This is a genomic window from Capnocytophaga sp. oral taxon 878 (assembly GCF_002999135.1).
GTDB lineage: Bacteria > Bacteroidota > Bacteroidia > Flavobacteriales > Flavobacteriaceae > Capnocytophaga.
Genome location: NZ_CP027229.1, coordinates 288,358 through 346,028, shown reverse-complemented (window position 1 = coordinate 346,028; position 57,671 = coordinate 288,358). Strand labels below are relative to the sequence as shown.

The 57,671-nt window shown below is 37.5% G+C and carries 43 protein-coding genes (2 of these 43 only partly in view); 22 read left to right on the top strand and 21 right to left on the bottom strand.

All coding sequences use genetic code 11. The annotated features are described in order from the left end of the window. From pepT to C4H12_RS01440, 9 genes are all read right to left on the bottom strand, one after another. On the bottom strand, positions 1 to 221 hold the 5' portion of the coding sequence (pepT, locus tag C4H12_RS01480) for a peptidase T (RefSeq protein ID WP_106099392.1). 1,003 nt of this gene lie to the left of the window's left edge; the window shows 221 of its 1,224 coding nt (coding positions 1-221); the start codon lies at positions 219 to 221; its stop codon lies beyond the left edge, outside the window. 17 nt (positions 222 to 238) lie between these two features. After that, positions 239 to 988: an LPS export ABC transporter ATP-binding protein gene (lptB, locus tag C4H12_RS01475; protein ID WP_106097343.1), complete on the bottom strand. Its 750-nt coding sequence runs from the start codon at positions 986 to 988 to the stop codon at positions 239 to 241. Between the two features lie 9 nt (positions 989 to 997). After that, positions 998 to 1,651, bottom strand: a complete 654-nt coding sequence (locus C4H12_RS01470) for a hypothetical protein (protein ID WP_106097342.1) — start codon at positions 1,649 to 1,651, stop codon at positions 998 to 1,000. 8 nt (positions 1,652 to 1,659) lie between these two features. After that, complete coding sequence (gene tatC, locus C4H12_RS01465) at positions 1,660 to 2,448, bottom strand: twin-arginine translocase subunit TatC (protein ID WP_371514503.1); 789 nt, start codon at positions 2,446 to 2,448, stop codon at positions 1,660 to 1,662. Positions 2,449 to 2,489: 41 nt separating this feature from the next. After that, the gene (locus C4H12_RS01460; RefSeq protein ID WP_106097340.1) at positions 2,490 to 4,442 is read right to left on the bottom strand and encodes an OmpA family protein; all 1,953 of its coding nucleotides are present in this window, start codon (positions 4,440 to 4,442) and stop codon (positions 2,490 to 2,492) included. Positions 4,443 to 4,466: 24 nt separating this feature from the next. Then, positions 4,467 to 5,381, bottom strand: coding sequence for a type IX secretion system membrane protein PorP/SprF (locus C4H12_RS01455; protein ID WP_106097339.1), 915 nt, complete (start codon positions 5,379 to 5,381; stop codon positions 4,467 to 4,469). A 459-nt stretch (positions 5,382 to 5,840) separates the two neighbouring features. Continuing rightward, complete coding sequence (gene serC, locus C4H12_RS01450) at positions 5,841 to 6,902, bottom strand: 3-phosphoserine/phosphohydroxythreonine transaminase (RefSeq protein WP_106099391.1); 1,062 nt, start codon at positions 6,900 to 6,902, stop codon at positions 5,841 to 5,843. Beyond that, positions 6,889 to 7,857 carry a D-2-hydroxyacid dehydrogenase gene (locus C4H12_RS01445; protein ID WP_106097338.1) on the bottom strand — a complete coding sequence of 323 codons (969 nt, stop codon included), beginning with the start codon at positions 7,855 to 7,857 and terminating at the stop codon, positions 6,889 to 6,891. The genes serC and C4H12_RS01445 overlap by 14 nt, the downstream gene beginning before the upstream one ends. 23 nt (positions 7,858 to 7,880) lie before the next feature. Continuing rightward, entirely contained in the window at positions 7,881 to 8,162 is a 282-nt protein-coding gene (locus tag C4H12_RS01440) for a GNAT family N-acetyltransferase (RefSeq protein ID WP_106097337.1), read from the bottom strand. Positions 8,163 to 8,393: 231 nt separating this feature from the next. Between C4H12_RS01440 and C4H12_RS01435 the strand changes: the two genes are divergently transcribed. Next, positions 8,394 to 9,065 (top strand): alpha/beta fold hydrolase, encoded by a 672-nt coding sequence (locus C4H12_RS01435; RefSeq protein WP_106097336.1) that lies wholly within the window; start codon positions 8,394 to 8,396, stop codon positions 9,063 to 9,065. A gap of 13 nt (positions 9,066 to 9,078) precedes the next feature. On the opposite strand, the gene mraY is transcribed toward C4H12_RS01435, so the two are convergent. The 3 genes from mraY to C4H12_RS01420 form a co-directional block, all read right to left on the bottom strand. After that, the gene (mraY, locus tag C4H12_RS01430) at positions 9,079 to 10,314 is read right to left on the bottom strand and encodes a phospho-N-acetylmuramoyl-pentapeptide-transferase (RefSeq protein ID WP_106097335.1); all 1,236 of its coding nucleotides are present in this window, start codon (positions 10,312 to 10,314) and stop codon (positions 9,079 to 9,081) included. A gap of 40 nt (positions 10,315 to 10,354) precedes the next feature. Beyond that, positions 10,355 to 11,482 (bottom strand): Fic family protein, encoded by a 1,128-nt coding sequence (locus tag C4H12_RS01425; RefSeq protein ID WP_106097334.1) that lies wholly within the window; start codon positions 11,480 to 11,482, stop codon positions 10,355 to 10,357. A 361-nt stretch (positions 11,483 to 11,843) separates the two neighbouring features. After that, positions 11,844 to 13,328 carry a leucine-rich repeat domain-containing protein gene (locus C4H12_RS01420; protein WP_164997582.1) on the bottom strand — a complete coding sequence of 495 codons (1,485 nt, stop codon included), beginning with the start codon at positions 13,326 to 13,328 and terminating at the stop codon, positions 11,844 to 11,846. Between the two features lie 615 nt (positions 13,329 to 13,943). Between C4H12_RS01420 and C4H12_RS01410 the strand changes: the two genes are divergently transcribed. Next, complete coding sequence (locus tag C4H12_RS01410) at positions 13,944 to 16,412, top strand: ATP-binding protein (protein ID WP_106097331.1); 2,469 nt, start codon at positions 13,944 to 13,946, stop codon at positions 16,410 to 16,412. 71 nt (positions 16,413 to 16,483) lie between these two features. Beyond that, positions 16,484 to 17,758 carry a serine hydroxymethyltransferase gene (gene glyA, locus C4H12_RS01405; RefSeq protein ID WP_106097330.1) on the top strand — a complete coding sequence of 425 codons (1,275 nt, stop codon included), beginning with the start codon at positions 16,484 to 16,486 and terminating at the stop codon, positions 17,756 to 17,758. A 95-nt stretch (positions 17,759 to 17,853) separates the two neighbouring features. Here glyA and C4H12_RS01400 read toward each other — a convergent pair whose 3' ends face one another. After that, on the bottom strand, positions 17,854 to 19,134 hold the full coding sequence (locus C4H12_RS01400) for a M64 family metallopeptidase (protein WP_106097329.1): 1,281 nt from the start codon (positions 19,132 to 19,134) through the stop codon (positions 17,854 to 17,856). Positions 19,135 to 19,384: 250 nt separating this feature from the next. Between C4H12_RS01400 and C4H12_RS01395 the strand changes: the two genes are divergently transcribed. The 17 genes from C4H12_RS01395 (at position 19,385) to C4H12_RS01315 (ending at position 38,404) form a co-directional block, all read left to right on the top strand. Beyond that, positions 19,385 to 20,431: a glycosyltransferase family 9 protein gene (locus C4H12_RS01395; protein ID WP_106097328.1), complete on the top strand. Its 1,047-nt coding sequence runs from the start codon at positions 19,385 to 19,387 to the stop codon at positions 20,429 to 20,431. Between the two features lie 93 nt (positions 20,432 to 20,524). Next, positions 20,525 to 21,220, top strand: a complete 696-nt coding sequence (locus C4H12_RS01390; protein ID WP_164997581.1) for a head GIN domain-containing protein — start codon at positions 20,525 to 20,527, stop codon at positions 21,218 to 21,220. Between the two features lie 43 nt (positions 21,221 to 21,263). Then, the gene (gene aroQ, locus C4H12_RS01385) at positions 21,264 to 21,683 is read left to right on the top strand and encodes a type II 3-dehydroquinate dehydratase (RefSeq protein WP_106097326.1); all 420 of its coding nucleotides are present in this window, start codon (positions 21,264 to 21,266) and stop codon (positions 21,681 to 21,683) included. A 10-nt stretch (positions 21,684 to 21,693) separates the two neighbouring features. Then, positions 21,694 to 24,528 (top strand): AsmA family protein, encoded by a 2,835-nt coding sequence (locus tag C4H12_RS01380; protein ID WP_106097325.1) that lies wholly within the window; start codon positions 21,694 to 21,696, stop codon positions 24,526 to 24,528. After that, positions 24,506 to 24,970 (top strand): methylated-DNA--[protein]-cysteine S-methyltransferase, encoded by a 465-nt coding sequence (locus tag C4H12_RS01375; protein ID WP_254424789.1) that lies wholly within the window; start codon positions 24,506 to 24,508, stop codon positions 24,968 to 24,970. Before C4H12_RS01380 ends, C4H12_RS01375 begins: the two co-directional genes overlap by 23 nt. Then, the gene (locus C4H12_RS01370; RefSeq protein WP_106097323.1) at positions 24,960 to 25,904 is read left to right on the top strand and encodes a GSCFA domain-containing protein; all 945 of its coding nucleotides are present in this window, start codon (positions 24,960 to 24,962) and stop codon (positions 25,902 to 25,904) included. The genes C4H12_RS01375 and C4H12_RS01370 overlap by 11 nt, the downstream gene beginning before the upstream one ends. Positions 25,905 to 25,944: 40 nt before the next feature. Beyond that, the gene (locus C4H12_RS01365) at positions 25,945 to 26,874 is read left to right on the top strand and encodes a leucine-rich repeat domain-containing protein (protein ID WP_106097322.1); all 930 of its coding nucleotides are present in this window, start codon (positions 25,945 to 25,947) and stop codon (positions 26,872 to 26,874) included. Between the two features lie 412 nt (positions 26,875 to 27,286). After that, entirely contained in the window at positions 27,287 to 28,408 is a 1,122-nt protein-coding gene (gene dnaN, locus C4H12_RS01360) for a DNA polymerase III subunit beta (RefSeq protein ID WP_106097321.1), read from the top strand. A 75-nt stretch (positions 28,409 to 28,483) separates the two neighbouring features. Beyond that, a complete protein-coding gene (locus C4H12_RS01355) occupies positions 28,484 to 30,574 on the top strand; it encodes an LTA synthase family protein (RefSeq protein WP_106097320.1) in 2,091 nt (696 codons plus the stop codon). Further along, positions 30,558 to 31,775 carry an HD domain-containing protein gene (locus C4H12_RS01350; protein ID WP_106097319.1) on the top strand — a complete coding sequence of 406 codons (1,218 nt, stop codon included), beginning with the start codon at positions 30,558 to 30,560 and terminating at the stop codon, positions 31,773 to 31,775. Before C4H12_RS01355 ends, C4H12_RS01350 begins: the two co-directional genes overlap by 17 nt. Positions 31,776 to 31,897: 122 nt before the next feature. Further along, on the top strand, positions 31,898 to 32,917 hold the full coding sequence (gene lpxD / locus C4H12_RS01345; RefSeq protein WP_106097318.1) for a UDP-3-O-(3-hydroxymyristoyl)glucosamine N-acyltransferase: 1,020 nt from the start codon (positions 31,898 to 31,900) through the stop codon (positions 32,915 to 32,917). Between the two features lie 9 nt (positions 32,918 to 32,926). After that, the gene (locus C4H12_RS01340) at positions 32,927 to 34,315 is read left to right on the top strand and encodes a bifunctional UDP-3-O-[3-hydroxymyristoyl] N-acetylglucosamine deacetylase/3-hydroxyacyl-ACP dehydratase (protein ID WP_106097317.1); all 1,389 of its coding nucleotides are present in this window, start codon (positions 32,927 to 32,929) and stop codon (positions 34,313 to 34,315) included. A gap of 7 nt (positions 34,316 to 34,322) precedes the next feature. Then, entirely contained in the window at positions 34,323 to 35,117 is a 795-nt protein-coding gene (gene lpxA / locus C4H12_RS01335; RefSeq protein ID WP_106097316.1) for an acyl-ACP--UDP-N-acetylglucosamine O-acyltransferase, read from the top strand. Between the two features lie 38 nt (positions 35,118 to 35,155). Next, complete coding sequence (gene efp, locus C4H12_RS01330) at positions 35,156 to 35,722, top strand: elongation factor P (protein WP_106097315.1); 567 nt, start codon at positions 35,156 to 35,158, stop codon at positions 35,720 to 35,722. A gap of 3 nt (positions 35,723 to 35,725) precedes the next feature. Continuing rightward, on the top strand, positions 35,726 to 36,640 hold the full coding sequence (locus C4H12_RS01325) for a UDP-3-O-(3-hydroxymyristoyl)glucosamine N-acyltransferase (protein WP_106097314.1): 915 nt from the start codon (positions 35,726 to 35,728) through the stop codon (positions 36,638 to 36,640). A gap of 86 nt (positions 36,641 to 36,726) precedes the next feature. Further along, positions 36,727 to 37,983 carry an ABC transporter permease gene (locus C4H12_RS01320; RefSeq protein ID WP_106097313.1) on the top strand — a complete coding sequence of 419 codons (1,257 nt, stop codon included), beginning with the start codon at positions 36,727 to 36,729 and terminating at the stop codon, positions 37,981 to 37,983. Then, a complete protein-coding gene (locus tag C4H12_RS01315) occupies positions 37,958 to 38,404 on the top strand; it encodes a thioesterase family protein (protein WP_106097312.1) in 447 nt (148 codons plus the stop codon). Before C4H12_RS01320 ends, C4H12_RS01315 begins: the two co-directional genes overlap by 26 nt. On the opposite strand, the gene C4H12_RS01310 is transcribed toward C4H12_RS01315, so the two are convergent. From C4H12_RS01310 to C4H12_RS01295, 4 genes are all read right to left on the bottom strand, one after another. Next, entirely contained in the window at positions 38,397 to 39,707 is a 1,311-nt protein-coding gene (locus tag C4H12_RS01310) for a phenylacetate--CoA ligase family protein (RefSeq protein WP_106097311.1), read from the bottom strand. The genes C4H12_RS01315 and C4H12_RS01310 overlap by 8 nt on opposite strands. Positions 39,708 to 39,812: 105 nt before the next feature. Next, the gene (locus tag C4H12_RS01305; RefSeq protein WP_106097310.1) at positions 39,813 to 41,816 is read right to left on the bottom strand and encodes a DUF3857 domain-containing protein; all 2,004 of its coding nucleotides are present in this window, start codon (positions 41,814 to 41,816) and stop codon (positions 39,813 to 39,815) included. Positions 41,817 to 41,863: 47 nt separating this feature from the next. Beyond that, positions 41,864 to 43,315 (bottom strand): VWA domain-containing protein, encoded by a 1,452-nt coding sequence (locus C4H12_RS01300; RefSeq protein ID WP_106099390.1) that lies wholly within the window; start codon positions 43,313 to 43,315, stop codon positions 41,864 to 41,866. 237 nt (positions 43,316 to 43,552) lie between these two features. Then, on the bottom strand, positions 43,553 to 43,903 hold the full coding sequence (locus C4H12_RS01295) for a 4Fe-4S binding protein (protein WP_106097309.1): 351 nt from the start codon (positions 43,901 to 43,903) through the stop codon (positions 43,553 to 43,555). 329 nt (positions 43,904 to 44,232) lie between these two features. Here C4H12_RS01295 and C4H12_RS01290 point away from each other — a divergent pair, with 329 nt between their 5' ends. Continuing rightward, positions 44,233 to 44,994 (top strand): Rossmann-like and DUF2520 domain-containing protein, encoded by a 762-nt coding sequence (locus C4H12_RS01290; protein ID WP_371514473.1) that lies wholly within the window; start codon positions 44,233 to 44,235, stop codon positions 44,992 to 44,994. Continuing rightward, positions 44,975 to 45,487 (top strand): HAD family hydrolase, encoded by a 513-nt coding sequence (locus C4H12_RS01285; RefSeq protein WP_106097308.1) that lies wholly within the window; start codon positions 44,975 to 44,977, stop codon positions 45,485 to 45,487. Before C4H12_RS01290 ends, C4H12_RS01285 begins: the two co-directional genes overlap by 20 nt. Before the next feature lie 69 nt (positions 45,488 to 45,556). On the opposite strand, the gene C4H12_RS01280 is transcribed toward C4H12_RS01285, so the two are convergent. The 4 genes from C4H12_RS01280 to C4H12_RS01265 form a co-directional block, all read right to left on the bottom strand. Continuing rightward, positions 45,557 to 46,732: a porin gene (locus C4H12_RS01280; protein WP_106097307.1), complete on the bottom strand. Its 1,176-nt coding sequence runs from the start codon at positions 46,730 to 46,732 to the stop codon at positions 45,557 to 45,559. Between the two features lie 80 nt (positions 46,733 to 46,812). Then, positions 46,813 to 47,871, bottom strand: coding sequence for an L-asparaginase 2 (gene ansB / locus C4H12_RS01275; protein WP_106097306.1), 1,059 nt, complete (start codon positions 47,869 to 47,871; stop codon positions 46,813 to 46,815). A 28-nt stretch (positions 47,872 to 47,899) separates the two neighbouring features. Continuing rightward, positions 47,900 to 49,228, bottom strand: coding sequence for an anaerobic C4-dicarboxylate transporter family protein (locus C4H12_RS01270; RefSeq protein ID WP_106097305.1), 1,329 nt, complete (start codon positions 49,226 to 49,228; stop codon positions 47,900 to 47,902). Positions 49,229 to 49,810: 582 nt separating this feature from the next. Continuing rightward, positions 49,811 to 57,671: the 3' portion of a T9SS type B sorting domain-containing protein gene (locus C4H12_RS01265; protein WP_254424788.1), read on the bottom strand. It continues 4,061 nt past the right edge of the window; only the last 7,861 of its 11,922 coding nucleotides appear in the window; its start codon lies beyond the right edge, outside the window; the stop codon is at positions 49,811 to 49,813.

The window sequence follows — 57,671 nt, the reverse complement described above, 5'->3', positions numbered from 1 at the left end:
CCAATAGTAGGCACTGGGTAATCTACATTTGATGGCAACGTGGCCATTACATAGGCATTCTCATCTATAGTTACTTCTTGCAAACCAATAGCTTTCAATTCTTCTACCAACAGGTTTGCCATATTCCATTGTTTTTTTGTGCTGGGTGTTGTTTCGCTCTCAGGATTAGATTGAGAGTCTATTTTTATGTACTTAATAAAACGGTCTACTAAATTTTTCATTATATTATAGTTTTTAGTCATTCTTTATCGGTTAATATTTTCTTACGTCTCAACTCGAAGTTTCTTCCAAGGTATACTTTTCTTACCATCTCATCGGCAGCCAAATCTTCAGGTACTCCTGATTTAAGGATGCCTCCTTCAAACATCAAGTAAGTGCGATCGGTAATCGCAAGAGTTTCCTGCACATTATGGTCGGTGATAAGGATACCTATATTTTTATTTTTGAGCTGTGCTACAATGCGTTGGATATCTTCCACCGCAATAGGGTCTACTCCAGCAAAAGGTTCGTCGAGCAATATGAAATTTGGACTAGTAGCCAAAGCACGGGCAATTTCGGTACGGCGACGTTCTCCCCCTGAGAGTAGGTCGCCACGATTTTTACGGATATGTCCCAAGCTAAACTCATCTATTAGTTCATCAGTTTTTCGTTGTTGTTCTGCTTTAGAAAGTTTTGTAAGTTGTAATACACTCTTGATATTATCTTCAATACTTAATTTCCTAAATACAGATGCTTCTTGGGCTAAATAACCTATACCACTTTGAGCACGTTTATACATAGGATATTGGGTGATATTAGTATTATCTAAAAATATAGTACCACCATTGGGTTTAATCAACCCAACAATCATATAAAAGGAAGTAGTTTTGCCAGCCCCATTAGGCCCTAATAAACCTACTATTTCACCTTGATTTACTTCAAGAGAAACTCCTTTTACTACTTTTCTTCCTTTGTATATTTTAATAATATCGTTTACTACTAACTTCATATATTGCTGTTAAAACGAAAAACGGTAAGGCATTTCGTTAAGTTCTGTTTCCAAATCTACCCAATCATGCACTTCTGTTACAATACTATATACCATAGCTTCAGTAAGCATTTTACCTTCATAAAGGTCAGAAATAGTTTGTTCATTCACAACTTCCTGTAGGAATCCTTCCTCTCCCAAATAATCTATTGCCCATTCTTTATACTTGATAGGATCAAGACTAATAAAATCAAACTTATTGATATGTTCTTCTATCTCAAAATTCTGAAGACATTGCCAAGTTTCGCCATCTAATGAATAGATAATAAAAGGGATATCACTTTCAGAGAAGTTTTTTCGGTAATAAGGTAAGAACAATTTAGGAATACGTTTTTCAAAAGAACGGTTATCTCCTTCTTTAGTATCTTCTCCACTTGATGAAGGAACTATTATACAAGCTTTATCAACAAAGTAAAAAGATACTGATGAGCCATCTTCATCTTCAAATCCATGTCCCCATTGAGCTTCACAACCTTCATATTCTTCCTCATTTACTTTGTAGTAGGTGTGATAAACTTCAAATTCGTGACCACAAATAATCCAATCTAATACAGCTTGTCCTTTACAAAGCTGTTTCAACGTTTTTACGTTGGGTAATTGCTGTAAGTAGGTATTACAATCCATTAAAATTATTAAGTTACCTTATTTTTGTTCTTTTTTAAAACATAAGCTGAAATAAAAATACTTATTTCATACAAAATCATAATTGGTATAGCCACAATTATTTGGCTTGTTACATCGGGAGGAGTAATTACTGCTGCTATAATAAGCACTACTACCACAGCATGTTTGCGATATTTTCGCATAAAAACAGGAGTCACCACTCCCAATTTAGTAAGGAAATAGATAATAATGGGTAACTCAAAAACAATGCCACAGGAAAGCACTGATGAGCGCACTACCGAAATATATGAATCTATATCTATTTGATTTTTTACCTCTGGGCTTACCGAATATGAACCTAAAAAGTTGACTGATAAAGGTGTTATTAGATAATAACCAAATAGTACCCCTAAAAAGAACAGTAAGGAGGCAATGAGGATAAATCCTCTTGCCAACTTACGTTCATTTTCATATAAGCCTGGAGCAATAAAACTCCAAAGTTGATATAGTATATAAGGGAATGCTATAATTACACCTGCCCAAATAGATGTCCAGATATGTGCTGAGAATTGACCTGCCATAGTACGGCTTTGGATAGTAAAAGGTAATTCTTGCGTGCAAAAAGCACTTTCAAATTTAAACCAATGACCTATTTCACAGAACATTCTATAGATGAAAAAATCACCATTTTTGGGAGCAAAAATAATGCTAAATATAAAGTCTTTGCAAAGAAATGCTACTACTGCTACTAACACCACTGCTACTACTGAGCGTATAATATGCCAGCGCAATTCTTCTAAATGATCTAAGAATGACATTTCTTCTGCTGAAGCTTTCAAAACAATTTTGGTTTTATCAATTATTCACCCATACTTACTACTATAAACTCACTACGACGATTAGCCTGATGTTCTTCTTCAGTACAAGGAACACCATTAGAGCATCCATTAACAAGTTGAGTTTCACCATAGCCTTTAGCAGTAAGTCGTTTGCGATCTATGCCTTGTTTCACTATCCATTCCATAGTAGATTTAGCACGACGATCAGATAATTTGAGGTTGTAATCATCAGAAGCACGACTATCAGTATGTGAACGGATATCTATCTTCATAGCAGGATGTTCTTTCATTACCTCTACAATCTTAGCTAACTCAACAGCGGCATCAGGTCGTATATTTGATTTATCCAAATCAAAGTAAATTTCTTTGATATTAAGTATTTTAGCTAAATCAATATTTTTATCAATAGCTATTTCACGAGGTTTAATCATAAACTCATAGAAGATATCTCCTTCTGAATCTAAATCTACTTTCACCTCAGTAGTTTCATAGTTACCTATCTCGGCACGTAAATAATAATATAAATCTTTACAATTTACCTTATCAAAGCTGAATGTACCATCAGATTTAGTGCGTTGGCGGGCTACCTCTTTCATTGTTTTATCTGAAAGGATAATAAGGCCATCTGCAATAACATCTTTATTTTCTGAGTCTTTAAGTACTCCTTTAATCATTCTTTCACAGTCAAACAAGAGAGGTTTTTCTTCAAAAAAGCTATAAATATCATCTTTACCTTTACCACCTGGGCGGTTTGAGGTAAGAAAACCTATTTTAGTATCACTATCCATTACAAAACAGAAGTCATCATCAGCACTATTACCAGGCATACCAATGTTAATAGGTTTAGAAACAGTACCGTTATCATAGAATTTTACAGCAAAAATATCCAAGCCTCCTAAACCAGGGAAACCATCTGATGAGTAGTAAAGAATATTATTTTTTGAAATAAATGGAAATGACTCACGTCCTGATGTGTTAATAATATTACCTAAGTTTTCAGGAGTACTATATTTATTATCTCCTAATATTTCTACACGAAAAATATCTGAACTCCCTAGAGTTCCTTCCATATCTGATGCAAAGTATAAATACTTTTCATCTGGGCTCAATGCGGGGTGTGCCACATTATATTGGTCACTATTAAAAGGTATTTCAACTACATTACCCCAATTTCCGTTAGCATCCTTGGTCGCACGTAATATTTTCAATAAAATAGTATTCTCAATATTAGTACCCACTCTACGGTTTACATAGTTATTACGTGTAAAATAAACGGTATTCCCATCCTTAGTAAAAACAGCTGTTGATTCATTAAAAGGAGTATTTAGTGTAGTAGAGAAAAACTTCTTATTAGACAAGGCTTCTTTATCACGATCAGCCATATACAAATCGTAATAACTCTCTCCTGTCCACTGAGAAACGCCTCCTTTTGAGGTTCTTCCGCTATTTGCAGCTGTAAAAACTATCTTATCTTGATAAAAAGAAGGTCCATATTCTGAATATTCAGTATTAATAGATACAGGGTGTAACTCTAAACGTCCTGAATTACCCTGAATTACTTCCTGATAGTCTTTATTTTCTTCAAACAATACGGCACGAGTATCAGCATTACCTGTAAGTTCGGCAAACTGTGCCATTAACTTATCTGATTCGGTATATTTTCCTACTGATTTAAGTGCTTGTGCGTAACGATAATAGTATTCGGGTTTTACATTGTATTTCCCTTCTTCAAAAAGTTGTTCATACCAAGTTAAGGCATTTTTATATTCAGCATTGTAGTAATAAGCATTTCCTAAACTCTCCAACAATTCCTGATTTACATATCCCTTCTTAGCTATCTTTTCATAAATTTTGATAGCATCAATATAGGCGAAGTTTTTGTACATCTCTTTTGCTTTTTCCAACTCACGTTCTGGCTGGGCAAATGCAATTGAAGTACAACATAAGGCTAAAATAAATTTTAATAGCTTCATATTTGATAATTAATAATTTAACAATTAAAAGAAACGTGGTGAAACAATCTTCTTGTAAGTCTTCACCAATTCATAACGCAAGAATATCTCGTGCGAACCCGAGTTGTATTTTGATAACTCAGTGGTTTCATAGTCATAACCATAACCAGCAAACCAACGATCGTTTATCTGGAAGCCTGCCATTACACTCACCGCTGCCGACCAGCGATAAGCCGCTCCCAACACAAACTTCTCATTGAACATAAAGTTCAAAGAAGCATCTACTTGCAAAGGAGCTCCAAATGCTACTTTTGATAACACCGCTGGCTTAAACTTCACATTATCATTCAAGTCAAAAACATAACCTCCTATTAAATACAAGTGCTGACTATTTTTAAGCACTGATACCGAATTGTTCTTATAATGACTTGTCTCCAACATATTAGGCACCGAAAAACCTAAGTAATACTTATTGGTGTACCAATAAACTCCTGCCCCTAAGTTAGGAGAAAATACACTTTCTTTACCTATCAAACTCACATCAGTAGCATCCTGCTTGCGTAGTTCATCATAATCTATTTGGAATATACTACCAGAACCTTGCAATCCAAAAGCCAATTTAGAGTTTTCAAAATTGATAGTGTACGATACATCCACAGCTAGTTCAGTTTGTGATTGTGGCCCTATACTTTCACGAAAAATAGAACCTCCTAAACCTACATTACGCAACGATTGCATAGGCTGGTGGTAACTCACACTACCATTAGTAGGCGCTCCTTTAATACCCACCCACTGAGTACGGAAAGTACCAAAAAGGCTACCTACCTCACGTGAGCCTGTATAAGCTGGGTTAAATAACATTGTATTGTACATATATTGTGTATATTGCGACTCTTGTTGCGCAAATAGCACTGTACAAAACAGCGTTGCAGAGATTGATAAAAATACTTTTTTAATCATTTTCTTTTAAATTAATAATCAACTATTATAGAAATTAGGAATACTTCCTAAAATTAGTTTACAATTACTTTGTCAGCTTTACTGACTTCTTTCAGTTTGGAAAATCTCATTTAGTGTAAAGAAATTGATAGATATTCTCCATTATATCCATTCAATTATCATCTTTTTACTCACCACGTTAAAAAAAATCACTATTGTTTGAGAATGCAAAGTTACAGCATTTTTTTGAAACCATAAAATTTTTTAAAGATTTTTTTATTGTGACAGTACTTCCTACTATTTATAAATTTGATTCATTTTTTTGATTTACCTCTACAAAACACAAGAAAACTGTTTACCTAAAGAGGTAAAGAATATACATTTTAAACCATTAGCATCTTAGTTCATTACACAAAAAAATAAACTTTGCCAAAGCAATAAATACTTTAGCAAAGTAAAAAATTATATTATTAAGCGGTTTTACCCTCTTCTTTCAAACTCTTTAAGCACTTCTACTAACACCTCAACACTTTCCAAAGGAAGGGCATTATAAATTGAAGCACGATAACCTCCTACACTACGATGTCCTTTTATACCACTAATATCAGCTTCTTTACAAAGAGCATCAAAACGCTCTTGGGTACTTTCATCGGTAAGGTTAAATACGACATTCATTAGAGAGCGGTCTTCTTTATTAGCATACCCTATCGTTAATGGATTTCGGTCAATTTCATTATAAAGCAAATCGGCTTTAGTTTTGTTACATAGTCCTAAGGCTTTTAATCCGCCTTGTGCTTGTATCCACTCCAATACTAATAGATTGACATATATAGCAAAAGTAGCTGGGGTATTGTACAAACTATCATTCTTGATATGCAGCTGGTAATCCATCATTGAAGGCAGCTTTCTAGTCACTTTACCCAACAATTCCTTTTTCACCATTACTAAAGTAGACCCCGAAGCCCCTAAGTTTTTTTGTGAACCTGCATAAATAAGTCCAAATTTAGAATAGTCCAATGGACGTGAGAAAATATCTGAACTCATATCGGCTACTAAAGGCACTCTGGTTTCTGGCAAATGGTGATACTCGGTACCATAGATAGTATTATTAGTAGTAATATGTAGGTAATCGGCATCGGTAGGTACAGTAACCCCTTTAGGAATATACTTATAGCCATCGGCTTTAGAACTAGCTATCACATCAGTTTCACCAAATAAAGCAGCCTCTTTTTGAGCTTTGCTAGCCCACGTACCAGTATCTATATAAGCCGCTTTGGTTTGTAACAGATTATAAGGTACCATTAGGAACTGAGTACTTGCCCCACCGTGTAAGTAAAGTGCCTCATATTCATCACCCAACCCAGCTATTTCCAATGCTAAGGCACGAGCGCGCTCTATTACTCTTAAAAACTCCTTACTACGATGTGATATCTCGATTACCGATAAGCCAGAACCTTCAAAATTAATAATAGCTTCTGAGGCTTTTTGAAAAACCTCAGGAGCCAATATAGAGGGTCCTGCACTGAAATTATGCTTTCTTATCATTTTCTTTATGTGCAGCTTTGTATTTTACTATAAAATCTTCTACTTGTTTTTTAAGAATACGCCATAGTTTATCTTGTGCGTGTTCGCTAGCCCAAGCAATGTGAGGGGTGTAAATAACACGAGGATGGTTAGCTATTTTAAGTAATGGGTCATTTTCCAACGGAGGTTCTTGTTCAAACACATCGGTAGCAAAGCCCATAATACGGTTACTTTCAATAGCTTCATACACAGCTTGAGGATCAACCACAGCGCCACGTGCTACATTTATAATCAATGGTTTTTTGCGAAGTTTAGATATAAAGTCTTCATTTACTAAATGTTTAGTTTCGGGAGTTAGAGGACAGTTGATAGAGATTATATCACTCTGTGCTAACACCTTATCAAACTCAGTATACTGGTCGTTACGAGGAACTTTACCTTGGCGTTCAGCCCAAAGTACGCGCATACCAAATACTTTAGCAGCTTGAGTTATTTGCTTACCTATGTTACCTACCCCTATAATACCTAAAGTTTTGCCATGGAGTTCCAATACAGGAGGCTCTGTAAGACAAAAACGACCATCTTTTTGCCAAGTACCATCAGCAACGCTAGCGTGATAAGTTTTTAAGGCACGCATAGCCGAAAGCAACAATAAGAAGAAATGTTCGGTAACACTTTCGGTAGAGTAGCCAGCTACATTTTTTACTTCGATACCTAAAGCTTTAGCCGCCTCTTTATCAATATTATCCATACCTGTAGCAGTAAGATGTATGAGTTTGAGGTTAGGCAACTGCCTAAGAGTAGCCTCATCTAATTTCACCTTGTTCACTATAGCTATATCGGCTGGCTTTAAGCGTTGTACAATTTCATCGGGGGCGGTTTTTTGGAATGCCACCCATTGATTTACACCTTTAGGGATATCAACATCGATACGCTCGGATAGCGTGTTACGGTCTAAAAATACTGCTTTCATATAATATTATTTTTAATTCTTTCCTATATTCGTATACCGGCTGAAAGTACCTCTTTATATTGCTTGTTGCGCTTGAAAAAGCTAATAGCCACAGGACATACAGGCACTACCTTGTATTTTTTATGAGCTATCATATCAACTGCTCCTTTAAAAAATTCATCGACAAGCGCCTCGGTTGCTGATTGTGGCAACAGGGTTTTAGTAAGAAATATTTTACGCTCTTGTATAGCGTAATCAATAAAAGCATGTTCTCCATTGAGTTTTGCCTGATACTGCCGAGAAAATTCATTATCAATTACTTCCATAGTATTGTGTTTTTTATTAGTATAGTTGAAAAAAATTGATCTGCATTGAGAGAAATATATTTGATAAATGAAAACAATTATTGTATGTTAGTTCTATCTATTTCAGCTGGACTGTAATATATTTCAAAAAAAGTTGTACTTTTGCTTCGTTTAGGGAGGGTAGTAATTGGATACCCTATACCTTAAAAAATCGCTGCAAAGGTACTAAAATTTCGTAATAAAACAATACAAATGAATATAAAAATAAAAGATTCGCCACACATATACCTAATGCCTGGTATGGCTGCAAGCCCCAAAATATTTGAGCATTTGCAGTTTCCGCCGCACTACAATGTGCACTTGTTAGACTGGATAACGCCTGAAAAAAATGAGTCGTTAGCGCATTATGCTAGCCGGATAGCTGAGGATATTACTACCCCCTACCCTATTCTTTTGGGTGTATCATTCGGGGGGATTATTATGCAAGAGGTAGCTAAGCAGCTTCCTAATTATGAGAAAATAGTTGTTATATCGAGTGTAAAAACCCAACACGAGCTACCTAAAAAGATGTTACTGGCACGTTATACCTCATTACACAAACTACTACCTACTAGTGCTATCAGCAATTTGGAGTTTTGGAAGCGCTTTTCTTTTTCGGAAGTAATAAGCAAGCGACTTGCCCTTTATGAAAAGTATATAGGAATGCGTTCGCCTGCTTACTTAGACTGGTCGATTGATAAGATAGTAAACTGGCAACAAGAAGCACCGCTACCCCGCACCCTTCACATTCACGGTGATAAAGACCCCGTATTCCCGATACAATATATAAAAAATGCCGTGGTAGTAACCAACGGCACTCATATTATGATTATCAATCGTTATAAATGGTTTAACGAGAAGCTAATCCCTCTAATTAACGACTGATTAAAACTTTCTTCTATCTGATTTTTAGTGTTACAATACTAATAACTGCTAAGAAAATTCCTACAATAAGGAAGCGCATTACTATTTTACTTTCGTGATAGCCCTTCTTTTGATAATGGTGATGTAAAGGCGACATTAAAAAGATACGTCGTCCTTCACCATATTTCTTCTTTGTATATTTAAAATAAGCTACTTGCAGTATTACAGACAAGTTCTCTATCAAGAAAATACCACATAATATGGGTATAAGCAGTTCCTTACGCACTGCTATAGCTATCACAGCTATAATACCCCCAATGGTAAGGCTACCTGTATCGCCCATAAATACTTGGGCTGGATAGGTGTTGTACCACAAAAAGCCTACTAAGGCTCCTGCAAAAGCAGCTATAAACACTGTCATTTCGCCCACACGTGGTATGTACATAATATTGAGATATTCTGAGAAAATTACGTTACCTGATACCCACGCAAAGATACCCAAGGTAAGCACTATAATAGCCGAACTTCCTGCTGCTAAGCCATCAATACCATCGGTAAGGTTGGCACCATTGGAAACTGCTGTTACTATAAGTATAACAATAGGAATAAAGATAAGCCATACGTAATGGTGGTAGTTATCGCCTGTCCAAGCAATAAGGTCGGCATAGTCAAATTCATTGTTTTTTACAAAAGGAATAGTTGTTTTGGTAGATTTCACTTCGGGCACTATGTTCTCGGCAGGCATAGAGGTAACCACTTCGGTACGAGCGCGCCCAATACCTGTTTTTTCATTTTTTATAGTTACATTTTCATTAAAGTAAAGTGTAGCCCCTACAATAATACCCAAACCTACCTGACCGAGTACCTTAAAGCGTCCTTTTAGTCCGTCCTTATTTTTGCGGAAGGTTTTGATATAATCATCTAGAAAACCGATAGTACCCATCCAGACAGTAGTAATGATAAGCAAAATGGTGTACACATTATCTAACTTTGCCAGCAATAGTACGGGTATAAGGGTAGCAAGAATAATGATAATACCGCCCATAGTAGGAGTACCTGCTTTTTCATTCTGCCCTGTAAGCCCGAGGTCGCGAACTGTTTCACCTATCTGTTTGCGCTGTAGTAGACGTATGATGCGCTTGCCATAGATAGTAGAAATAAGCAAGGATAACATTAGTGCTAAGCCTGCCCTAAATGATAAGTATTTGTACAAACCTGACCCAGGAAAGTCATAGAATTTTTCAAGGTTTTCTAACAGATGATAAAACATTTCTCAATTAACAATTAATAATTAATAAAACTTACTGAGATTACTTTTTAAATAAATCTATATAATCTTTAAATACATAAATTTTTCCTCGTGATGCTCCAGTTGTTTCTTTTAGAACGCCTATTTTTTCCAATTCGGCTATTAAGTTATAAGTAGTTTTATGTGATTTTCCTATCACACTACTTATTTTTTGAGCATCTACTACTGGATTTTGATACATAAAAGCGACTAACTTATTAGTATCTTTATATTTATTTGAGCCTAACTCTTTTATTTTAGCATCAATGGTATGTTGTAACTGAAGTATTGCATCAAAAGTTGAGACACCTTTTTTGGCTGTTTCAATTACTCCTGTAAGGAAAAACTTTAGCCATTGACTGATATTGTTATGCGTTCGTACCCTTGTAAGATTATCATAGTACAAGGCTCTATTACGTTCAAAAAAATCAGATAAATACAATATGGGTCTCTTGAGAATTCCTTTACTTACCAAGTAAAGTGTTATGAGCAATCGTCCTACTCGTCCATTACCATCTAGAAAGGGGTGAATAGTTTCAAATTGGTAATGTATAATTGCTATTTTCAGCAAGTCGGGTAGAGGATTGGAATCATCATTAGCAAATTTCTCTAAATCTGACATCAATTCTGATAATGAAGTGTGTACTGGAGGTACAAATACTGCATCGTTTATTGTAGCCCCACCTATCCAATTTTGGCTTACACGATATTCACCTGGTTGTTTATGTTCGCCTCGTACCCCTTGTAGTAATATTTTGTGTGTTTGTCGTATCAGTCGTGAAGAGAAAGGCAATGTATGTAATAGTTCCACTGCTTCTTTCATAGCTAAAATATAATTTTGCACTTCTTCCCAATCATTTCTTTTTTCTGACACTACTTCTTTTTTCTCTAAAAATGTATCTTCTATATTGGTTTGTGTTCCCTCTATTCTTGATGATTGAGTAGCTTCTTTAGCAATATGCATTTGGATAAACATTTCAATATTCACATATTCTGAATACATATCCAATCTACCTAAGTGTCTATCAGCCTGACTGAGCAGTTGTAGCACATCCATATCGTGCATCTGCCATTCTCGGTTAATAAACATAGGCTGGAAACTTTTGTAATATCCTTGATTGATATAAGTGCCGGCTTTAAACTGTTCCATTATAACTCAACTATTCCTATTTTACTTTTTTGTATAAAAGAAAATTAACAAACATCCTTATTTTACTTTTAGGGCAAAAAGGAAAATAACAAACATCCTTATTTTACTTTTGGGGCAAAAAGGAAAATAACAAACATCCTTATTTTACTTTTAGGGCAAAAAGGAAAATAACAAACATCCTTATTTTACTTTTAGGGCAAAAAGGAAAATAACAAACATCCTTATTTTACTTTTGAGGCAAAAAGGAAAATAACTCTTTTTAGAATTGCGGCGCAAAAGTACAAACTTTTTTGCATATAGCAAATTTGCCAATTAACAAATTCTGCTAATTGGCAAATTCAGAATCCCATTTATGTACAAATTAATCTATCACATTGGCATAATCACTCCAATTAACAGCTGCTTTGTAAGCATTGGCAGTGCCTTCGGGTACTTGTATGTACTGAATGGTGGTAGGAATTGCGTCTTTGGCTAAAGTAGGTGGTGTAGTAGCGCCTATTTCTATTGATTTGAGATCGCAACCTTTAAAGGCTCCTTGCCCTATACTACTTACCTTTTGAGGTATGCGCATAGTGGTAACGCCTGTATTGGCAAAAGTATTGGGAGCAATAGCTGTAAGCTGAGTAGGCAAAGCATTTAATGTAAGCGCTTTGCAACCTTCAAAGGCTGCTTCGCCTATAGTTGTAAGTGTATTAGGAAGGTGTATATCGGCAATGGGAGTTCCTTTAAATGCCTCGGCACCTATTTCGGTTAAAGCTGTTTCTTCAAGGGCTAAATATGTTACTTTTGTATTATAAAAGGCTCTGTTTTTAATGCTTTTAATTTTTTTAGTAAGAAATATTCGTTCCAACTGGGTATTGGCAAAGGCATTTTCGCCAATAGTTGTAACCTTACTTAAATAAAGGTTGGTATTCATATCGATAGGTGTGGTAGTAGATCCTGTCCACTTAAGTAAGGTAGTTCCATCGGCACTAAGTTGGAAATCGGCATTAGAATGAGGAGTTACATAGACAGTGAGGGAGGCTGTTTGGGCTGAAATCTCATCAATTACTAACAATTCAAAAAAGCCTGGTAATTGGTTAGCTTTGATTTTAAGCAGGTTGTTTTCAAAAGAGATTGTAGCTTGTGGGTAAGAGGGGTACTGTGTGCTGTATTTTCCTTTACCGTTAAGTATTTTCAGTTGTGCTGTTTCACCTATTTTAATATTGAGTTCTGTTTTTTCAAGTTGAAAGACTTTAGGGGTATTATCAACAACTGTAATAGTGAATGTTATGTGGTTATTGGTTTTTACATCGGTTATAGTAGCGGTAGCTGTACCTTCGGCAAGAGCATTGACAGTTATTTTTTGAGCTGTACTGCTAACTGTAAGGGTAGCTATAGCCTTGCTGCTTTCGGTTTGTGTAAGCTGGTAATCGCCATTACCGGAGGTAATATTTAGTTCGGCTGTTTTGCCTACTTCTACTTCAAGAGCAGTTTTTTCGAGTGTAAAGGGGTTCGGCTGTTTGCTAACTTTTATAACAATAAACTTAATTTGGTCTGGCACTTTATTATCGATAACTGAAATTTTGGTTTCTCCAGCCGTTTTAGCAGTAATACTTATAGCCGTTTTATCGGCAGTAAGAGTAGCGGCAGCAATATTTTTGCTTGTTTGGGTCTCGATAATTTTATAATCGTTATTGCCGGAAGTGATTTTCACTACTTCAGTTTGTCCCTCAGTAAGAGCTACTTCATTTTTTTCAATTGTAAAAGGGTTGAACACAGGTTGTGGTTGTTCGTCTTCTTTTTTACATTGAGTAATGATGGCTGCGATGAAGAGCAGCATAGTGATTTTGATCGTTTTTAACATCTGAATATAGTTTAAAAAATTAGATTCTTTTACCCTTGGCATTGAGCAACATAAATGATTTTGCATTTTTCTCATTATATGATGATTTTATCATAAATAACAGCAATGTTTTCAAAAAATCGGTGCAAAATTAGTAATTATTTTTGAATTAGCAAGAATTAATTTCAAAATAGGTATTTTAGCAAGTCGTTTTTGGGCTGATTTGGCACCTACAACGGCATATAGAGTAATGAGAAAAATGCAGTGTTTGGAGAGTTTTGTTGCAATTTCGGCAAAAATAAGATTTGAAAATAAAGCGGCTGATATTCAGCAAGATAATGTTTATCCTTCGTTTACAGTTCGTTTATCCTTCGTTATTCGTTCGTTCATTGTAAGGGATAGCTATAAGGTGCTTGGGGTAGTGATGAGAGCTAACCGAGCTGATTATTAGGGATTTGCGTTTTTACTCAAAAACAAAATAAGGGTTGGTATTTTTTGAAATATTGGCAATAAAAATGAGAAATAGATGAGATTTTTTTATTTTTAGGTAGAAAGAGGTAGGCATTGGATAAAAGAGATAGCTTTTGCTATTTTGAAAAAAAATTGTACTTTTGCGCGCATATTCAGATATTTGAAATGAAAGTAAGCAAAATAACTATAAAGGTAATTATAAGCTATACACTACTGGTATGTGTATCATTAGTAGCGGGGTATGTGATTTTAAAAGAAATTAATAAACTATCGGAGCAAGAGACTATTAACCAGCAAGATAGAGCTAAGATTGTACAAGTAACCAAAATTATCACCTTAGTGAACGATGCTGAAAACGCTAGTAGAGTTGCTATACGTACTGATGATAAAGAGGCTTTATATGTATTTTTGCAAAAAAACTTACATTTGCAAACTGAAATATTGATGTTTAGACGTGATATCAGTTCGGAAAAGCAACTCTTTACCTTGGATACTATTACTTCACTGCTAAAACTAAAAAGCCAAAACTTACAAGAACTGAAATCATATCAGGAACGCGATAGCAGCTCAATAATTATACGTGCTGCCATAAACAAACTATCGAGCTTGGAGCCTTATTTGGGTTATGAACTTTATACCAAAAACCAATTGAAAAAAAAGAATGTTAGCCCTAAAATTACTCCTGCCGACATAGAGAGTATTCTGAAAAAATATCAGTATATAAAGATTGCGCCTTCATTAGAGAAACTTACTAAGAACAATAAGTTTGACAAGGTAGTAATGGAGACCCTTAGCTTACTAAACAAAGTAGACGCTGAAAACCAAGAGACTAAAAACCAAATTAACGAACAAATGCAGCAGCTTTGGCATAACGATGTGCTGCTATCACGCAAGCTAGATGATATGCTGCGTAATTTTGGGGAAGAAATACTACTGAGCTCACAAAAACTTAGTTTGGAACGCAAAGCTATTTTTGAGAATAGCCGAGACCTGCTGTTACTTGCTTTTTTTATAGCTTTGGGTATCATAGCAATTTCGGCTATTGTGATTATTAATGATTTTGTCATTTCGCAACAATACCGCAAACGATTGGAAGCTGCTAACCGTAAAAGCAATAACTTACTAAAAAACCGTGAGCAGCTGATATCGATGGTAAGTCATGATTTGCGCACTCCTTTAAGTTCGATTTTGGGCTATTCGGAGTTATTGAGCAAGCAAAATATTTCGGCTAGGGGAAAGAATTACCTTTCACATATTAAATACTCATCGGATTATATTTCAAAACTGGTAGATGAGCTTTTGGATTATACTCGTATTGAAAGTGGGAAAATAGTGTTGGAGAAAATACCTTTTAATACTACTGAAATTATTGATGAGGTAGCTGCTAATGTGAAATCGGCCTATAAACAGAAGGAAATAGAACTTTCTTTTAGTTTTTCGGATACGGTTAAAGAGCTGAACTTTTCTAGTGATGCTTATAGGATTAAGCAGATATTGTACAACTTTATTTCGAACGCATTTAAATTTACTGATAAAGGCGTTGTGCATATACAAGCTGATGCCCGACAAATAAAAGATGAGGAGTACGAAATAGGGATAGCGGTAACTGACACTGGTATAGGCATTAAAAAGGAACAACAGGAACATATTTTTGACGAATTCACGCAAGCTAATGATGAAATATCGAAGCGTTATGGAGGTTCGGGATTAGGGCTGCACATCTCACAAAAATTAGCTCACTTACTGGGAGGTAAGATATACTTAGAAAGCGAAGAAGGGAAAGGTAGTACCTTTACATTGAGATTCATTGCTGAAAAAGTGGTGAAACGCACTCAAGCTACGCCTATAATTACATCAGACAAAGAAGCTGAGAATATTACTGTTGTAGTAATTGATGACGATAACTCTATCCTATCACTTATTGAAGAACTACTTAAACAAAAACAAATACGCCCTATTACCTTTACTAATGGCAAAGAAGCTCTTGAGCGGCTACCTCAGCTTAAATTTGACCTAGTAATAACTGACATACAATTGCCTGAAATGAATGGGTTTCACTTTGTTACCCTATTTAATGAGCAATATCAAGACCACCCACTACCTGTACTAGCTATTACTGGTAGACGTGATGTGCCTGAAAGCTTTTATACCCAAAGTGGTTTCTCGGGGATATTACCCAAGCCTTTTACCCCAGAGAAGTTTTATGAAAAACTACAGATATTTTTCCCTAAACTGAATATTGAAGTAATACACAAACCAATTATGGTGAGCACTCATACCCCCATAGGTGGCTATACACCTGAAATATTAGAAACATTTATGGGTGATGATACTGAGGGTATTGTAACTATATATGAACAATTCATTAAAGAAACAGATGAGAACTTACAAAAATTAGCTACACTTGCTGAAGCAGAAGACTATGCAGGTATTAAGGCTATAGCTCATAAAATGACAACAATGTTTGCGCAAATTAATGCTGAACGCGAATCGGAAATACTACTGATACTAAACAAGGTAAATACTGAAGTTCCTGATGATTTAAAAGAGAAAATAGATATCCTTACCCAACTATTTGGCAATGAGTGCAAACCTACTATTGAACAATACATTACTATCTGTAAAAACAAATAGAGAAATAAAATTTGCTAATATACAAAAACAACGTATATTTGCCGAAAATTGTAAATAACAAATCCCATAATATGCAAAGAGACATTGATATTTTTGAACTTATCGAAGACGAAAGAGAGCGTCAGTTATGCGGTATTGAGCTTATCGCTTCGGAGAACTTTGTAAGCGACCAAGTGATGGAAGCTGCAGGCTCGGTACTTACTAACAAATACGCTGAAGGTTACCCAGGACGTAGATATTACGGTGGCTGTGAGGTAATAGATGAGATTGAGCAAATTGCTATAGATCGTGCTAAAGCACTTTTTGGAGCTGAGTATGCCAATGTGCAACCTCATAGTGGTTCGCAAGCTAATGCATCGGTATATGCGGCTTGCCTTAAACCAGGTGATAAAATACTTGGTTTTGACTTATCACACGGAGGACACCTTACACACGGCTCACCAGTGAACTTTTCTGGTAGGTTATACGAACCTGTATTCTACGGAGTAGAGAAAGAAACAGGCTTGTTAAACTATGACAAAATACAAGAAATAGCTGAACGTGAACGCCCACAAATGATAGTAGCAGGAGCTTCGGCTTACTCACGTGATATTGATTTTAAACGTTTTCGTGAAATAGCTGATAGCGTAGGAGCTCTACTCTTTGCTGATATAGCGCACCCAGCAGGGCTTATAGCTAAAGGACTTCTTTCTGACCCTATCCCTTATTGCCATATAGTAACCACTACTACTCATAAAACATTAAGAGGCCCACGTGGTGGTTTGATACTAATGGGTAAAGACTTTGAGAATCCTTTTGGACTTAAAACTCCTAAAGGGGAAATCAGAATGATGTCGTCTTTATTGGACAGCTCGGTATTCCCAGGCAACCAAGGAGGCCCATTAGAGCATATTATTGCTGCAAAGGCTATTGCTTTTGGCGAAGCTCTTTCGGATGACTTTTTGCACTATGCTATCCAAATACAGAAGAATGCGCGCAAACTAGCTGCTACCCTTATAGGCAAAGGTTATGATATCATATCAAAAGGGACTGATAACCACCTAATGCTTATTGACTTGCGCAATAAGGATATTAGCGGTAAAGAAGCTGAAGCTGCTTTGGGTAAAGCTGATATTACTGTGAATAAAAATATGGTGCCTTTTGATACTCGCTCGCCTTTTGTTACTAGCGGTATACGCTTGGGAGTAGCTGCAATTACTACTCGTGGACTTAAAGAGGATGATATGGTGCGCATAGCTGACTTTATAGACCGTGCTATTACGAACCATACTAATGACGAGGTATTGGAGGAAATTGCAAATGAGGTAAACTCATTTATGGAAGAAAGACCTTTATTTGCATACTAATTAATAAATTAACTATTTAGCAAATAGAAAGAGGCTGCTCAAAATATTGAGCAGCCTCTTTTTTTGTATTATCGCTAAATGTGGATTGATAGAGATTATTCGGTGTAGAATTTCACTACCCTGCGGATAGCACGCTCACATACGGGGCAGAAGCCTTTGGGCTCATTGGATTTCATACGGCAATCTTGTACTGGACTGTACATCCCTTTGGTGAGGTAACCGCCTCCTTCAAAAGCTCCTACTTCGTTCAGATACTTGGGAATGCGAGGGGTAGGTATTGGTGTTTTCTTCTTGACCATATCTTTCCATTTGCTACCAAAATCGACTAAGGTGGTTATGTTTTCTTCCCAAGGTTCTATTTTGAGGTTGTACATATCTTGAAATGTAGGATCCCATTCATAATAATATTCATCGGCGAGGCCTACGAAGCCGTGTCCGAACTCATGTATGTATACTTTTTCGGATAGCTCGTGATCGGCTGTGCCTAAGTTAAGGTGATTGTAGAACCCGCCTCCGCCATAGGTGCTAGTGTTGACTAATATATAGAGCTGATCATAGGGTACTAGGGCTGCTGCATCGGCTATTTCTTTGAGGGAGTTGGTAGTGAGGTAGCGTTCCTGATCGAAGGTGTAGAATGATGAGTGGAATGCGGTGTTTTTGTAGATGTTTTTGCCTGGAACATCGGTTCCGCTTTCCTGTGAGGGTACTGCTATAGCGTAGATATTAAAGTCGTTTTTAAGCTGACTAAAGGGGGGGATGGTGAACATATAGTCGGTCATACGTTGTGCATCGGCATAAAACTTATCCATTTGTGAAGAGGTATAGCCTTCTGAGAGGATAGCTAAATCGACTTTTTTGGCTGCATCGCCATTATGGAGGAGTTTTTTTACGGGGTAAGAAACGGGTGTTTCTTCTTTAATAAAATAGTCGTTGGGGTTAATGATTTGTTTGGCTATAGTTTGGAATTGCCCGTTATGGTCGCGCAAATCGATATGTACTGTAAGGGGTTTGAGAGGGAAGGGTACTTGCATTGCGTGATAAAAGAGGCGTTTTTCGGTTTTAGCTTCTTTAATTGCAGCCCATTCATTGGATAGGGAGTTAAAGCCTTTGGAGTAGACGAGCTGATTGCCATCAAAGAGTTGGAGGCGGAGAGTACCTAAATTGGGTGATATGAGGTTGGTATGTGAGCCTCCCCAATAAGGTTCTTTTTTGAGTTGCTGGAAAAGGACTTCGGTGTGCTGGGCATCGGTGAGCAGATTAAAGTCGATGCGCAAGCTGTTATTGAAGTTAAATACGGGAGATTGTTGCCCCCATACGGAGTGTTGTGTTGCCCCCAAGGTGAAGGCTAGAAAAAAAAATAAAAATAAATGTTTCATTATAAGTTGATATTAGTTTTTTTTTATTACATTTGCCGTGTTTTTAGGAGAATGTGAGGGATAAGAGTGAGATACTGAGTAGAGGTTACTGGCTGTATATAGCTTAGGGGCTACTGAGTTTTACCAGCTCACTAACTATCCTTCGTTTATAGTTCGTTTATCCTTCGTTCAAGGTATATACTATTTAGGCTATAGTAGTGCTATATTGAAGGCACAAAATTAATAATAATAATTTTAACACCAAAACAAAATGGAACATATTGCTATTTTTAGAATGTCGGCTATGGGAGATGTAGCCATTAGCGTACCTGTAATTACGGCGTTTGCGTGTGAATATCCTGAGGTAAAAATCACGATGGTTACGCGTCCGTTATTTGCACCTATGTTTGCGCACATACCTAATTTGAGTGTATTTACGCCTGAATTGTATGGGAAGCACGCAGGGGTATTGGGGTTGTATAAACTTTACAAAGAGTTACGAGCTAGGGGCGTTGATGGTGTTGCTGACATTCACAATGTACTACGCACTAATATTCTTAAATTCTTTTTTAGATGGGCTAAGATTCCGTTTGCACAGATTGATAAGGGCAGGCTGGAAAAGCAGGCTTTGACACGGTATCGTTTCAAATCATTTAGGCAATTAAAGCCTTCATACCAGCGGTATGCTGATGTGTTTGGGGCTTTGGGGTATCCTATTGATTTATCGGAAGAATATATACTTCCGCCCTTAAAACTAAGTGAAGTGGTACAGAAATTGCTGCCTAAAGGTGTACGAATAGGGGTGGCTCCTTTTGCGTCATATCCTGGAAAGCAGTACCCTTTTGAAGGGATGTGTGAAGTTATAAAGAGGCTATCGGAAGAGTATTGTGATAGTAAGATTTATGTTTTTGGTGGAGGAAAGGCTGAAGAGGAACAAGTGAGTAGGATTTCGGTGCCTAATGCTGAGAATATGGTGGGACGGTTATCATTCACACAAGAATTGGAACTGATTTCGCACTTGGATGTAATGATTGGGATGGACAGTGGTAATGCGCACCTATCGGCTATGTATGGGGTACCTACAATTACTATCTGGGGAGTTACGCATCCTTATGCGGGTTTTTACCCTTATGGACAACCTATAGAGAATGCTTTGCTGGCAGATAGAGAGCATTTCCCACTTATACCGACATCGGTATATGGGAAGAAGTATCCGAAAGGATATGAGAAAGCTATAGAGACGGTTAGAGTAGAACAGATAGTGGAAAAGGTGAGAGAGGTGCTTGCTTTGACCCATCAAAAAAGAGAAGAAGATTAAGAATGTAACACCGTGGATATTTTTTTAATTGTATAACATAAAATGAGGACCTTATAACTGACCTCTGCTGGGGGAAAGTTGGGGTAAATGACTATGAAAAAACTTATTACTTTTTTATTTGGAATATTGGTGAGTGTAACAGCATGCAGCCAAGAGAAGAATATGGTTACAGAAAACCGCAATGTAGGAGCTTATACACAGATAGAAGTATCGGGGGCTTATGTGATAGTGCTTACTGAAGGTACAATAGGTGAACTTACTGTAAAAGCGCCTGAAAAATCACTTCCTTATCTTATTACTAAAGTGGAAAACAACACACTTAAAATAAGCATGGATAACTCTTTTAACTTTCGTAGAGGCAACTTCACAATTTACGTACCTGTGAACAATCAGCTTAAAGGAGTGGTAGTAAAAGGTACCGTTAGTATAAGAGCTGAAAAAGAACTAGAAGCAGAGACTTTGGAAATGAAAATAAATGGGACTGCTAATGTGAATGCTGCTTTAAAGACGGGTGCCTTAAACTTACGTATAGCAGGAGCAGGTAGTGCTATCCTTAGCGGAAGTACTCAAGAACTAGCTGTAGAGATTAATGGTACTGGCTCGGTAAATGGTAATAATTTAAAGGCTATGAATGCAACTTTGGATATTGCAGGAGCGGGCTCAATTAATGCATATGTAAGTGGAGAACTAGATGCCATAGTACGAGGTGTAGGCAGTATAAAAGTGAATGGAAATCCTAAAGTACGCAGCCAAGTGATAAAGGGATTAGGAAGCATAAAAATTAATTGACAAAAAAGCAGATTGGTGTATTAGCAATTTAGTAAATTAGTAGATGAAGAAGAAAGTATTAATTATTAATGGCCCTAATTTAAACTTATTGGGCATACGGGAGCCATCGATTTATGGAGGGGAGAGTTTTGAGGATTTTATAGCAAATTTAGAAGTGCAGTTTCCCGAAATAGAGCTTAGCTATTACCAAAGCAATCACGAAGGTGCGCTGATAGATAAAATTCATGAAGTAGGCTTCGGTTATGATGGTATTGTGCTAAATGCTGGAGGATATACCCATACATCGGTAGCATTGGCTGATGCTATAAAAGCAATAAGCACCCCTGTGGTAGAAGTACATATTTCTAACACTTTTGCCCGAGAGACTTTTAGACACCAATCGTACCTTTCGCCGGTAGTGAAAGGTGTAGTAGTGGGGTTTGGATTGAAGAGTTATGAACTGGCACTACAAAGCTTTTTATGATTAAAACTGAATGAGAAAATATATATTTAAAGCTTTAAAATACGCAGGGTTATTGATAGCCCTGCTTTTGGCATTTGTGGTGATATTCCCAATGTTATACCCTGAGTATGTTACAGAAAAGATAAAGAAGCTAACCAATGACAACCTTAATGGAGAATTGAATTTTAGTAAAGCTAATCTTACCTTTTTTACACACTTTCCTTCACTTACCCTAAACTTAGATGATGTACTGCTAAAAGGCTCTGCGCCTTATGCCAATGATACATTAGTATCGGTAAAGCAGCTTTCATTAGGGATTGATGTGAAGGATTTACTTTTCTCAAAAAAGATTGATATAGAGGAGATTTATCTAAAAAATGCCTTTGTACATATTAAAGTAAATGAGCAAGGAGAAGCTAATTACAATGTGTACAAATCGGGAAGTGAAGCAGAAAGTGATGATACAACTGATGATACTGGAATAAACTTGCAACGTATTGAGCTGAGAAATACTAGATTGATTTATGATGACAAATCGACTGGGATTAATATTACGGCTAATGGGTTTAATTATTTAGGTAAAGGAGGCTTGGAAGAATCTATTTTTAGTTTGCGTACCAAAGCCGAGATACAACAGTTTAGTTTTCTTTTTGGGGGAGAATCTTACCTAAAAGATAAACATATAAATGCTGAGCTTACAACCCAAATAAATACCCATTCGCTATCATTTATATTTCAGCAGAACAATCTAAAAATAAACCGCTTGCCTGTTGATTTTAAAGGAAAGTTAGACTTTTTAAGCAATGGGTATGATATTAATATAGCAATTAATTCGGTTAATAGCAATTTAGACGACCTTTTTACAGCCTTGCCTCCACAATTTACTCAGTGGCATAAGAAGGCTACTCTTAGTGGTAAAACAGACTTAGAATTTGCTATGAAAGGCAAATATATTACCTCACAGGGATTAAGTCCTGATATATACTTAAAAATGAAGGTACGTGAGGCTGCCGTAGGCTATGAAGGAGTGCCTGTGAATGCTGAAAATCTGTATTTGAACTTTGAAGCAAACTTACCTGCATTAGATGTAAATAAGGCGAGTGTAAAACTTGATTCTATTTATTTTACCATAGGTAAAGAGTATTTTTCGGGTATTTTTAGTTTAAATGGTTTGAATCCGCCGGTGGTGGATGCTAAGGTGCGGGCTAATATAGATATTGACAATGTAATGCACCTTTTGGATAGAAAAGACTTGCAGTTAAGAGGAATGCTTTTAGCTAATATAAAAGCTAAAGGTACTTATGCCCCTGCTCAACATTTATTCCCTATTACCAAAGGAAATTGGCAGCTCAGTAATGGTTACCTAAAAACCGCTTATTACCCGAACCCTATTACTGATATACAGTGCAATGGTACCCTTGAGAATACTGATGGTACCCTGCAAACCTTAGCTGTAAAACTCTTACCGCTTACTTTTCAGTTTGAAGATAAACCTTTTACAGTACAGCTATCAATGGAAGATTTTGAGGATATTAGGTATGATTTGCAGGCTAAAGGTGAGCTAGATATAGCTAAGATTTACAAAGTATTCTCGCAAAAAGGTTTAGACTTCCAGGGGTATGCTAATGCAGATATCAGCTTAAAGGGGAAACAGAGTGATGCTACTAAAGGGAGGTATCATCTGCTGGAAAACAAAGGAGTGGTAACGCTACACAATATACAAACTACTACCGATTACCTACCCCTGCCATTTGTGATACAAGAAGGTACTTTTAGATTTAAACAAGATGATATGCTCTTTAGCAACTTCCGTGCTATGTATGGCAAATCGGACTTTGTGATGAATGGACGAATGAGCAATGTGATAAACTTTTTGCTATCAAATAAAGAAGTACTAAAGGGGAACTTTTCGGTAAGTTCACGCTATCTGGATGTAGATTCATTTATGCAACCCCTTGATATAACTGAAAACGAAACTACCGAAAATACTACTACAGAAAGCACTACTACTGCCACCACTACAACTACTGAAAAAGGGGTAATAGCTGTGCCTAAAGTGTTTGACTTCAACCTAAATGCTGACCTTAAAAAAGTAGCCATACAAGGGCTTACCATCCAAAACCTAAGAGGAAGCACCCAACTGAAAAGAGGAGTGCTATCGCTTAAAAATGTAATTTTTAACCTTATAGGAGTAACTGCCCATATTGATGCCCTATATGCAGATGAAACCCCTAAACGTGCTAGGTTTAACTTCAAGATAAAAGCAGAGAACTTTGATGTGCAAAAAGCTTATAAGGAAGTGAAACTGTTTAGAGAAATGGTTTCGATGGCAAAAGATGCAAGGGGTATCATTTCATTAGATTACGCTGTAGAAGGAAAACTGAATGACGAGATGCTACCTATATACCCATCAGTAGTAGGAGGGGGTGTACTTTCGGTAGATAGTGTGCAGATGAAGGGCTTCAAACTTTTTAATATAATAAGTGACAAAACTGGTACTGATGCACTGCGAGACAGCAAACTATCGACTATTGATATTAAGACTACTATTAAGAATAACCTTATTACAGTAGAGCGGTTCAAATTTAAAGTATCTGGGTTTAGACCACGTATTGAAGGGCAAAGCAGTTTTGATGGTAAGCTGAATTTCAAAATACGCTTAGGCTTACCCCCATTGGGCATTATTGGTATCCCTATAAAAGTGACCGGTACCCAGCAAAACCCTAAAATAAGCTTGGGTAGCAAAAGTAAAGATTTAGAAGAAACAGAATACGACCCTAATAGTGAGGCAACAAATGAGGAACAAGAAACTATACCAGAAGAAAATAAACAGCCCGATAGGAATGCTGATAGCAATGGCAACTGATGAGGCTATTTATGTAGTGGACTTTTTGGACAACCTTAGTTGGCACCTTGACCAAGCTATTGTACTAAAACACTTAGGAGCTACTAATGTAGATAGAGAAAACGACCTCCTGCTACAATTAGAACAACAACTAAAAGAATACTTTGCCAAAGAACGAAAAGAATTCAGTTTACCTATACAATTTGTAGGCACTCCCTTTCAAGAAGAGGTATGGAAAGTACTACAAACTATACCTTACGGCAAGACTATAAGCTATAAAGAAGAAGCTGTAGCTATAGGTAACCCTAAAGCTGCGCGCGCTGTAGCTAATGCTAATGGCAAGAATAGACTATCTATTATTGTGCCTTGCCACAGAGTTATAGGCAATGATGGAGGCCTTGGAGGTTACACAGGAGGGATTACACGAAAAGCATATTTGCTAAAATTAGAAAATGGACTTTAGAACAATTGTTACTATTGCAGAGACACCAAGTATTACTTACTATTCAGAAATAGTGAGCTTAGGCTCGTGCTTTGCTGTAAATATGGGTGAGCAATTTGCTTATTACAAGTTCCCGATTACCTTGAACCCTTTTGGGACACTTTTTCAGCCTATAGCCATTGAAAATGTTATTAATAGGGCAATACAAGGTGAGGTGTATACTGATAATGATTTTTTTAACTACAACGAGCTTTGGCATAGCTTCAGTTTTCATTCTTCGCTTAGCAAACCGACCTTAAAAGAAGCTATTGCCTTTGCTAATGAACAACAAACACAACTACGTACAGCGCTGCAAACAGCCTCTGTTTGCTTTATTACCTTGGGCACCTCATGGGTGTATATACACAATAGCACTGAAAGCATAGTGGCAAACTGCCATAAATTACCCCAAGCACACTTCAGCAAACGACTGCTTCGGGTGGAGGAGATAAGTGATAGTTTATCTCATATTATTGAACTTGTAAAGAGTTACAACCCAGAGTTGCAACTCATCTTCACTATTTCGCCGGTAAGGCACAGCAAAGATGGTTTTTTTGAAAATCAGGTGAGTAAAGGACAGTTATTTACCGCTCTGTATCCGTTAATAGCGGCTAAAAAAGCTGCTTACTTCCCTGCTTACGAGCTGCTGATAGATGAACTACGTGATTACCGCTTTTATGCAGATGATATGCTGCACCCCTCGCCTATGGCTATACTATATATATGGGAACGACTTATCAATAGTTATATTACTAATGATACCCAAGCTGATATGAAAACAGTAGACAATATACAAAAAGGACTACAACACAGACCTTTTAATCCAGAGACTGAAAGCCATCAGCGATTTTTGGCACAGCTAAGGGAGAAAATTGCGAAGTTTGAAGCAAAATATCCGCACATTCAGTTTAAATAAGAAATAACAGATAAGATTTTAGAACGTAATTATTAAAAAAATGTCGTACATCAGATTTAAAAGTAAAATTATAGAGCAGAAGGTAAAACATTATCTTAAAAAGAAGCACGCTCATCTATTAGTGAAAGAAGGTAGGAGAGTATTGGTAAAAGAAGAGGGAGCTGAATTTGTTACTAAAATGCTTATTGAGAATGATGATTTGGTATCTGAAGACTTAGCTGAGTTGGAAATGTTTCCTAACATAAAGCAGTTGGAATTATATTCGGGGGGTATTACACACTTAGAAGCCTTGCCTCCTTTGGATAAACTAGAGAAACTGAATTTTGGAGTTGATGTTCGGGATTATTCACCTTTAGCTAAATACAAAAAGCTAAAAAATGTAGAGATTTATAACAGCGAAGTACAAGATATTAGCGCTTTGTGCGAGTTGCCTAAAATAAAAATTTTAAGTCTGTCGTCCAATAAAATTAGTAGTATTAAGGGGATAGAGAAGTTACAAAATCTTACTGAACTAACATTGGACAGGAATAATATAACTGACATTTCGCCTTTGGCAGCCTTACATAAGCTAACGTATTTACAATTGGAAAACAACCGAATAAGTGACTTATCGGCTTTGAAAAATATGAAAAACCTGACTTCCTTGCGCTTGAGCGACAATAAGATTACTAATCTTGCTCCGTTGAGAGAGCTTTGCTTAGAAACCTTGGAATTGGATAGTAATGCAATAGAAGACCTTAGTGATTTGGTTGGTATAAAAACGCTCAATAGATTATATATATGCTTTAATCCTATAAAAGATGCTTCGCCTTTGCTTAAAATGCCTCATTTGAAGCGGATATGGACAGATGCCACTGATATTTTCTTACCTTTAGAGGCATATTTTGAAAAGAATATTACAAATGTTGTACTTGGAGGGGTTTATCCTAATTTTATAGAGGCTCAAACTTATTCTTTTGGCAGGGAGTGATTGGGTAAGGGATAAAAGATATGCTTTTTTCTGTTTTTGGGGGTAAAAAACAGTTTTTTTTCGTTTTCGAGACATCATTTAGATGTTGAGGAAACGTTTTTTGTTTTTATTAGGTTGGGGTAGGTGTTATATACTGGGAGGGAGAAGGGGTAACTATCCTTCGTTTATAGTTCGTTTATCCTTCGTTATTCGTTCGTTCAAGATAGGCTGAGTTTTTGAGATAGTTTTTTGGGGTTTGGGGCTTTCTGAGTTTTAGGATGGGAGGCAGCAGGAAGGTTTTGGGGGAGTGTGGGGTATGGGGTTTGCTTTTAAAAAAATCGTTGAAATATTTGGTAGTTAGAAAAAATGTTTGTAATTTTGCATTCACTACCTATAATGGGGTAGCTTTTGTTATTTAAAATACAATAAAAATATGAGGTTTATAGTATCAAGTTCCTACCTACTTAAAAAATTACAAGTGTTTGGCAGTGTTATTAACAGCAATAACACTATGCCTATATTGGATAACTTTTTATTTGAACTATCTACCAATTCATTGACCATCTCGGCTTCGGACTTAGAGACCACTGTGAAAGGTACTTTGCAAGTGGAATCGGATTCGGAGGGTAGTATAGCGGTATCGGCTAAATTATTGATAGATATTCTTAAGACATTCTCGGAACAACCGCTTACTTTCTTGGTGAAAGAGAATAATGTAATAGAAATCAGTTCGACTACGGGTAATTATTCATTGGCATACTTAGACGGTGCTGAATTCCCACGTCCTGTGGAGTTACCTGAGGCGAGTAGGGTTACTATGCTTGGTGATGTACTTTCGACAGCTATACAAAAGACTATCTTTGCTGTGGGCAATGATGATTTGCGTCCTACAATGAGTGGTGTTTTATTCCAGTTCAACGAAAACGGGCTTACTTTTGTAGGTACTGATGCTCATAAATTGGTAAAATACGAACGTTTGGATATTAAAGCTAGTGAGGCTACAGACTTTATTATGCCTAAAAAGCCGCTGAACATATTGAAAGGTATTTTGGCGGGTAGTGAGGCTGAGGTGACAGTAGAATACAATGAGAGTAATGCTAAATTCTCATTTGATGATATGGAGTTTATCTGTAGACTTATAGACGGGAAATATCCTAACTATGATGCTGTTATCCCTAAAGAAAACCCTAACAAGCTGACTTTAAACCGCTCTCAATTTTATAACTCGGTAAATCGTTTGTCATTATTCTCTAATAAAACAACACATCAAATACGCTTAAAGGTAGCGGGCTCTAGCTTGGTAATATCGGCAGAGGATGTGGATTACAGTAATAAGGGAGAGGAACGATTTACTTGCAATTATCAGGGAGATGATATGGAGATAGGTTTCAACTCTAAGTTTTTAAAGGAGATGATAAACAACTTAGACTCTGACGAGATATTGCTTGAGATGTCGATGCCTAATCGTGCGGGTATTATTACTCCTATTGATGGGCTTGATGAAGGGGAGAAAGTACTTATGTTGGCGATGCCAATAATGCTTAATAATCAGTAAAAATTGTTCATTGTTAATGAAACGCCTTAAATTTAAAAGCACTAAGGCGTTTCTTTTTTTAATCATACAGCTTATATGGCTTATTTCTTAAACAAACTCAAACCTTTTTTGTACATAGGGGGCTTATATGTAGTATTATCGGCATTGATGCGTATTGTATTCATTGCTCACCCTATTACTACGGCACAGTTTTCGGTAGTTGATATACTGAAGATGTTTTCGGTAGGGTTGGTATCGGACACGCTTACTATTGTACTTGCTATGAGTATTTTGGCAGTTTATTTGGTGTTTATTGCCAATGTAAAGTACAAGAAGCCTTATGGGTATCTGATTTTGGGAATATTGCTGCTTTTTTTAGCATATATTCAGTTTTATCCTAATAATATTTTTGCACAATACGGGGGAGTTATACCAGAAATAGCCTTAGCATTTTTTGGGCTGAAGACACTGTGCTTTGCCTTACTGTTGTTTTTTCCAAAATATAGGGTTACTTTACGAAATATACTGTACTTTATAACTCTTGCTATCTATATTTTTGCGATAGTAATGAATGCTGTAAGTGAGTATTTCTTTTGGAATGAATTTGGCATCAGGTATAACTTTATAGCGGTTGATTATCTTATCTATACTAATGAAGTGATAGGTAATATTATGGAGAGTTATCCTGTTGTACCTTTATTTACAGGTGTTTTTGTGGTAGTTTTGGCTCTTACTATTTGGGTATTTGTAAAAACTAAAGAGGCACTAGTATCTATTCCTACTCTTGTACAAAAAGTAAGTTATTGTGTGTTATATGGGATATTGGCTTTGTTTGGGTTATGGCTATTACCTAACTTGCATAAACTAAGTGGCAGCAATGTATTTGCTAGCGAAATACAAGCTAATGGAGTATACAAATTCTATTATGCTTTCACTCATAGTGAGTTAGATTACTTTCAGTTTTACCCTACTATTGATGAAGCTGAAGCCGAAGTTAATGTACTACGCCCATTACACGCCACAACTATAGAACGTGAGATTACAGCAGATACAACTGAAAGCCATAGAAATGTTGTGCTTATTTCGGTTGAGAGCCTTTCGGCAGAATATCTTGCTATTTTTGGCAATGATGATAACCGCACACCTTTTTTGAATAGCTTGGTAGATAAAAGTATATTTTTCACTAACCTTTATGCCACAGGTAACCGCACAGTACGCGGCTTGGAAGCACTAACCTTGTGCATCCCTCCTACACCTGGAGAGAGTGTAGTAAAGCGCAAAGACAATAAAAACAAATTTACTACTGGCAGGGTATTTGCGAGCAAAGGATATGATGTGAAGTACTTATATGGAGGTGATAGTTATTTTGACAATATGAAAGATTTCTTTGGTGGTAATGGCTATGATATAGTAGATAGAGATAGCTTTACACCTGAAGAAGTTACTTTTTCAAATATTTGGGGCGTATGCGATGAAGATATGGCTAATAAAGCTATTAAAGTAATGAATGAACAAGCTAAAACAGGCAAACCATTCTTTAATCATTGGATGACTGTGAGCAACCATCGCCCATTTACTTATCCTGAAGGGAAAATAGATATTGCGCCTACAGAAAAGAGTCGTACTGGAGGTGTAAAATACACCGATTATGCCTTACAGCGCTTTTTTGAAATGGCAAAAGAACAAGAATGGTACAAGAATACCCTATTTATAATTATAGCAGACCATTGTGCATCAAGCGCTGGAAGTACTGAATTACCTTTGGATGGATATAGAATTCCGTGTTTTATCTTAGGAGATTTTATTACCCCTAAAAAGATAGATACTATGGTTTCACAAATAGACATTATGCCCACAGCAATGGGGTTATTGAACTTTAGCTATACCTCTAAATTCATAGGGCAAGATGTACTAAAAGAAGGCTACAAACCGCGTGCTTATATTGCTACTTATCAAGATTTAGGGTATTTAACCCCTGAGAATCTTACTATTATTTCGCCTGTAAATAAGATTATGCAATACACATTACAAGCTAAAGCTGAACAACCTGCAGCAGCTTATCCTTTATTTTATGAACAAAAAGAAGTAGATACCCCTAAACAAGAAGGAGTGCATAATTGTATATCGACCTATCAGGCTACCTCGCAATGGTTAAAAAACAAACAACTGAATGCGACAACGAAATAAGCTAAAAATTATTAACGACCCGATTTATGGGTTTATTCATATACCGAGCTCATTAGTATTTGATATCATTGAGCATAGGTATTTCCAGCGGTTAAGACGCATTAACCAAATGGGACTCTCTTTCTTAGTGTTTCCAGGAGCTAAGCACACCCGTTTTGAACACGTTTTAGGTTGTATGCACCTAATGCAAAAAACGGTAGAAATGTTACGCTTTAAAGGAGTGCAAATATCGGATAAAGAAGCTGAAGGCTTATATATAGCTATATTATTACACGACATAGGACACGGACCTTTTTCACATGCTATGGAACATAGTATTGTGGAAGACATATCGCACGAGGAAATTTCGCTGCGCTTTATGGAAGAGCTGAACACTGAACTTGGAGGCAAACTAGAACTAGCTATAAGCATATTTAAAGGAGAGTATCCGCGTAAATTTATGCATCAACTGATCTCAAGTCAGTTAGATATGGATAGAGCTGACTACCTAAAACGGGATAGTTTTTACACTGGAGTAGCTGAAGGTAATATCAACTCTGAACGCCTAATTTCAATGCTTAATGTTCGCAATGATGAGTTGGTAGTAGAAGAAAAAGGCTTATACTCAGTAGAGAAGTTCCTTATTGCCAGAAGATTGATGTATTGGCAAGTATATCTACACAAAACCAGTGTAGGAGGAGAACAGATGCTTATTCGCCTACTAAAGCGTGCAAAAGAGCTTGTACAACAAGGAGATGAACTAAAAATGTCGACGGCTTTAGCTTTTTTTGTAAAAAACAGGATTACTAAGAATGACCTTAGTAAAGAAGTGCTAGAAAAGTTTGCTTTATTGGATGATACTGATATTTTTGCTGCAATGAAAGAGTGGCAGTTTCACCCTGATAAGATATTATCAGATTTGAGTGGTATGTTACTAAATAGGGACTTGCTAAAGATAAAGGTACGTACTAATAATTTTGAAGAGCAGAAAATAGTGCGCTTGCAAAAATTAGCTATAGCTAATGGCTATACTAATGAAGAGGTAAAATATTTTGTTTTTACAGGAATGATGACTAATAGAGCTTACAATCCTGAACGAGAAGTAATAAAAATACTCACCAAAAATGGCAGGCTAGTAGACATAACTAAAACTGCAGAAGAGCTAAGTTTAGAAGCTTTATCACAAACAACTGTGAAGTATTACATATGCTATCCGAAATAAAAAAATAGCAAAAAGAGTGTTGTTTAAAATATTTTTTATACTTTTGTAGCGGCAAATAGTACTTTGTAAGCTAAAAAACAAGGCACTTAATTGCTCTATTATTTTGATTATAAACTAATTAAATGAAATTTACAGCATTACAAATAGCCGAAGTACTCGGTGGTGAAGTAGAAGGAAATCCCGAAATTGAGGTATATAAGCTCTCAAAAATTGAAGAGGGATGTGAAGGAAGTATTTCATTTTTAGCCAATCCTAAATACAAACATTTTATTTATACGACAGATGCCTCAATAGTGATTGTAGGTAAAGACTTTGAAGCAGAAACTCCTATCAAGGCTACCTTAGTGAAGGTAGAAGATGCTTATGGAGCTTTTTCAAGGTTATTAGAGTTTTACAATAATGTTAAACTAAATAAAGTAGGTATTGAGCAGCCCTCATTTATAGCTGCTACAGCTTCATTAGGACAAAATGTATATGTAGGAGCCTTTGCTTATATTGGTGAAAATGTAATTATTGGTGAAAATGTAAAAATATACCCACACGTATATATAGGTGATAATGCTGTAATTGGAGATAATGTTACGTTATTTGCTGGTTGTAAAGTATATTCTGAAACTGTTATAGGAAAAAATTGTACCCTACATAGTGGGGTGGTTTTAGGTGCTGATGGTTTTGGTTTTACTCCTAATGATGAGGGCGTATACAGCAAAGTACCTCAAATAGGTAATGTTATACTAGAAGATGATGTTGAAATAGGTGCTAATAGCACTGTAGATAGAGCTACTTTAGGCTCTACTATCATCCGAAAAGGAGTGAAGCTAGATAACCAAATACAGATAGCCCACAATGTAGAGATAGGTAAAAATACTGTAATTGCAGCCCAAACGGGTATAGCAGGCTCTACGAAGATAGGAGAAAGTTGTACTATTGGAGGTCAGGTAGGTATAGTAGGACACTTACAGATAGGTAATAGAGTGCGCATACAAGCTCAAACAGGAGTAGGACGCAACCTTAAAGATGATGAGGTAATACAAGGTTCACCTGCATTAGGTTATGCTGAATATAACAAATCATACGTGATATTTAGGAAATTACCTAACTTACAAAAACGAATTGAAGATTTAGAGAAGAAAATAAAATAACAAATAGCTATGGTAAAGCAAAATACTTTATCGAATGAACTTACTATAGAAGGTATCGGTTTGCATACAGGCAAACAAGTAAAAATGATACTTAAACCTGCCCCCATAGACAATGGGTTCACTTTTGTGCGCTCTGACCTTGAGGGTAATCCTGTGGTAGAAGCTGATGCTGCCTATGTAGTAAGCACAGAACGCGGCACTGTATTAGAAAAGAAAGGTGTAAGAATTCAAACTTGTGAACATATCTTGGCTGCACTTATAGGCATGGATTTGGACAACGTGATTATTGAATTAAACGCTTCTGAACCTCCTATTATGGATGGTTCATCTAAGTATTTTGTTGAAGGTATTGAAAAAATAGGTATTGTAGCTCAAGATGCTCCGCGTTATGAATATGCAGTAAAACAAGTAATTACATACGTAAATGAAGAAACAGGCAGTGAAATAACTCTTATTCCTGCTGATGAGTACCAAATAACTACTATGGTTGATTTTGGAACTAAAATATTAGGCACTCAAAACGCTTATCTTAATAAGTTATCAGATTTCAAAAAAGAAATTGCTGATGCTCGTACTTTTAGTTTCTTACATGAACTAGAAACCCTTTTAGATCATGGACTTATCAAAGGAGGTGATCTAAATAATGCTATTGTGTATGTAGATAAGGAGATATCAGACACTACTATGCAAAAACTAAAAAAAGTGTTTAACAAAGAACATATTTCAGTTAAACCTAATGGAGTGCTTGATAACCTTACTTTACACTACCCTAACGAAGCTGCCCGACATAAACTACTTGATGTAATAGGTGATCTTGCTCTTGTAGGAAGTCGTTTCCGTGGCAAAGTTATTGCTACTAAACCAGGACACTTTACCAACACTCAATTTGCTAAAAAACTCTCAAAGATTATAAAGAATGAGCGTAGGAATAATGTTCCTGACATTGACATAAATCAACCTCCTTTGATGAGTACTGCAGATATCATTAAGTTTTTACCTCATCGTTCCCCGTTCTTATTAGTAGATAAAATATTTGAACTTTCGGATAAACATGTAGTAGGCTTAAAAAATGTTACTATGGATGAACCTTTCTTTGTAGGTCACTTCCCTGGTGCACCAGTAATGCCTGGTGTATTACAGATAGAAGCTATGGCACAAACAGGAGGCATTCTTATTCTTAGTACAGTACCTGACCCTGAAAACTATCTTACTTACTTTATGAAGATAGACAATGCTAAATTCAAAGTACAAGTAGTACCTGGTGATACACTTATTTTTAAATTGGAACTGCTAACTCCTATACGTCGTGGTATTTGCCACATGCAAGCTTATGCCTATGTAAATGGAAAGTTAGCTACTGAAGCTGAGCTAATGGCTCAAATTGTTAAAGTAAAATAGAAATTATATGATTCAACCTTTGGCTTATGTTCATCCTAATGCTAAAATCGCCAAAAATGTAGTGATAGAACCTTTTACTACTATCAGTAAAAATGTAGAGATAGGTGAAGGCACTTGGATAGGGCCTAATGTAACTATTATGGAAGGAGCTCGTATTGGGAAAAATTGTAAAATATTTCCTGGTGCAGTAATTTCAGCTATTCCCCAAGATTTGAAATACAAAGGAGAAGAAACTACTACTCATATAGGTGACAATACTACTATTCGTGAATGTGTAACTGTTAATAAAGGTACTTCTGACCGTATGCGTACAGTAATAGGTAACAACTGCCTTATTATGGCCTATTCACATATTGCTCATGATTGTATTATAGGCAATGATTGTATATTTTCTAACTCTACAACCCTTGCAGGGCATGTTACTATTGGCGATTTTGTGGTAATGGCAGGAATGACTGCTGTGTATCAATTCTGCTCTGTGGGAAGTTATGCTTTTGTTACTGGAGGATCAATGGTAGCAAAGGATGTCCCTCCTTATGCTAAGGCAGCACGAAATCCTATTTCGTATGTAGGTGTAAACTCAATAGGGTTACATAGACGTGGTTTTAGTACTGAAAAAATAAGAGAAATTCAAGATATATACCGTGTACTTTTCCAAAAAAAATGGAGTACTACGCACGCTCTTGAATATATAGAGGCTGAAATGGAAGCTACTATTGAACGTGATGAAATTTTACAATTTGTACGCAAGTCAAAACATGGCATTATGAAAGGTTACCATGGTGACTTACTTAAAGACTAAGAACTTAAAACTAGAAATAATAACTTAAAACTAAATAGATGGCAACAACAGCAGACATCAAAAAAGGATTGTGTATCCGTTTTAACCATGATATTTATAAAATCATTGAATTTTTACATGTTAAACCAGGTAAAGGTCCTGCCTTTGTACGTACTAAACTCAAAAGTGTTACTACAGGAAAAATACTTGATAACACCTTTTCTGCAGGTCATAAAATTGAAGATGTACGTGTTGAGACTCGTTCTTTTCAATATCTCTATGCCGAAGGTGATCAATTCGTGTTTATGAACAATGATGATTTTAATCAAGTACATATTCGTAAAGATATGCTTGATTACCCTGACCTTCTAAAAGAAGGTGAAACTGTAATGGTTATTTTCAATGCTGAAGACGAAACCCCTCTTTCAGTAGAAATGCCTGCTAATGTTATTCTTACTGTTACCCATGTAGAGCCTGGTGTAAAAGGCAATACTGCTACCAATGCAACAAAACCTGCTACAGTCGAAACTGGTGCCATAGTAAATGTTCCTCTCTTTATTAATGAAGGAGATCGTATAAAAGTAGAAACAGAAAAAGGCACTTACGTTGAAAGAATGAAAGACTAAACTATGCGTTTCCCTCACCTTTATACCCTCAAACAAATTGCTACTATTATCAATGCTAAATTTGTAGGCGATGAGCAATTCCCAGTACTTGGAATGAATGAAATTCATGTAGTACAAACTGGTGATATAGTTTTTGTAGATCATCCTAAATATTATGAGAAAGCCTTACAATCAAAAGCAACTATTATACTTATAAACAAAAAAGTAGAGTGCCCTGAAGGAAAAGCATTACTCATTTCTGATGATCCTTTCCGTGATTTTAATAAGTTAACAGCTTTTTTCAAACCTTTTCAACAAGCTGTAGCACTCATTGCTCCTTCTGCTCAAATAGGAGAAAATACTATAATACAACCTGGTGCTTTTATTGGTAACAATGTAAAAATAGGTAAAAACTGCCTTATTCATACTAATGTAAGCATTTATGATAATTGTATAATAGGTGATAATGTTACTATTCATGCAGGCACTGTGTTAGGAGCTGATGCTTTTTACTACAAAAAACGTCCTGAAGGTTTTGATAAACTAATATCAGGGGGGCGTGTAGTCATTGAAAATGATGTTGATTTAGGAGCTCTTTGCACTATTGACCGTGGTGTCTCTGGTGACACTACTATTAAAAATGGTACAAAAATTGACAACCAAGTACACATAGGACATGATACGATAGTAGGTGAGCGATGCCTTATCGCGTCACAAACGGGTATTGCAGGATGCGTAGTAATTGAGGATGAAGTAACTATTTGGGGACAAGTAGGAATGACTAGTGGTATTACTGTTGGTAAAAAAGCTGTTATTTTAGCTCAAAGCGGTATATCAAAGTCTTTAGAAGGAGGACAAACTTACTTTGGTTATCCTGCTGGTGAAGCTCGTGAAAAGTATAAAGAAATGAGCGCTTTGAAGCAGCTTATCAAACAATAATAATATTTTCAAAGTTTAACAATTAATATTGTAATTAGGCTTTACCAAAGGTCTTTGGTAAAGCCTTTTTTATTATATCTTTACAAATGTTAAAATCTATAAAGAAAGAAGCTTTACTACTGCTACGAGATGTAGGAGCTCTTATTATCCTCTTTGCAATGCCATTGTTGTTAGTTGTTACTATTACATTACTACAAGATGGCGCTTTTAAAAACATTAGTGAACAGAAAACCTCTATTTTATTAGTTGATAATGACAAGGGAAAGATTGCTAATTATATCATTCAAAACTTTAAAGGAAGTGCTTTTGACATAAAAAAAGAACTTAACAATAGCCCTATTACTGAAGATACAGCTCGTAAAGAAGTACTACAAGGCAACTATCTACTTGCTATAGTTATCCCTGAAAACCTTTCTAATGATCTACAAACGAAAGTACAAACTGAAGTAGACATTATCATTAATATCTTTGCTGGTGAAACAACAACTTCTTCCTACAAAACCTACTCTGCTAAGGAAATATGTTTGTATTTTGATCCTACTCTACAAACTTCTTTTAAAGAGAGTGTTAAAAGCAATATTGACAAGTTACTATATCAAATTGAAAATCAATTTATCTATAAAACTTTTGAGAGCAAACTAGAAGAAAGTGTTAAACTACCCAAAACAGAAACTTTAGTCACATTCCGAGAAATCAACCCTAATATGGCTACAGCAGCTATACCTAACTCCACTCAACATAATGTACCTGGTTGGGCTTTATTTGCTATTTTTTTTATTACCATTCCTCTTTCAGCAAGTATTGTAAAAGAAAAAACTCAAGGCACAGGACTACGCCTTTTCACTAGTCCTCTTCCTTATTGGGCTTTACTTATTGCTAAAATTATTATTTTTCTTATCATCAGCTTGCTACAATTCTGTTTAATGGTTGTAATAGGGGTATATGTATTTCCTTATTTAGGTTTACCTATTTTAGAAGTAGAGGGTAAACTCTTATCACTGCTTATAGTAGCTCTTGCTTCAGGACTTTCAGCTATAGGATTGGGTGTATTGCTTGGAACTCTTGCCAAGACACAAGAACAATCTGCTCCTTTAGGAGCTACTCTTACAGTACTTTTTGCAGCTATTGGAGGCGTATGGATACCTACTTTTGCTATGCCACACTTTATGCAGTTACTTTCTAATATTTCTCCTATGAATTGGGGTCTGCAAGCTTTTTATGATATACTATTACGTAGTGGAAACCTCTCATCTCTTTTCCCAAAAATAAGCGCCCTATTCCTCTTTTTTAGCAGCTGTATTCTAATTGCTATTTACTATGATAAAACCAAAAGAAACATATAAACCTACTAACCTTACTGAATCCCTTATTATTACAGTTCGATTTAGCGAAACTGACCCTTTAGGTATTGTATGGCACGGCAATTATATAAAATATTTTGAAGATGGACGTGAAGCCTTTGGAAAGAAATATGGCATCTCTTACCTAGATGTAGAGCAATATGGCTATGCTACCCCTATTATCAAAACTGTATGCGAACACAAAAAAATGGTACGTTATGGCGAACAGCTACTTATTGTAACTCAATATATGGCTACTGCTGCAGCTAAGCTCATCTTTCAATATAATATATATAACCAAGCAAATGAGTTAGTTTGCACTGGTGAAAGTATACAAGTATTTACTTCACTTGAAGACCACACACTTTCTTTCTACAAACCTGATTTTTTGATAAAATGGGAAAAAAGACTTCTTCTTAACTAATTAATTTTCTTCTATCTACAAACTTCATTGGTTTTCTACTACCTAATGGATAGAGTTGCTGTTCCAAAAGCTCTATATCACAAAACTCTATTTTAGGCACTACCCTTAGTTTTGCCCTAAAATGACTCACAATCTGTTCCTTAAAAGCTTCAGTAGGTATTCTTGTACCTATCTTTATTAGTATTTCATCAGTAAGTATATCATTAGTGTTTATTTCAATAATATAGTTCTCTATTGCCTCAAAATTAGTAAGTAAATCCATTAAGGCTGGTGGATAGAGAGTTGTACCCTTATACTTTATCATCTGCTGTTTACGTCCTAGAACAGGGCTTACACGTGAGGTATGCCTACCGCAAGAGCAGCTTTCTGTATACATTATTACTATATCACCAGTACGAAAACGTAGCAAAGGCATCCCTTCCACACCTAAAGTTGTAATTGTAAGCTCACCACTATGCCCAATAGGCACTGGATTACCCTCATCGTCTAATACTTCTGTAATAATAAGCTCAGGGTGATGGTGACCTCCATGTTGGTACTCACATTCAGTAAAAGTAGTACTCATCTCGGTTGAAGCATAAGTAGAATATAATTGTACTCCTTTCCACTTTTCTGTAATTTTCTGCGCAAGCAGTGTAGGTGTAAAGTCCTGATTACGTAGTGATTCTCCTATACATACTATTCCTTTTACTGATGATTTTTTATAATCAATACTATTCTTCTCAGCATATTCTATCATCTTCAGTACAAACGAAGGCACTGCTATTAGATAAGTAGGGTTATATAATTGGATTGAATCCCATTGTAGTTCAGGTATCCCTGCCCCTACCCTAATAATACTTGCTCCTAACTTCCGAATACCTAAAAAGTAAGCTAATCCCGCCATAAACCGCCTATCAATAGTTGTCATTAGTTGCACTACATCTCCTTGTTTAATACCTGCACAAGCTAATGAAATGGCTTCATTATACGCTAGTCTATCTAAATCCTTATCAGTAAGTCCAAAAGTTACAGGAGTACCCATAGTACCCGATGTTGTAGCATAATCCACTATTGCTGCTTTAGGAACACATCTAAAAGCATCATTCTCACGCTGCAAATCATTCTTATCTGTTGTAGGTATCTTTTGTAAGTCAGCAAGCGTACGTATATCATCAACACAAATATGGTGCTCTTTGAAAAGCTTTTGATAAAAAATAGACTTCTCATTCAAATACCTTACTAACTCTCTTAGTTTTTCTTCCTGAAAAACCTTTATTTCCTCCTCTGTTTGTCTTTCTATGACTGGAATAAGTGTATTCATCATTTTGCTATAAAAACCATAAGAACTTTGCCAAGAGTAATTGCCTTTACAGCTCACTCTCTTTAGCAAAGTTCTTTATGAGGTTAATTTGCTTATTATCGCTAATTATTTAAACAATCGTTTCAATGAGTTAAAGAAACCTTTTTCTATTACATCAATACCAATACCAAAGTTGCTATCAGCCATAATATGGTAATCTTGACGCACAGGCTCCAATTTATCCAAAGTAATCTCCACATTCACTAAGGGGTTATACTCTACTATTACTTTACCAGAGTTTTTAGTAATAAACTTCTGAGTTTTATGTGTAAAATACTCATTCTGAATATCACACTCCTGTACAGTATATTTCTCCTTAGTATCTATGTTTTCATCTGTTTTAAGCATTATTTCATAACGCTCGCTATCGTAATTATGCCAAAAACTTGCATCATTATGCTGATGTTCACGTATACTATTTTTCAATATATTTCCATCATAATACATCAAGAAGCGCTTCCCTTCCGAGTCTATAAAGTAAGGCTGTTCAATAATAGCCTCATATTTTACTACAAACTCATTTTCAGTCTTATCATCTTTTACTATTTGCAAAGTAGCTTCTTTAAATATATCTCTAAAATCCTTTCCTTTGCGGTCATTCACATAGTTTAAGGCATAGTATAATGAACTATTCCAACTATCCAAACGCTCATTCTTATTACTTGATTTGAAATAGTTCCGCATTGAATTTGCTCGGTTATAACGATAAGTTGTAAGTAACTCTATCTTACCTTTACCATCTTTCACCTCCAAATCTATCTTCTCATCTATACAAAACTTCTCAAATTTAATAGGAGTCCGCTTTTGTAACTCTTGGTTAGGCAATATCTCCATAAAATAACAGAACGAGATAACAGCTCGATTTTCTAGCTTGCCATATTCATTACGTGCAGTAGCATCTATAAAATACTCTTTACCTTCATAGTTTATCTTCACTATTACATGATTAAATGACAATAATGATGGTAAGTAATATTTTAGATAGAAATCCGAATTGTAATTCACCAATACTACCGATGATTCTACCCCTATATAGTTCAATATAGCTTTTAGCAATACACATTTTGCCTTGCAGTCACCTTGTTTATTCTGATAGGTAATAGCTGGTGCTTGTGGTTTATGCCCATTCATCTCATCGGCATTATACACATAATAGATGTTATTTTGTACAAATTCTATAGCGTATTGTAACTTCTCATCAAGGGTAGGCATAACATCTAGTTTTGCTACCAAATCAGGAGCAAAATCAGTAAGCTTTGCTTTAAACACCTCTTCATAAAGCGGATAAATATAGTTTGAAAGATCTTTCCAAGTGCTATCTGTAGCCAAGTCTACAAACGGAAATATCTCACGATTAGGGTCTACCGGATTGATATAATCATATTTCAATACCTCAAAAGCTTCTCCTTGCGCCAAATATTTCACTTCACTGGGCAGTACATTACCTTCTTCATCACGGAAAAATACATTCTTGTAAGCTACTTGCTTATTGCGGTTATTAATAAACTTAAAGTGATATTTACCATAAGCCCAATATGTATCAGGAGTTACGTAAATATACTTAGTAAAGTCTTTACGTAAAAACTCTTTTTCAGTAAACACCTTAGTACGAGTATCTTCCAATATTAAAATATCATCAAGGTGAAGATCTTTTATTGAAAAATTCAGTTTCTTTGAACTGCTTATAATCCCTCTATTACTATTGCTTTCATTGTCCAATACTTTAATGGTAGTATCGCCTGTTTTATCTATAAGCTCACCATTACGATACACACTGATACGGTGAATGTTAAAAAACTCATTCTCCTCCAATACCATATCATACATTGAAGCGCGCTCTAAGTTTTCAGGCTGTGTAAGGCTGTATGCCATCAAGGCATAGTCAGAGGTAACCTCATTATCTACTTTGCTGTATTTATGCAAAAAATAACAATAATCACGCCCCTCATCTGTTTGTTCTCGTGAGAAGTCCGTATCTACTAAAAGTTCTATTATTTCACTGTCTGATAAAGAGTTAGTCCAATCACCAGCAGCTACAAAGCTGTATAATTCGTTTTTTTCTGTTTGCACTTTATTATTTATTTTAAATCGGGTGCAAAGATAATACTTTTTTCCGATTATTTTGCTAATAATTCTGCACTTTTTACCAAGCGCACAAATTCTTTTCTATAACCTTCTTCATCTCTACCTATAGCTCCATTTGCCAATTCTACCACCTGTCCATAGCTTGCTTGGGCTTTATTGCTATTATTGCGCAACAAAATACCAAATTCAGCTACACTGGCAGCAAAACGAAAATCTACCGAAGTATCCTTTAACTCTTTCTTATGGAACACCAAAGGCTCTGTTATCTCCACACTTTTCGCATCCTTCACTTTAGGATCTTTATAGCGTATCTTCAAAAATCCTAACTCATTACCATTCCCTTTTTCATTCAGCACTTGGGTCTGATAACGGAAGGATTGACTTGTTTTCCCATCAGCAGGCACTAACTCATAAAGAGCTGTAACAGTATGCCCTGCTCCTATTTCACCAGCATCTTTTTTGTCTTCAGTAAAATCCTCATTGGCTAACATACGGTTCTCATATCCTATTAATTTATACTCTTTTACATATTTAGGATTGAACTCTAATTGTAGCTTCACATCTTTAGCTACCGCAAATAAAGTACCAGCAAACTCATTCACCAACACCTTTTTAGCCTCTGTAATATCGTCTATATAAGCGTAATTCCCATTGCCCTTATCTGCTATAGTCTCTGCCATATCATCGCGATAGTTCCCCATACCAAAGCCCAAAACCGACATATAAATACCGCTTTCTCGCTTCTCTTCTATGAATTTCTCTAAATCTTTCGGGTTATTAATCCCTACATTGAAATCTCCATCAGTAGCCAAAATAATACGGTTATTTCCGCCTTTAATAAAGTTGCGTTCAGCCTCTTTATAAGCCAACTGGATACCTCTACTGCCCGAAGTCGAGCCTTCAGCTTCCAATCCATCCAATACGTTTATGATTTTTTCTTTATCTTTAACAGGGGTCGATGATAGTGCCACCCGTGTACCACTTGCATAAGTAACAATAGCCACACGGTCAGTAGGTTTTAACTGCGTAAGCAGCAGCTTAAATGATGATTTTAACAAAGGTAATTTATTAGAACTATACATCGAGCCCGATACATCTATCAAGAAGACAATATTTGATGAAGGGGCTTTTGCCAAATCTATATGTTTAGCTTGTAATCCAATCCGAAGTAATAAGTTCTTAGGGTTCCAAGGCGCAGGTGCTAGTTCCGAACTCACACGCAGTGGCGATGTTGCACCCTCTTCCGGAGCAGGATAATCATAATCAAAGTAATTCACCATCTCCTCTATGCGCACCGCATCAGCTGGAGGCAATTGCCCATAACCTATCATACGGCGCACATTAGCGTATGAAGCCCTATCCACATCTGCCGAAAAGGTAGTTACTGGTTGCTGAGCCACAGCCACAAACTTATTCTCAGTAATTTCTTTATAAGTCTCCTTATAAGCAATAGCCCCTATAGCAGGCTCTTGAATTTCTGCCATATTGCTTAGCACCTCTTCCTCATCAAGCATAGGTGCCTGAGCCTCCTTAGTTACAGGAGCAGGCGTTTTTTGTAGTGTTCTGTTCGAATTGTGATAACCCTCACGATTACCACAAGCTACTAGCAACAAAGATGCCAGCAGCAATAAAGGCACATTTCTTTTCATAAAGCTATCTTTTTTAGTTCTACACCTTATGAAGTTCAAATGTTATGCCAAAGTCCAGTAATTTCCAGCCAATTATTCCTCGTGAATAAACCTTTTTTTAGCCCATAATTCCTCTTCTGTCTCCTCGTGTGCCTCATCAGGCACACAACAGTCCACAGGACACACTGCAGCACATTGAGGCTCATCGTGAAACCCTATACATTCAGTACATTTATCAGCCACGATAAAGTAGTATTCATCACTCAGCGGTTGTTGTGGCTCATCAGCATCCACCTCCAGCCCACTGGGCAATACCACACGCCCTTTCAGGGTCGTACCGTCCGAGTACCTCCAGTCATCAGCCCCCTCATAAATAGCGTTATTAGGACATTCAGGCTCACAAGCCCCACAGTTAATACAATCGTCAGTTATTATTATAGCCATTTTTCAGATATTAGGTTTTAACCAATTAGTTTCTCTCACTAAGTCAAATTGGGCGGCAAAAGTACAAATAATTTAATAAGTGACCAAATCCCACCCTCAATAGCACCCAATTCTCTTCTACATCAAATACACAAAAAACCTAATAACACACACCCCTCACTTCAATCACACCCCTCCCCTATCCCGAACGAACGAATAACGAAGGATAAACGAACTATAAACGAAGGATAGTTAGTACACTCACCCAATCCGTCTCCCCCCAAAACCTACCCCCTAATTTGCTAATTGATATTTTATTCGTATCTTTGCCCTCACAATTGGTTATTAAAATGAATATTTCAATCATAGGCGCCGGTAATATGGCCTACCAGCTTGCCCACGCCCTCCTCTCCCTACCCCAAGTAACTATCACCCAGCTCTACAGCCGTAGCAGCTTCTCAGCCGAATTCTCACACCTACAAATCGAAAAAATAACCAATCTATCACAACTACGCCCTGCCGACCTCTGTATCCTCGCCGTAAAAGACGACGCCATAGCCAGCGTATCAGCAGCCCTACCCTTCAAAAACCAGTTAGTAGTCCATACCTCTGGCAATACCGATATGCTCTCTATCAGCAGCCAAAACAGGCGCGGAGTACTATACCCCCTCCAAACAATGAGTAAGCAAACATTCGTCAATTTTAGCCAAGTACCCTTCTGCTTAGAAGCCGAAAACCCTACCGACTATCAGCTCCTACACCACTTAGCCTCCCTGCTATCCACCCAAATATACCCCCTAAGCAGCTACCAACGCAAAATACTACACGTAGCAGCCGTATTCCTAAACAACTTCACCAACCACCTCGTACACATCAGCCAGCAAATATGCCAAAAAGAGCAAGTACCTTTCAAAATATTAGAACCCCTATTAACCGAAACCTTTGCCAAACTACAAAAAATACCCGCCTATGAAGCACAAACAGGACCCGCAAGGCGTAACGATACCGCCACCATAGCCAGCCACCTATCACTCTTAAACGAAACCGAGAAAGAAATATACCAGATAATTACAAATTCAATAATTAATACTTATGGAAGAAAAGAATTATAAAGAAAAACTCAAAGATATCACCACCTTCATCTTTGATGTTGATGGGGTCTTCACCAACACCCAAGTATTTGTCAATAATGATGGCGACCTGCTTCGCAGTATGAATATGAAAGACGGATTTGCACTGAAAACAGCCGTTTCCAAAGGCTATACCGTTTGCATCATTACCGGAGGCGGCAACATAGGAGTACAAAAACGCTTTGAAAATCTTGGCGTAACCGATATCTATATGCTACGCCACGAAAAGCTCGCCACTTTCTTAGAATACCAAAAAAGCAAAGGATTGCGTACCGAGCAAATCCTCTATATGGGTGATGATATCCCCGATATTCCACCTATGCAACACTCGGGATTAGCCACTTGCCCACAAGATGCCGTACCCGAAGTAAAAGCAGCAGCCCACTACATATCACACCGCAATGGCGGAGAAGGGGCTGTTCGCGATGTTATTGAGCAAGTACTCAAAGTACGCGGCGATTGGTTCACCTTTTAAAGAAGAAAAAAGAGGCTGCCCAAAATTAGACAGCCTCTTTTATTAAATTCAAATTTTATTAACTCTCAATTAAAACGCTTTAATACGATACATCATACCAATACTCACACGGTTAGTATCAGTAGTTACTTTATTCACTTCCCTACTTCTGCCTATATAAGCCAAGAAGAAACGTAAGTCTTGATCTTTAAAAGGCAAATATTCTACACCTCCGTAATAACCAATACCTGTAAGCTCATTACCAGCCAAGTCACTTTTAGCAGTTTCGTACAAACCCTGTGCAAAAATATTCAATTCAGGTATAGGCTGATACTCAGCTTTTAGTACAAAACTGTTATATTTAGCATCTTTTACAAGTGTTGTTTTACTCATTGGAGTATATTTCAACCTATCCAACTGTTCATTAGCCATCATATAATCCAAGAAGACTTGAAACTTAGGCAAATTAAGTTTAGTACCCAACATTACCATAGAGTTCATATAACCATCAGCTTCATTTTGCACACCTACCCCCCAACGCGTCTGAATAAGATTTTCAAACAAATTACCATTCCAGTTAAAGATATAAGTTAATGGAGCTTTGCTAGCTGTTATAGTAGGACTTGTAGTACCATAAATATTAGCGAAAGTATCATTCCTTACATCCGTAATTTGCAAGTTAAATTCGTGGTTAGCATTAGGTGCATAAGTAATCATTCCCCCTACCATAAAGTTATCCATATTCTCAATAAAGTCAGAATATTCATAAATATTCATAGGGTTCAAATCAAACTCAAAGCCACCCCACGCTTGGCACATCTTACCTACGGTTAGAGCCCATTTTTCATCAAGGCGGAACCCTGCATAAAGCATATCAGTAGCTTTAGCTAAGTTATCCAATGAAGCAGCTGCATTAGGCTTATTCAAACGATGACGAAGGCGGTAAAATATACGATCGGTAATATCACCACGCACTTCCCAACGCAATTGGCGCGCTTTAAACTGCGCAGTCATATCTTTGTCTTTTTCTTTTTCAACATCAAAACTACTTTGAAAGTTGAAATACATATTGAACTTCTTGTGCAATGGGCTTTCCATTTCATCAAGAGGCATTTGCAATTCCATAGGAGCAACAGCAGGTGGCGGAGCCATACGCAGCTGCTCTATTTCCATACGTAATTGGTTTATTTGATTTTGCAAATCTTGTTGTGCGGTGGCAACACCTCCCGCAAGGAGACTTATTGCCAAAACTAATATTCTTTTCATAGTGGTATTGTTTTATAAATTAGCCTATAAAGTAATTAGTCGCCGGTTATTAGTTAAACTAACAACTGACGACCAACAGACTAATACTCATTAAAATATTTTTGTATTTGTTTCCAATCTTTGGTTTTAGTAAGAGCTAACATCAGTAGTACACGAGCCTTTTGTGGGTTAAGGGTTTGCGAAGCCACAAACTGATATTTAGCATCATCTACTTCGGCATCGAGGGTAGTAGCCCCAGTAGGCACCCGTGATGAACGCACAAACTGTATACCTTGCTCTCTGGCTTTTACTGCCAAATCAAAGAGGGTGTGGTATAAGTTACCATTACCTACCCCTGCGTGTACAATACCTTCAAACTTGGCATCCATAAAGGCTTTCATTGGCAATTCGGATACGTTAGAATAGCTATACACTATACCTACTTTAGGTAATTCTTTTAGGTTATCTACATTAAATACAGATTGGTAAGTGTGTTTGTTTTCAGGAGTGCGGTTAAAGAATACTTTACCATTGTGAATATAAGCTAACTTACCATAGTTCGCCCCTTGGAAAGTTTCAACAGCGGTAGTACTTGTTTTAATCACATCTTTGGCATCAAGCACAATATCGTTCATACATACCATTACGCCTCGTGCCATAGCATTCTTATCGGCTGCTACAGCTACTGCATTATAAAGGTTTAGAGGGCCATCGGCACTCATACCTGTGGCGGGACGCATAGCTCCTACCATTACTACTGGCTTCTTGCTATGTACAGTAAGATTTAGGAAGTAGGCAGTTTCTTCCATAGTATCGGTACCATGGGTGATTACTACACCATCATAACCTTCTTTGTTTAGGAGCTGGTTGATACGTTTGGCAAGGGTAAGCCACACTTGGTCATTCATATCTTGTGAGCCAATCTTTACAATTTGTTCTCCACTGATATCGGCTATGTTTTTCACTTCGGGCACAGCCTCCAGCAGTTGATAAATACCGAGTTCACCGGCTTTGTAATTACTTTCAGTATTTGATTTACTTACACCGGCAATGGTACCACCAGTAGCTAAAATACGAATCTTTGGTTTTTGTTGCGCAAAGACTGCCACGGTCATTAACATTAGTAATGAAAGGGCCATTTTTTTGATTAATGTCATAATTGTTTATTTGTTAATTTGGTTTATATTCTTACATAAACATTATTATAAAAAAACCTACAGCAATGGCTACAATAGTAGCTACAAAACCGGGTATTTGGAATGAGTGGTTCAGGACGTATTTACCTATGCGCGTAGTACCCGTTCTATCGAAATTAATAGCGGCAACTACAGTGGGGTAGTTTGGAATAAAGAAATATCCGTTTACAGCAGGGAACATGGCGATAAGTGATAAAGCAGGAAGGTTTAGGGTGGTAACGGCCGTAGGGTAAAGCGTTCTTACTGTTGATGCCTGACTAAACAAAAGAATAGACATTACAAAAAGAGCTATGGCAAAGAGAAAAGGATAATCGGTTACAATACCTTTAATATTATTTTCAAAGAATATCTTATTTCCTTCAAAGAATGTATTTCCCAGCCAAGCGATTCCAAAAATCGCAATAACTGCTTGCATTCCCGCCAAAAACACTGACCCTTTGATTACCTTGTTTACATTTACACGGGAGAAGACTAGTATTAAACCTGCAGCCGTCATCATTATAATCTCAATAATGTGGGTCATCTCCATTTTTTGTATTTTACCACCTATCATAAATGAAGGGCGGAGTATATCAATAGAACCAAAAAGCATAATAGAAACTACTGCTATAAGGAATATTATTACTGATGTTTTAGCCCTTTGTTGGTCTTTTTCATTTATTTCTGCAGCCGATTTTTCTTCTTTTTTCAATAAACCTTCTTTCAAACGGCGCAAATATTCGGGATCTTTTTCAAGAGGAATACCTATAAAACTCACTACTATGGCTCCTACAATTACCCCTATAAGTGTGGCGGGCACACAGACCATAAGGATATTGCCGAGCGTAATCCCTTTACTGCCTAAGAGCTCGGCTGAGAGCAAAGCTGCTGTAGCTGCCGAAATAGGGCTGGCAGTAATGGCTTGTTGGGAAGCGATTACAGAGATAGAAAGGGGTCGCTCGGGGCGTACCTTGCTATCGGTAGCAATTTCGGAGATGATAGGCAAAAGTGAATAGGCTACATGCCCTGTACCTGAAAAAAAGGTAAAGATGTAACAAACTATGGGTGCCAAGAAGGTAATCATTGCAGGATTTTTGCGCAAGATTTTCTCGGCTACTTTCACCAAATAATCCAAGCCTCCTGCTTCTTGCAAAGCTGCTGCTGCTGTGATTACTGCAACAATGATAAGCATTACATCTGTAGGTGTTTCTCCTGGTTTGAGACCGAAGCCAAAAACCAAAATACCTAAACCTATCATACCAAAGATACCGAGCCCGATACCTCCTACCCTTGCCCCTATGAATATAGCGGCGAGCACAACGAGTAGTTCAATATAAATCATAGTTCTTAGTTACTCTAAAAATTTGGCTCAAAAGTACAAATGTTTTGCGAAATAGGCAAGAGTTTGACGATATTTTTTTTCATTCAAGATAAGATTTATTTGATAGAAAAAAGTATTGCATTTTATTTAATGTTTTGGGTGTTTTGTTGCGGATTTGGCAAAAAGAGGTTTTGATGATAATGTTGCTGATATTCAATAGAGTAAGGATTATCCTTCGTTTAGAGTTCGTTTATCCTTCGTTATTGGTTCGTTCTTCGTTCGTTCAGGTTGGGGGGTGTTTAGGGGATGGATGAGGGATGATTGGGGGGAAGGAGATTGATTATTAAGTGATTGTATTTTTAAGAAGGTGCAAGTATTGGGGTTGGATTCTTTTGAAAAATTCGCAAAGAAAATGAGGTTTAGGTGAAAAATAAAAAATAAAAGGTGGGAAGTGAGGGGGGCTTTGGCTTGGGGTGGGAGATGGTAGAGGGTGAGAGGAGGCTTTCCTTTATTAAAGGGTATGCCTTTCATATATAAAAAAACTGCTCACGTGTTTTATCGTGAGCAGTTTTTAAAAGGTTTTAAGTATGAACTTTTAAACTATTACCTATATAATGTGAAGTTTCCATAGAACTGTCGCTTATCATATAACTGATCATTGATTTCTATCACATACCAGTAATCGCCTGATGGCATTAGACGACCGTCATACTGTCCGTCCCAGCCTTCGCCTGGTGCTAAGTTGGCTATTCGCCTTCCATATCGATCAAATATATAAATGCGTGCATTCACATTATTATCCAAATACTTAGGTTGCCATACATCATTCACTCCGTCGCCATCTGGGGTGAAGAAGTTGGGGACTTCTATATCGTGGTAAGGGACTTCGGCTGTGAGCGTTGCTGTACATCCGTTGGCATCCTCTACCCTCACTTGGATTATCTTAATGCGTACCCCGTTGGATTCTATGCGCTCTGGATCGTCGTGGTTTATCTTATAGCTTGTATTGCTACCTCTATCCACGCCATTGTAATAGAATGTGTAACCCTTAAGATTGGTAGTAGTACCGCCTGCCGCTTTTACTTCAATGGTATTGATAGCGGTAGCTGAGCTGGTGGTATTGGTAAGGGTAAGCGGATCGTAAAGATCAAAATCAAAGGTTTTAGAGGCTGTACAATGTCCGGTTACTGGGGTAAGGGTGTTGTAGTGTACCTCGATAGTATGGGTTCTTGTGGTGCGATCAAACTCATCAATATATCCTATATTACCTAAGGTGCGTACAAAACTTGTAGTGGTAGCGGTGCCATCAAGAGCGTAGGTTATCTTACTGAAATCTACCTCTGGGTTACGGAACCTCACTACTAAATAATCCTTGTAATTATTAGTACCCGCATCACAAGTACCTTCACGCTCTACATAATTCACCGCTATATCTGGGAATTCTACCACTGTAAAGCTAACGGTTTTGGTCATCACACAACCGTTGGTATCGGTAATCACTACCTTGTAATAAGTGTCTTTTGGTGCTGGTGGTAAATTCACAAAGCTATCGGAGGTGGCCGTTATTCCTCGGTGACCGTTTATCTTCTGTCCATTATCGGCTCGTACTATATCTACATCATAAGTTCCTGTACCGCCTGCTATGTTTTGAATTGTAACACTACCATCATTCTGAGCGTTGCAGGTGTAGAACTGTGAGGCGTTCTCATCTATATCGGCAGTGATAGGCTGTGGATTGGCAAAGGTAAAGGTTCCTGCTACTGTTACTGAGCAGTTCTTACTATCTACTATATCTACACGATAGGTTCCTGGCTCAATACCTTCAAATGTATATTCGGTATCGGGGGTGATATACCTAGGTATATTACTACCTGTAGCTGACAGCCTTACCAGTACATAGCTATAAGGACGGGTTCCTCCTGATACATTACTTACTTTTAACTTACCATTGTTAGCGTCTACACAAGTAATAGAGGTTACTTGGGTGGTGATGCTTGCCACTTGTATGCTATTGTAAGGATCAATAGTAATAGTGCGAGTACCACTATATGTTGTACAACCTAAAGCATCTATTAAAGTAATAGCATATTGACCTGCATTTAAGCCTCGGAACTCAACCCCTGGTGCTCCTGATGGTATATTGCTAAGGGTTACTGCACCTCCTGGTGTAGGACTTATTGGGGTAAGGGTTACTGTATATTCTTGCTCACCTCCAGTAACCGTAAGTTCTCCTACGGCATCTTGGTTTTGACAGTTAACAGATACTTTCTGTTTCACATTACTTACACTTATCTCATCTGGGTTGGATGGGATAATAAAGCGGTGCTTAGCTACTCGGCAACCCGTACTATTAGAAATTGCTTCTATATCATACGATCCTCCTTTAAGGGTAGTAATGGTTACTATATTACCTATGGCACTACCTGATAAACTTACAGGTGAACTACTACCTACAGATGTAATGGTATAGGTAAATCCTGCTGTAGACTGATCGCCATTAGAAAGATCGGTATCCTTAAGAGTAAGGGTTATTCCTCCAAAATCGGTATGACAAACTGCTCTCACTGGGTTGGTAGACTCTATAGCAAAGGTATTGACATCTTTAATGCGGTGACCTCCTACTATACTACAGCCTGTACGCTCATTGATTACTTGTACGGTATAGTTGCTACCTGATAAGGCACTAGAACCATTGAGGGTTAGAGATAGAGTGGTGCTTGCTACTGTTGTTACCGTAGCGATACTATTACCTACTCCTTGAACTATATACTTAAGTGGGGTTCCTGCTATATAACCAGTAGTACCTACATCTATACGTATTGCTTCATCAACCACACAAGTGGCTGATGTGGTAGTGGTAATACTAAGGGTTGTAAGATCAAAGGCTGGTGCTATAGTCACACTTGCTGTACTAGTAGCACAACCGCCTGAGGCATCTTTCACTCTTACATAATAACTGCCTCCGCTAAGGTTGGTAAGGTTATATACTGTTCCGTTTCCTAAACTTGTATGTGTTGTAGCATCAAAGAACTCGGTTGTATAAGGTGGTATACCGCCTTTTATCTTAGTGGTATCAAGAATTACTTGTGGAGTGGATAGCCCTGCATTGCCTTGACACTTGTACTGAGTAGCTGTAATGACTCCAGTATCAAAAGTAATTGGCTCTGGAGAGGTAACCACTGCATATACTTGTGCAGTACATCCTTCATTATTGGTAATAAGAATATCATACTTCACTCCTTGAGGGGTACCTCGTAATCCGCTGAAAATAGCATTGTGGGTTCCTGCTGTTGTAGGAGTGGTGGTTACTGCTACAGTATTACCGGTGGTAATATCTATAGCACTGGTAATTTCAAAAGTATAGGTCTTGCTATCTGAAGGCATTATGACATCTATACTTCCGGTACCTGTAACTGTTAATCCTAAATTACATTTCTCATGGTAAGGCTGTACTGTTACCCCTGCTAAACTTATAGGTTCTGGGTCTTGTACTGTTACTTCTTTTACTATAGGACAGTCTTGGGTTTGGGAATCGTAAATACTAATACGATAAGTAGCTGCTTGGGTGAAAGATGCTGTACCCAAAGTAATGGTCATACCCGTAGCTGGCGTGGTAACAGCAGCTCCTACAACAAGGGTTTCACTAGCTATAGAACCATTGTCTAAACGCTCTAAAGTATAACTATAGGTACCTGTACCTCCTGTTACTGTCACCGTCATCTCGGCCGTAGGGGTAGCACAAGTTTTTGGCTTGGTAATAGCCGCTACTGCCTTAATAACATCGGTAGTGCTGAAGGTTATGCTACTAGCACAACCGTTTACATCGGTTACTGTTACTGTATGTGACACCAATGGGGTGACCTCTACCTCAAAGGCTTGGTTAGACAACGTCCATTGGATAGGTAGCCCTGCTGAGCCATCTAAACTGTAATAGTGTGCTCCTTGTCCTATCTTATCTAAGGTTATTCGCACTGGTATCTTGCCATTGGTATTATTATATGCCTGACAAGCTAAAGTGGTTACGGTAGCTACATTAGGTACATCAAACTGAGTGATGGTTACTGTACTGCGCTTTTCACAACCGTAAGCATCACGTACATATACATCCCAAGCTCCTGTAGGCATATTCACATACAAGGACTCTTGTGTGGTGAGGGTATAGGTTGTAGGAGCGGCTCCTCCTGCTGTTACATAACTATAAGTGTAGGTAGCTGTACCTCCAGTGATGTTTAACCATATTTGTCCTGGATCTTTACAAGTAGACTTCTTGGTTTCTTTAGTGCTTACTTGTAACTCTATAGCTGAACGCTTGATCTCAAAATCAAAAGATCTTACACACTTATTACCTCCTATTGTTTGAATAAACTTGATTAAATACTTACCTGCTGATAAGTTAGTATTTGTGTTCTGTGGCGTTGCATATCCTAAAGGTGCAATAGAAACTACCGTTCCTGAGGCTTCAGGAGCAGTGGCATTTGGATCACTAGATTTGTATATTTGCCAAGTTATATTAGTCGCTAATGGATCTACTCCTGACAATGTATATGTAAGTGTACCATTATTGCCACTTGAACAACTCACATTCTGTACAGACAAAGTCGCTGCTAATGTATTGGCTGCCGGTACTGGCACTGTAGCCTCTTGTACATATCGACAACCTGTGGTAATATTGTATGCTACAAAAGTGTATTTTACTCCTGGGGTTAAGTTGGGTATCTCGGCTACTACGCCTGCTCCTGATACTGTTGCTTTATACCATATATCATTACCTCCATTAGGGTTGGTTGTAGCTACGGTATTGGCTACTGACCCATCGGATGGGTTTTGAATGCCTGGACGGTACACCGCAAAGTATGCCTTAGTAGTTGCTGTAAAGGTTCCTGAACTTGTTGCACTAATAATGGCCTTGGTGTGTTCCGCACAAGTTGTTAATGGTGGGAAGGTAATGTTCATCACACTTGAATTTGGATTGATAAGTGCTGATAAACGTTTTTCACATCCATTGGCATCGGTAATGGTGATTTGGTAATTACCGTAATTAAGTCCTGTAAATATCGATGATACATAACTTGTTTTTGTTTGTGTAGCCTCAACATTGGTATCAGTATTGAGTACCTTCACCACAAATGGTGCTGTTCCTCCACTTTGTAACTGTACGGTAATCTCTGCTAAATCGGCTGCTGTACATCCCATTTGCTTGGTGACTGATGCCGTAGCTCTTACCTCTTCTATCTTATCAATAGTAAATGACTTGCTAACAGTACAGCCTCGTGCATCGGTGAGTACTGCAACATAATTACCTGCTGCCATAGCAGTTGGTGTTTGTACCACTGCACTAGTAACTGCATTACGTATCTGCAAGGTATGTGATACCGTGCCTACATAATAATCGTTAGGGGTGATAATCACACTACCGTTATCATTGCCACATATTGCTTTGGTAGTAGTGAATGTATCGGTGGTAAAGCGTGGTGGATCATAACTGATATTAACAAAACGATCTCGACGACACTCTGTACCATTAGGACTATAGGTAACTACAAACTGTACCAGCGTGCTGGTAGCCGTAGGGGCTGCTATGGTTACAGTAGCCTGACTAGGATCTGATGCTATAACATGGAAAGTGGCTCCTCCATCAATACTATACTCAAATATCTTTGACATAGTAGATACACCACCCGTTACTGTAAGATGGAAGGTATGATTATTCGATACGCAACCTGCATACAACTGGGTAGTTGGTGATACTTGTAATGATAATGGTGCATAGATCTCAGCCGTTACTTGTGTTTGACATCCAAAACTATCGGTTACCGTAAAGGTATGAACACCCGCATCTAACGCATCGGGGTATACAAAGATTGGCGTATTGAACGTATAGGTATTACCTCCTTGACGGCGTACACTGTATTTACCATTGCCATCAAGGACGGTAAGTACAACCTTCTTCTCTGAAGTTACATCGTAACAATAAGATTCTGGCTCGGCAGATACTGTAAGGGTACGTACTCCTTCTATATCTATTGTCGTTTCCGTAGTACATCCATTGGCATCTTTTACTACCAAAGTATAAGTGCCTGCTGGTATGTTACCTATCTGATGTGGATTAGGGGTAGGTGATGTCGGCTCAAAGGTAGTAGTAACTGATACTACATGGTATTGATAACCTGGTGTACCGCCTGTTGCTAAAACTTTTATCTTAGCCCCTGTATTATCACACCTTACTCTTTCCACTAAATTTACAGTTGGTACTATTGGTGTTGGCGCTCCTATGCTATATTCTACAGTTGAAATACAATTAGGCTGAGTCGCATCTTGTACTTGTATCCTTCCATTTTGGATTGCCTCCAAACCGGTAACTGTAAACACACCTTGCGCATCTATAGTGGTAGCTGTCCAAGTAGTAGTGGTGGTATGAGTAAAGCTTATCGCATATTTTACATTGTTTGATGGTGGATTGATCACTCGGATGCGTACCTGTCCATCCGATGCTCCTATACAGCTCACATTCTTCTCGGCTCCATACTTCTCTACTCGCATTTGTTTGTTGGCCTGAACGGTAATAAGCTCGGTTACTTTTAGATCGCAGTAGGTTGTGGCTTGCCATACTTTTACATTATCAATAGCGTAATCATTACCTAAGTTACCATAAGATGAGGATCCTGAACTTATAATACGTATTTGCGCTGTATTATTAGTAAAGCCTGCTACCTCGGCATCGGTAAAGTTGATTGTAAACTTCTTCCAGCCTGATCCGTTGGGGGCTGTACCTACTGTCTTGCTGCGCAATACGGTTCCATCGGCACGGCATAGGGCTACATCAAAACGTGGTGCTACCCCTGATGAGGTAAGCAAACTTACTCCATCAAAACTTACTGTAAGTGCGGTACCTAATGTTACTCCCGTTAAGGCCTTTTTGTAGGCTACCTCACCATTACCATTGCCTGCTATGGCCAAATACCTACCTCCTGATGGATCGGTCGGTATTGTCCAGCTGGCTTTAGAAGGGGCTTGCTTGGTGAGCATCTGCTGACCATCTAGGAAATTGGTAGCATCATTATTACATACCAATCCTGTATTATCGGAACTCAAACAACCATTCTCTTCTGAGCTGCCAAAATCCTCACTAAAGAGTATATTAGGAGTCGTAGATGAATTGGATGGACGATAGTACACCGTTAGGGTGTGTACCCCTGGTGCTAAATTATTAAGCAATAGCGTATTACCACTAAGGGTTTGGGTAGCACTGCCATTGAGTATGTATTGATAGGTTTGTGAAGCTGATGCGCTTACTGTTACCGTTACCTGACCATAGCCATTATCACAGCGGTAAACCACCGGTGTCTGGCTTATAGTAGGTGCTGTGGTTACCTCTACCGTTACGGGAATGGTTACACGACAGTCTTTACTATCTTTTACATAGATATTACTGCTACCGCCTATGTAGCCTATATTGGTGCTTACATAGGTGTTCTCTCCATCAAAACTGTATCTATAAGGTGGAGTGCCGCCTGAGACGTTGTTCACCGATACCTTATACTGGTTGTTTTGGGTATCGCAAGAACGATCGGAAACTACTCCTGCATAAGCCCTAAGTGGGGCTTGAGGTGGTAAGATAACTATTGGCTTCTTGGTATAAATACAGGTTGTACCGGCTACCTGTGATATCATCTCTACCTCATAGGTGCCTGATGGTAAACCTGTGAACAAACCTCCTGCACTGCTCTTGAACACTGGCATCTCTCGAGTACCATCGGCCTTGAGCTTGTACAAGTTTAGAGTACGACTAAAATTCTGTTGCCCAGGTGGGAACATTACATTGATATGACCACTATTAGGATGGGTCTCACAGGTTATCTCTTGGGTAGAGGATATAGTAAAACTATGTGGACTAGGTGGAGTAATGGTTATCTTATTGGAAATAGCAAAAGCTCCGTTACGTGTGTCGCCTACCAAAAACTCATATTCTCCTATACGGCTTACACTGTGTTCTAAATCTACATAGGTTTGACCGCCGGTTTGTACGGCTATAGGTGAGGAGGCAAGCGCCTGTGTAGGACTGCTGAACTGACGCTGCCCATCAATGGTCCAGATAAAGAATCGATATGGTGATTGTCCGCCTTGTGCCTGTAAACGAATCTTGGCCATATTACAGTAACCTTCCTTAAAGCCTTGGAAGGTGGCTGTAACACTCATATCGGTGATCTTCTTAATGGTTGGATTATCAATATACTCACATCCTGCTATTTGATCGGAGGTGATCTTGATACGATAGCTACCCGCCGTTAAATTATCTACCTCAAAACGATTGCTCGTCTTCAAATCGGTACGCAAATAGGTGCCGCCTTTATAAATCTCAACCTTATAGGTAACACCGCTGGAACTCATATTATATGCTACTGCTCCTTGCTCAAAGTTTGTCTCGTCTTTTACCGCTCCTCGGGTGCCTTGCAGTGAACCGGTG

What these genes read in the sequence shown, in the direction of transcription:
- lptB (WP_106097343.1), bottom strand. Translation starts at nt 988, where the DNA reads ATGAAGTTAGTAGTAAACGATATTATTAAAATATACAAAGGAAGAAAA.
- C4H12_RS01470 (WP_106097342.1), bottom strand. Translation starts at nt 1,651, where the DNA reads ATGGATTGTAATACCTACTTACAGCAATTACCCAACGTAAAAACGTTG.
- tatC (WP_371514503.1), bottom strand. Translation starts at nt 2,448, where the DNA reads ATGTCATTCTTAGATCATTTAGAAGAATTGCGCTGGCATATTATACGC.
- C4H12_RS01460 (WP_106097340.1), bottom strand. Translation starts at nt 4,442, where the DNA reads ATGAAGCTATTAAAATTTATTTTAGCCTTATGTTGTACTTCAATTGCA.
- C4H12_RS01455 (WP_106097339.1), bottom strand. Translation starts at nt 5,381, where the DNA reads ATGATTAAAAAAGTATTTTTATCAATCTCTGCAACGCTGTTTTGTACA.
- C4H12_RS01445 (WP_106097338.1), bottom strand. Translation starts at nt 7,857, where the DNA reads ATGAAAGCAGTATTTTTAGACCGTAACACGCTATCCGAGCGTATCGAT.
- C4H12_RS01440 (WP_106097337.1), bottom strand. Translation starts at nt 8,162, where the DNA reads ATGGAAGTAATTGATAATGAATTTTCTCGGCAGTATCAGGCAAAACTC.
- C4H12_RS01435 (WP_106097336.1), top strand. Translation starts at nt 8,394, where the DNA reads ATGAATATAAAAATAAAAGATTCGCCACACATATACCTAATGCCTGGT.
- mraY (WP_106097335.1), bottom strand. Translation starts at nt 10,314, where the DNA reads ATGTTTTATCATCTGTTAGAAAACCTTGAAAAATTCTATGACTTTCCT.
- C4H12_RS01425 (WP_106097334.1), bottom strand. Translation starts at nt 11,482, where the DNA reads ATGGAACAGTTTAAAGCCGGCACTTATATCAATCAAGGATATTACAAA.
- C4H12_RS01420 (WP_164997582.1), bottom strand. Translation starts at nt 13,328, where the DNA reads ATGTTAAAAACGATCAAAATCACTATGCTGCTCTTCATCGCAGCCATC.
- C4H12_RS01410 (WP_106097331.1), top strand. Translation starts at nt 13,944, where the DNA reads ATGAAAGTAAGCAAAATAACTATAAAGGTAATTATAAGCTATACACTA.
- glyA (WP_106097330.1), top strand. Translation starts at nt 16,484, where the DNA reads ATGCAAAGAGACATTGATATTTTTGAACTTATCGAAGACGAAAGAGAG.
- C4H12_RS01400 (WP_106097329.1), bottom strand. Translation starts at nt 19,134, where the DNA reads ATGAAACATTTATTTTTATTTTTTTTTCTAGCCTTCACCTTGGGGGCA.
- C4H12_RS01395 (WP_106097328.1), top strand. Translation starts at nt 19,385, where the DNA reads ATGGAACATATTGCTATTTTTAGAATGTCGGCTATGGGAGATGTAGCC.
- C4H12_RS01390 (WP_164997581.1), top strand. Translation starts at nt 20,525, where the DNA reads ATGAAAAAACTTATTACTTTTTTATTTGGAATATTGGTGAGTGTAACA.
- aroQ (WP_106097326.1), top strand. Translation starts at nt 21,264, where the DNA reads ATGAAGAAGAAAGTATTAATTATTAATGGCCCTAATTTAAACTTATTG.
- C4H12_RS01380 (WP_106097325.1), top strand. Translation starts at nt 21,694, where the DNA reads ATGAGAAAATATATATTTAAAGCTTTAAAATACGCAGGGTTATTGATA.
- C4H12_RS01375 (WP_254424789.1), top strand. Translation starts at nt 24,506, where the DNA reads ATGCTGATAGCAATGGCAACTGATGAGGCTATTTATGTAGTGGACTTT.
- C4H12_RS01370 (WP_106097323.1), top strand. Translation starts at nt 24,960, where the DNA reads ATGGACTTTAGAACAATTGTTACTATTGCAGAGACACCAAGTATTACT.
- C4H12_RS01365 (WP_106097322.1), top strand. Translation starts at nt 25,945, where the DNA reads ATGTCGTACATCAGATTTAAAAGTAAAATTATAGAGCAGAAGGTAAAA.
- dnaN (WP_106097321.1), top strand. Translation starts at nt 27,287, where the DNA reads ATGAGGTTTATAGTATCAAGTTCCTACCTACTTAAAAAATTACAAGTG.
- C4H12_RS01355 (WP_106097320.1), top strand. Translation starts at nt 28,484, where the DNA reads ATGGCTTATTTCTTAAACAAACTCAAACCTTTTTTGTACATAGGGGGC.
- C4H12_RS01350 (WP_106097319.1), top strand. Translation starts at nt 30,558, where the DNA reads ATGCGACAACGAAATAAGCTAAAAATTATTAACGACCCGATTTATGGG.
- lpxD (WP_106097318.1), top strand. Translation starts at nt 31,898, where the DNA reads ATGAAATTTACAGCATTACAAATAGCCGAAGTACTCGGTGGTGAAGTA.
- C4H12_RS01340 (WP_106097317.1), top strand. Translation starts at nt 32,927, where the DNA reads ATGGTAAAGCAAAATACTTTATCGAATGAACTTACTATAGAAGGTATC.
- lpxA (WP_106097316.1), top strand. Translation starts at nt 34,323, where the DNA reads ATGATTCAACCTTTGGCTTATGTTCATCCTAATGCTAAAATCGCCAAA.
- efp (WP_106097315.1), top strand. Translation starts at nt 35,156, where the DNA reads ATGGCAACAACAGCAGACATCAAAAAAGGATTGTGTATCCGTTTTAAC.
- C4H12_RS01325 (WP_106097314.1), top strand. Translation starts at nt 35,726, where the DNA reads ATGCGTTTCCCTCACCTTTATACCCTCAAACAAATTGCTACTATTATC.
- C4H12_RS01320 (WP_106097313.1), top strand. Translation starts at nt 36,727, where the DNA reads ATGTTAAAATCTATAAAGAAAGAAGCTTTACTACTGCTACGAGATGTA.
- C4H12_RS01315 (WP_106097312.1), top strand. Translation starts at nt 37,958, where the DNA reads ATGATAAAACCAAAAGAAACATATAAACCTACTAACCTTACTGAATCC.
- C4H12_RS01310 (WP_106097311.1), bottom strand. Translation starts at nt 39,707, where the DNA reads ATGAATACACTTATTCCAGTCATAGAAAGACAAACAGAGGAGGAAATA.
- C4H12_RS01300 (WP_106099390.1), bottom strand. Translation starts at nt 43,315, where the DNA reads ATGGCAGAAATTCAAGAGCCTGCTATAGGGGCTATTGCTTATAAGGAG.
- C4H12_RS01295 (WP_106097309.1), bottom strand. Translation starts at nt 43,903, where the DNA reads ATGGCTATAATAATAACTGACGATTGTATTAACTGTGGGGCTTGTGAG.
- C4H12_RS01290 (WP_371514473.1), top strand. Translation starts at nt 44,233, where the DNA reads ATGAATATTTCAATCATAGGCGCCGGTAATATGGCCTACCAGCTTGCC.
- C4H12_RS01285 (WP_106097308.1), top strand. Translation starts at nt 44,975, where the DNA reads ATGGAAGAAAAGAATTATAAAGAAAAACTCAAAGATATCACCACCTTC.
- C4H12_RS01280 (WP_106097307.1), bottom strand. Translation starts at nt 46,732, where the DNA reads ATGAAAAGAATATTAGTTTTGGCAATAAGTCTCCTTGCGGGAGGTGTT.
- C4H12_RS01270 (WP_106097305.1), bottom strand. Translation starts at nt 49,228, where the DNA reads ATGATTTATATTGAACTACTCGTTGTGCTCGCCGCTATATTCATAGGG.